Origin of the sequence: Dyadobacter endophyticus, from assembly GCF_014641595.1 — a bacterium.
Classification (GTDB): Bacteria; Bacteroidota; Bacteroidia; order Cytophagales; family Spirosomataceae; genus Dyadobacter; species Dyadobacter endophyticus.
On sequence record NZ_BMIA01000001.1, the window covers coordinates 2,768,234 to 2,825,904 of the forward strand.

46 protein-coding genes (2 of these 46 running past the window's edge) are annotated in these 57,671 nt (G+C 48.3%); 10 read left to right on the forward strand and 36 right to left on the reverse strand.

Translation table 11 applies throughout. The features are described 5' to 3' along the window. Positions 1–386, forward strand: the end of a protein-coding gene (locus tag IEY24_RS11100; RefSeq protein WP_188931640.1) for a S41 family peptidase. It extends 1,006 nt beyond the left edge of the window; 386 of the gene's 1,392 nt are visible here — the last part of the coding sequence; its start codon lies off the left edge, out of view; the stop codon is at positions 384–386. Positions 387–437: 51 nt separating this feature from the next. Here IEY24_RS11100 and IEY24_RS11105 read toward each other — a convergent pair whose 3' ends face one another. The 22 genes from IEY24_RS11105 to IEY24_RS11210 form a co-directional block, all read right to left on the reverse strand. Then, on the reverse strand, positions 438–1,922 hold the full coding sequence (locus IEY24_RS11105) for a DUF1501 domain-containing protein (protein WP_188931642.1): 1,485 nt from the start codon (positions 1,920–1,922) through the stop codon (positions 438–440). A gap of 5 nt (positions 1,923–1,927) precedes the next feature. Then, the gene (locus IEY24_RS11110) at positions 1,928–5,170 is read right to left on the reverse strand and encodes a DUF1553 domain-containing protein (protein WP_188931644.1); all 3,243 of its coding nucleotides are present in this window, start codon (positions 5,168–5,170) and stop codon (positions 1,928–1,930) included. Next, positions 5,170–6,210 carry a c-type cytochrome domain-containing protein gene (locus IEY24_RS11115; protein ID WP_229221909.1) on the reverse strand — a complete coding sequence of 347 codons (1,041 nt, stop codon included), beginning with the start codon at positions 6,208–6,210 and terminating at the stop codon, positions 5,170–5,172. Before IEY24_RS11115 ends, IEY24_RS11110 begins: the two co-directional genes overlap by 1 nt. Positions 6,211–6,697: 487 nt before the next feature. Further along, on the reverse strand, positions 6,698–8,209 hold the full coding sequence (locus IEY24_RS11120; RefSeq protein ID WP_188931645.1) for a RagB/SusD family nutrient uptake outer membrane protein: 1,512 nt from the start codon (positions 8,207–8,209) through the stop codon (positions 6,698–6,700). A 16-nt stretch (positions 8,210–8,225) separates the two neighbouring features. Further along, positions 8,226–11,594, reverse strand: coding sequence for a TonB-dependent receptor (locus IEY24_RS11125; RefSeq protein WP_188931647.1), 3,369 nt, complete (start codon positions 11,592–11,594; stop codon positions 8,226–8,228). Between the two features lie 271 nt (positions 11,595–11,865). Next, entirely contained in the window at positions 11,866–13,059 is a 1,194-nt protein-coding gene (locus IEY24_RS11130; protein WP_188931649.1) for a FecR family protein, read from the reverse strand. Between the two features lie 82 nt (positions 13,060–13,141). Beyond that, positions 13,142–13,723 (reverse strand): RNA polymerase sigma factor, encoded by a 582-nt coding sequence (locus tag IEY24_RS11135; RefSeq protein WP_188931652.1) that lies wholly within the window; start codon positions 13,721–13,723, stop codon positions 13,142–13,144. A 226-nt stretch (positions 13,724–13,949) separates the two neighbouring features. Further along, on the reverse strand, positions 13,950–14,153 hold the full coding sequence (locus IEY24_RS11140) for a helix-turn-helix transcriptional regulator (RefSeq protein ID WP_188931654.1): 204 nt from the start codon (positions 14,151–14,153) through the stop codon (positions 13,950–13,952). Next, a complete protein-coding gene (locus IEY24_RS11145) occupies positions 14,150–14,590 on the reverse strand; it encodes a hypothetical protein (RefSeq protein WP_188931656.1) in 441 nt (146 codons plus the stop codon). Before IEY24_RS11145 ends, IEY24_RS11140 begins: the two co-directional genes overlap by 4 nt. A gap of 172 nt (positions 14,591–14,762) precedes the next feature. Then, positions 14,763–15,293, reverse strand: a complete 531-nt coding sequence (locus tag IEY24_RS11150; protein ID WP_188931658.1) for a discoidin domain-containing protein — start codon at positions 15,291–15,293, stop codon at positions 14,763–14,765. Positions 15,294–15,306: 13 nt separating this feature from the next. Further along, on the reverse strand, positions 15,307–16,482 hold the full coding sequence (locus IEY24_RS11155) for a DUF3472 domain-containing protein (RefSeq protein WP_188931660.1): 1,176 nt from the start codon (positions 16,480–16,482) through the stop codon (positions 15,307–15,309). 162 nt (positions 16,483–16,644) lie between these two features. Continuing rightward, a complete protein-coding gene (locus IEY24_RS11160) occupies positions 16,645–18,147 on the reverse strand; it encodes a RagB/SusD family nutrient uptake outer membrane protein (protein ID WP_188931661.1) in 1,503 nt (500 codons plus the stop codon). Positions 18,148–18,159: 12 nt separating this feature from the next. Further along, positions 18,160–21,426, reverse strand: a complete 3,267-nt coding sequence (locus IEY24_RS11165) for a TonB-dependent receptor (protein WP_188931663.1) — start codon at positions 21,424–21,426, stop codon at positions 18,160–18,162. Between the two features lie 241 nt (positions 21,427–21,667). Then, positions 21,668–22,777, reverse strand: a complete 1,110-nt coding sequence (locus IEY24_RS11170) for a FecR family protein (RefSeq protein WP_188931665.1) — start codon at positions 22,775–22,777, stop codon at positions 21,668–21,670. 123 nt (positions 22,778–22,900) lie between these two features. Then, positions 22,901–23,515, reverse strand: coding sequence for an RNA polymerase sigma factor (locus IEY24_RS11175; RefSeq protein WP_188931667.1), 615 nt, complete (start codon positions 23,513–23,515; stop codon positions 22,901–22,903). A gap of 147 nt (positions 23,516–23,662) precedes the next feature. After that, the gene (locus IEY24_RS11180) at positions 23,663–23,824 is read right to left on the reverse strand and encodes a hypothetical protein (RefSeq protein ID WP_229221911.1); all 162 of its coding nucleotides are present in this window, start codon (positions 23,822–23,824) and stop codon (positions 23,663–23,665) included. Between the two features lie 87 nt (positions 23,825–23,911). Beyond that, on the reverse strand, positions 23,912–25,045 hold the full coding sequence (locus IEY24_RS11185) for an MFS transporter (protein ID WP_188931672.1): 1,134 nt from the start codon (positions 25,043–25,045) through the stop codon (positions 23,912–23,914). A 69-nt stretch (positions 25,046–25,114) separates the two neighbouring features. Further along, on the reverse strand, positions 25,115–25,891 hold the full coding sequence (locus tag IEY24_RS11190; protein WP_188931673.1) for a metallophosphoesterase family protein: 777 nt from the start codon (positions 25,889–25,891) through the stop codon (positions 25,115–25,117). A 127-nt stretch (positions 25,892–26,018) separates the two neighbouring features. After that, entirely contained in the window at positions 26,019–27,068 is a 1,050-nt protein-coding gene (arsB, locus tag IEY24_RS11195) for an ACR3 family arsenite efflux transporter (RefSeq protein ID WP_188931675.1), read from the reverse strand. Beyond that, positions 27,065–27,514, reverse strand: a complete 450-nt coding sequence (gene arsN2, locus IEY24_RS11200) for an arsenic resistance N-acetyltransferase ArsN2 (protein ID WP_188931677.1) — start codon at positions 27,512–27,514, stop codon at positions 27,065–27,067. The genes arsB and arsN2 overlap by 4 nt, the downstream gene beginning before the upstream one ends. 15 nt (positions 27,515–27,529) lie before the next feature. Then, positions 27,530–28,087, reverse strand: coding sequence for a DUF6428 family protein (locus IEY24_RS11205; protein WP_188931679.1), 558 nt, complete (start codon positions 28,085–28,087; stop codon positions 27,530–27,532). Positions 28,088–28,143: 56 nt separating this feature from the next. Continuing rightward, entirely contained in the window at positions 28,144–28,476 is a 333-nt protein-coding gene (locus tag IEY24_RS11210) for an ArsR/SmtB family transcription factor (protein ID WP_188931681.1), read from the reverse strand. 481 nt (positions 28,477–28,957) lie between these two features. Between IEY24_RS11210 and IEY24_RS11215 the strand changes: the two genes are divergently transcribed. Genes IEY24_RS11215 through IEY24_RS11225 form a run of 3 tightly spaced genes read left to right on the forward strand, consistent with a single transcriptional unit; the run spans position 28,958 to position 34,483 of the window. Next, positions 28,958–32,158 (forward strand): SusC/RagA family TonB-linked outer membrane protein, encoded by a 3,201-nt coding sequence (locus tag IEY24_RS11215; RefSeq protein ID WP_188931688.1) that lies wholly within the window; start codon positions 28,958–28,960, stop codon positions 32,156–32,158. 42 nt (positions 32,159–32,200) lie between these two features. Continuing rightward, entirely contained in the window at positions 32,201–33,859 is a 1,659-nt protein-coding gene (locus IEY24_RS11220) for a SusD/RagB family nutrient-binding outer membrane lipoprotein (RefSeq protein WP_229221913.1), read from the forward strand. 45 nt (positions 33,860–33,904) lie between these two features. After that, positions 33,905–34,483 carry a hypothetical protein gene (locus IEY24_RS11225; RefSeq protein ID WP_188931690.1) on the forward strand — a complete coding sequence of 193 codons (579 nt, stop codon included), beginning with the start codon at positions 33,905–33,907 and terminating at the stop codon, positions 34,481–34,483. Between the two features lie 78 nt (positions 34,484–34,561). Here IEY24_RS11225 and IEY24_RS11230 read toward each other — a convergent pair whose 3' ends face one another. Together IEY24_RS11230 and IEY24_RS11235 are read right to left on the reverse strand one after the other, a co-directional pair. Then, entirely contained in the window at positions 34,562–37,159 is a 2,598-nt protein-coding gene (locus IEY24_RS11230) for an ABC transporter permease (protein ID WP_188931696.1), read from the reverse strand. A gap of 7 nt (positions 37,160–37,166) precedes the next feature. Next, positions 37,167–37,505 carry a PadR family transcriptional regulator gene (locus IEY24_RS11235; RefSeq protein WP_188931697.1) on the reverse strand — a complete coding sequence of 113 codons (339 nt, stop codon included), beginning with the start codon at positions 37,503–37,505 and terminating at the stop codon, positions 37,167–37,169. Positions 37,506–37,939: 434 nt separating this feature from the next. Between IEY24_RS11235 and IEY24_RS11240 the strand changes: the two genes are divergently transcribed. Next, the gene (locus IEY24_RS11240; protein WP_188931698.1) at positions 37,940–39,397 is read left to right on the forward strand and encodes an alpha/beta hydrolase-fold protein; all 1,458 of its coding nucleotides are present in this window, start codon (positions 37,940–37,942) and stop codon (positions 39,395–39,397) included. 163 nt (positions 39,398–39,560) lie between these two features. Next, positions 39,561–40,790, forward strand: coding sequence for an exo-beta-N-acetylmuramidase NamZ family protein (locus IEY24_RS11245; protein ID WP_188931700.1), 1,230 nt, complete (start codon positions 39,561–39,563; stop codon positions 40,788–40,790). Between the two features lie 326 nt (positions 40,791–41,116). On the opposite strand, the gene IEY24_RS11250 is transcribed toward IEY24_RS11245, so the two are convergent. From IEY24_RS11250 to IEY24_RS11305, 12 genes are all read right to left on the reverse strand, one after another. Then, complete coding sequence (locus IEY24_RS11250) at positions 41,117–41,539, reverse strand: VOC family protein (protein ID WP_188931706.1); 423 nt, start codon at positions 41,537–41,539, stop codon at positions 41,117–41,119. Positions 41,540–41,621: 82 nt separating this feature from the next. Then, positions 41,622–42,023 carry a VOC family protein gene (locus IEY24_RS11255; RefSeq protein WP_188931708.1) on the reverse strand — a complete coding sequence of 134 codons (402 nt, stop codon included), beginning with the start codon at positions 42,021–42,023 and terminating at the stop codon, positions 41,622–41,624. Positions 42,024–42,220: 197 nt separating this feature from the next. Further along, the gene (locus IEY24_RS11260; protein ID WP_188931710.1) at positions 42,221–42,997 is read right to left on the reverse strand and encodes an ABC transporter permease; all 777 of its coding nucleotides are present in this window, start codon (positions 42,995–42,997) and stop codon (positions 42,221–42,223) included. Positions 42,998–43,000: 3 nt separating this feature from the next. Then, on the reverse strand, positions 43,001–43,912 hold the full coding sequence (locus IEY24_RS11265; RefSeq protein WP_188931711.1) for an ABC transporter ATP-binding protein: 912 nt from the start codon (positions 43,910–43,912) through the stop codon (positions 43,001–43,003). Between the two features lie 123 nt (positions 43,913–44,035). Further along, positions 44,036–44,713, reverse strand: a complete 678-nt coding sequence (locus IEY24_RS11270; RefSeq protein WP_188931713.1) for a LytR/AlgR family response regulator transcription factor — start codon at positions 44,711–44,713, stop codon at positions 44,036–44,038. Beyond that, positions 44,706–45,749 (reverse strand): sensor histidine kinase, encoded by a 1,044-nt coding sequence (locus tag IEY24_RS11275; RefSeq protein ID WP_188931715.1) that lies wholly within the window; start codon positions 45,747–45,749, stop codon positions 44,706–44,708. The genes IEY24_RS11270 and IEY24_RS11275 overlap by 8 nt, the downstream gene beginning before the upstream one ends. A 226-nt stretch (positions 45,750–45,975) precedes the next feature. Then, the gene (locus IEY24_RS11280; RefSeq protein WP_188931716.1) at positions 45,976–46,386 is read right to left on the reverse strand and encodes a globin domain-containing protein; all 411 of its coding nucleotides are present in this window, start codon (positions 46,384–46,386) and stop codon (positions 45,976–45,978) included. 99 nt (positions 46,387–46,485) lie between these two features. Beyond that, positions 46,486–48,291: a tetratricopeptide repeat protein gene (locus IEY24_RS11285; RefSeq protein WP_188931717.1), complete on the reverse strand. Its 1,806-nt coding sequence runs from the start codon at positions 48,289–48,291 to the stop codon at positions 46,486–46,488. 93 nt (positions 48,292–48,384) lie between these two features. Beyond that, on the reverse strand, positions 48,385–50,553 hold the full coding sequence (locus IEY24_RS11290) for a T9SS type A sorting domain-containing protein (RefSeq protein WP_188931721.1): 2,169 nt from the start codon (positions 50,551–50,553) through the stop codon (positions 48,385–48,387). Positions 50,554–50,613: 60 nt separating this feature from the next. Next, positions 50,614–50,904, reverse strand: a complete 291-nt coding sequence (locus IEY24_RS11295; protein ID WP_188931722.1) for a hypothetical protein — start codon at positions 50,902–50,904, stop codon at positions 50,614–50,616. A 65-nt stretch (positions 50,905–50,969) separates the two neighbouring features. Further along, the gene (locus IEY24_RS11300; RefSeq protein ID WP_188931724.1) at positions 50,970–51,563 is read right to left on the reverse strand and encodes a hypothetical protein; all 594 of its coding nucleotides are present in this window, start codon (positions 51,561–51,563) and stop codon (positions 50,970–50,972) included. Positions 51,564–52,089: 526 nt separating this feature from the next. Continuing rightward, positions 52,090–52,965, reverse strand: a complete 876-nt coding sequence (locus IEY24_RS11305) for a helix-turn-helix domain-containing protein (RefSeq protein WP_188931726.1) — start codon at positions 52,963–52,965, stop codon at positions 52,090–52,092. Between the two features lie 356 nt (positions 52,966–53,321). Here IEY24_RS11305 and fucP point away from each other — a divergent pair, with 356 nt between their 5' ends. The 4 genes from fucP to galA form a co-directional block, all read left to right on the forward strand. Continuing rightward, positions 53,322–54,572: an L-fucose:H+ symporter permease gene (gene fucP, locus IEY24_RS11310; RefSeq protein WP_188931728.1), complete on the forward strand. Its 1,251-nt coding sequence runs from the start codon at positions 53,322–53,324 to the stop codon at positions 54,570–54,572. An 85-nt stretch (positions 54,573–54,657) separates the two neighbouring features. Next, entirely contained in the window at positions 54,658–55,446 is a 789-nt protein-coding gene (locus IEY24_RS11315) for an L-fucose dehydrogenase (protein WP_188931730.1), read from the forward strand. 45 nt (positions 55,447–55,491) lie between these two features. Then, entirely contained in the window at positions 55,492–56,505 is a 1,014-nt protein-coding gene (locus IEY24_RS11320; RefSeq protein ID WP_188931732.1) for a zinc-binding alcohol dehydrogenase family protein, read from the forward strand. Between the two features lie 191 nt (positions 56,506–56,696). Next, positions 56,697–57,671, forward strand: partial view of a beta-galactosidase GalA gene (galA, locus tag IEY24_RS11325; protein ID WP_188931734.1) — the beginning only. It continues 1,476 nt past the right edge of the window; only the first 975 of its 2,451 coding nucleotides appear in the window; the start codon lies at positions 56,697–56,699; its stop codon lies beyond the right edge, outside the window.

A 57,671-nucleotide genomic window follows, 5' to 3' on the forward strand; every position in this document is an offset into this window, starting at 1 on the left:
CTGCCAACGACCACCCGGGACTTGCTGTCCAGCAACCTGCCAAAATCCATTTTCAGCAGAAAGTATTTGTACTCATCGACGGGCGGACATTTTCTACCGCAGCTGACTTTTGCGCCATCGCCCGCAGCAACGGCAGGGCAATCTTCATCGGTGAAGAGACCGGCGGAGGTTATGAGGGCAATAACTCGGGAGGAACCGTGAGGGTAACCCTGCCCTATTCGAGCATTCAAATAGCCGTACCCACAGTCAGGTACGCTAATGCAGTGAAACCAGCCAAACTGCACGGACGGGGCATTATTCCAGAATACGCTGTCACCGCTACCATTTCCGATATGCTCGAAGGCCGGGACCCTCAGCTCCAAAAGGCATTTGAAAACCACCAATAACAACCAAACAAATATTTGATTTTCAAATATTTAACTAAACAAAGCAACAGGTCACGTCAGGATCTCGTTCACCACCCTGCCGTGAACATCCGTAAGGCGAAATCTCCTGCCCTGGTACTTGTACACGAGTTGTTCGTGATCAACGCCCAGCAAGTGCAGCAGGGTAGCCTGAAAATCATGAACATGTACAGGATCCTTGATAATGTTGTAGCTAAAATCATCCGTCTGACCATAACTGAACCCGGCTTTCACCCCGGCTCCTGCCATCCACATCGTAAAGCATCTCGGGTGATGGTCGCGGCCATAGTCGCTGGCTGTGAGTTTGCCTTGTGAATATACGGTCCTGCCGAATTCGCCGCCCCAGACAACGAGCGTGTCTTCAAGCATTCCACGGCGCTTCAGATCCACGATCAGCCCCGCGGTTGCGCGGTCGACCTGCTTGCATTGATTAGCCATTCCTTTGGGTAATGACCCATGGTGGTCCCATCCCTGGTGATACAACTGAACAAACCGCACGTCCTTTTCCAGCAGCTTCCTCGCCAGCAGGCAATTGGCGGCATAGGTTCCTTTATCGCGGCTGTCGGGCCCGTACAACTCAAATACCTCGTCCGGCTCACCGGCCGTATCCATCACTTCCGGCACCGAAGTCTGCATCCGGAAAGCCATTTCATACTGCGAAATGCGCGCATTTACTTCCGGGTCGCCCCAGCTTTCATTCTGCATCCGGTTGAGCTCGGTAAGGTAGCCGAGCATCTTTTCCCGGTCAGAGCCATCATAGCCTTCGGGGTTATTCAAAAATAGCACGGGGTCTTTACCGGAGCGAAATTGTACGCCCTGATGTTCTGATGGCAGAAAGCCGTTTCCCCACAATCGCGCGTAGAGCGGCTGATCTTTCGATGCGTTTTTAGAGACCAGCACAATGAATGCCGGCAAATTCTGGTTTTCGGACCCCAGGCCGTAGCTCACCCATGAGCCGATCGACGGCCTGCCGGGCAACTGGTGCCCGGTTTGAAAAAATGTGATCGCAGGATCGTGGTTGATCTGCTCGGTAAAAAGGGATTTTACAATGCAAAGCTCGTCCACAACCTGCGCTGTGTAAGGTAACAACTCACTTACCCAGGCCCCGGATTTCCCGTATTGCCCGAATTTGTAAAGCGAGGGTGCAATGGGCAGATTTGCCTGATTGGCGCTCATCCCGGTAAGGCGTTGGCCGCCACGGACCGAATCGGGGAGCCCCTTGCCCAGCATGTTGGCCAGCTTCGGTTTGTAATCGAAGGTTTCGAACTGCGACGGCCCTCCCGCCATAAACAGGTATACCACCCGTTTCGCTTTGGGAGCCACCTGCTGTCTGATCGACTCCAACGTCTTTTCGCTCATGGGTGCGCTCTGGGCCGTATTTGATAGAAGGTTGCCCAGCGCGAGCGCGCCCAGGCCTGAGGCCGTTCGCAGAAAAAAAGCCCGTCTGTCCAATTTTTGGTTCAAATCCGCCAGGTCCGGTGTGTGCATTCGGAATGGTTCGTCGTGATGTGCTGTCATACCCTTTATCTTTTGGTTAATGTGGCATCTGAGTTTAAAATAGTGATCGCTACCACCGCATTTGCGGCCACAGCGGCTGCGTCCAGCGACGAGTCGGGCACGTACATGCCCGATTTCAGCCATCCTTTCGATTTTTCAGGATGCGACCTGAATTTATCCAACTCCATTTTTCGCAGCTTTTCAAGTACGGTTACTTCTCTTTGCTGCGGGGTTCTCCCGGTGAGTTTACGGTAGGTTTGCACGATCGCCGCACCGGTATCCTGCACTTTCGCCATTTGCTCGCCGATTACCTTGGCCGCTTCCAGGAAAGTAGGGTCGTTTAACGTCACCAGGGCCTGCAAAGGCGTATTCGTCCGCTGGCGCCTTACAATGCAGCTACTGCGCGAAGATGCGTCGAATGTCGCGAGTGTGGGGTTGGGTACTGAGCGTTTTACAATTACATACACGCTTCTGCGGTAGACTTCATCGGTGGTATCGGCCTTGTAAGTCATGCTGTTGATCTCCCACAAGCCCTCCGGCTGGTAAGGTTTGATGCTCCTTCCCCCGATTTTCGGGTTCAAAAGCCCGCTTGCTGCCAGCGCATTGTCACGGATCATTTCAGCCGAAAGCCTTGCCGACGGGCCTCTTGCCAAAAGCTGGTTATCAGGGTCTTTTTCCAAAAGTTCACGACTTGTATGGGAGTCCTGCCGGTAAGCCCTGGACATGACCATCAGCTTCACCAACCGTTTCACATCCCAGGCGTAGTCCTGTTGAAACGTCACAGCCAGCCAGTCGAGCAGTTCGGGATTGCTCGGCAGCGCGCCCTGGTTACCAAAATCCTCTGCCGTTTTTACCAGTCCCACACCAAAGAAATTCTGCCAGTAGCGGTTCACGGCTACCCGGGCGGTCAACGGGTTGTCGTTGCTGGTGAGCCATTTTGCCAGTCCCAATCTGTTTTTAGGTAAACTGTCGGGGAATGCGAGGATCGCAGTCGGGGTATTTGGGAAAACCTCTTCGGCGGGCATATCATACTGGCCTCGTTGAAGCAGAAAGCTCTTTTTAGGTTTTGGCATTTCCTGCATGACCATCACTTCATTCACATTCCGGATCGAATCGTCGAATGCCCTGCGAAGGCGAAGGAGCTCCTCCCTTTCGATCTGCATTCCCGCATCTATAACCTGACGATAGTATGCCTGCAATGCTTCTTTTTCATTATCATTAAGGTTTGCCTCACTTTTGCCGGCCAGGCTCGCCCAACTCGATTTGCCGGCCAATATGCGCACTTCATAGGGCGTCAGTTCCCGGTTGTATACGGCTATATCGTCCGCCCTCCCACCTTTGAAGCCCTGCCCGCGCCACCAGCCTCCGATCTGCAGCGCCGGTTCATTTTTCTGATAAAAGATAATGTCTTTGTAGAGCTGGTCGACTACTGTTTCCATGGGCGCCTCCACGCCGTCCTGGTACAGCCGGAAACCCCGGGCGGTTGACGAGCCATCGTAAGTCATGGTCAGGTGTACCCATTTCTCACGCGGTACGGGCTGGCGGCTGTGGCGGGTAATCGCATTGGAGGGTGCGGTGTGCGCCATGCTAATTTCCAGCAAATTGTTCTTCATCAAGAGATGATAGCCCTTGAAATTGAATAAACGCTCCGCATTACCTTTATGAAAGATAACCCCTTCCTTGAAATCTTTGGGGAACCAGGCCCATATACCCACCGAAAAAGGTTCCGACTTGCGGAAGACCCCTACATCTTTGAGATCCGCGTAGCTGTCCCCATTCAATACAAGCACCTGCCCGCGCGCAGTCTTTTCAAATACGGGCCTATCCTTGTCTCCTGCGTCCCGCTTCATCAAACCCTTTTGCGCTTTATTGATGCTGTTGGAAAGAGAGTCTTCAAAATCATAAAGCCCCTGTAAGCCCGCTTTGGGAGTAGTCTCTCCCGCAAGTTTTTGATAATCCCCCGAAGCAAGCCATTGCTGAAAACCGGTAGACGTATTTGCTCCCGACAACTTCGCCTCTTTTTCCGAAATAGCCGAACGCATAAATTGCATCAGCTTTTCCTGCTTTTCATTGGGAAGCATCAGGGTCGGCGTCGGCAAGTCGTCATTCAGGGAGATTTGTCCCGCTTCCCGTACATTGTTAAAAAAACTGAACAGCTCATAGTAGTTTTTATGGGAAACCGGGTCGTACTTGTGGTCATGGCAGCGTGCGCAACCCAGTGAGATCGCCATAAATGCGTCCCCTACCGTATTGGTCCGGTCCATCACATATTCTGTCTGAAATTCCTCCTCCACAATACCCCCTTCCATATTCTGCTGATGCAGCCGGTTAAAAGCGGTGGCAATGAGCATATCCCTGGTGGGGGCACTATTTCCCGGCCCTTTCATGAGATCCCCCGCAAGTTGCAGGTGAATAAAGTCGCTGTAACGCATATTCTGGTTGAAGGAGCGGATCACCCAGTCGCGGTAGGGTGACATGTCTCGCAGGCGGTCGGTCGAGTACCCGTGCGAATCCGCAAACCGGGCCGCATCGAGCCAGTCGGCAGCCATTCTTTCCCCGTAATGGGCGGAAGCCAGGAGCCTGTCCACCTGCTTTTCATATGCATTCGGGGCTTTATCCGCCACAAAAGCATCCAATTGCTCAATCGTCGGTGGAAGGCCGGTAATATCCAGCGAGAGCCTTCGGAGCAGCAGTTCTTTGTCGGCCTCGGCCGCGGGCCGGAGCCCTTCCCTTTCAAGCCCCGCCAGTATGAAATTATCAATGGGGTTAGCTACCGCTTCATCGCCAGATTTTACAGCTGGGACCGGCGATTTCTGCGGTTTGACGAATGCCCAATGCGGTTTATATTCGGCCCCATCCTTAATCCACTTCATCAATACGGCTTTTTCGCGCGCGTCCAGCGTCAGGTGCGATTGGGGTGTAGGCATTCTGAAATCGGGATCATCGGAAAGAATACGGTGGACGACCTCACTCTTGGCCCAGTCACCTGGCTTAATAGCGACCTTCCCTGGGCTTTCTGGAAGCTGTCCGAAGGCATTTTTCGGCATGTCCAACCGAAGGCCGGCTTTCTGCTTGGCTTTGTCGGGGCCATGGCATGCAAAGCATTTATCGGACAGGACCGGCTTTACATGCCGGTTATAGTCGAGCTGCGCAGGTAGTTTCGTCATCTCGGCGGTCACCTCGGCAGGTACCTTAATATCCTTGCCCCCGGGGCCTTGCGAAAACCACAGTGGTATACCTGCCAGTAAAAACATCAAATATTTGATCATCACTTACTATCGTTTAACTGTACTTTATTGGTATCCGGTTTGGCGAGCTGTTGGGTACCGGTTTCTACTTTAATGTCCGGCCGCGCTTTTCGAAGCCGGCTTATGCCCTCCGGTGTAGTCTTTGTTTGCCATAAATACACCACTTTCAGGTTCGGCGAACCGGCTAGCCTGGCCAATCCTTCATCCGTGACGGACGTGCCGTAAAGGTTCAGATGTTCGAGATTGGGTAATGTGGCGAGGAGTTCAAGAGAACTGTCGGTGATCTGCGTATTTTCCAGATTCAGCCTCGTTAAGTTTTTAAATTGCGCGAGATGTTTCACATCGCTGTCCTTAACTGGCTGGCCTGTCAACCGCAGCCGCACTACCTGGTTTTGAATGCCTTGCAGCGTCTGGACTGTTTCCGCATTGAAATCTCTCGTATTCACAAAATTGGCGGATAAGTATTCCGAGCCGGACGACATTTTTGTAAGCGAAACGTGTTGTGCTTTCAGCCTTTGTAAAATCTGCTGATCCGGCACATTCACGGGCTTGCTCAGCAATGCGGCTTCCAATTCGGGTTCTTGCGGGATCGCTGCCGTCGCGTGGGAAGAGTCTGCCGGCAACAGCGGGAGCGTCGCGACGGGCTGATCGTCCCCGCTTTGGAGAATCTCCTCTATTTCTTCTTTGAATGAAGCTCCACGCTGGATCCAGTTCTGAATAATAGCGAGCTCCTGGCGCGAAAGTTGCAATTTGCCTTTGGGCGGCATATGCCGATCGTCTCCCTCGGGCAGCAGCAGATAGGAAAACAATTTGCTCCTTGCAGGATTACCCGCCACGAGTACGCTGCCATTTTTTCCGCCCTTCCGGATAAACGCTTCGGAATCGAGCCGGAGCCCCCCCTTCTTTTTAGAAGCCGAATGGCAGTTGTAACATTTGGCTTTAAGAACAGGCGCTACCTGGTCTCTGTATATAAATGTCCGGCGGATAAGCTTCTTTCCGGTTGAATCTGTAACAGCCACCACCTTGTCTTCTGATGGCCCGGCGGGCTCTCCGGCCTGCAAGGCCTCTTCCCCGTTTGAAAAAAGGTATCCCTCTCCTGGGTGAGGTTCCCGCCGTAGTGCCCGGCAATGGAGAGCACAATTACCGTTATCGTGGCCGGGACCCAGCGGTATTTGACCATGAAAAAGGTTATTGTTCCCAGTCCGGCGGTCAGTAGTCCGGTCCATTGATGTATTTGAACCATATCCGGGTCATATTCACCCGATTGTGCCAGCAGCCAACCTGCCCCGCACGACAGAAAGGCAAAAAACGTACCGGCTCCCCATGCAAAGGAGACCGCTTGCCCAACCTCTGCTTTGGCGATCTTGCCAAAAAGCATAAGCGCCGCGGCGAATAGCAAAATACCTATGGGCAGATGGACCAGGAGAGGATGAAGATGTCCGATGGACCCGACGTTAAACATATGCTGAACCTGCGATAAATAAGTTACACTCGAAATGGGTGAATGCCTCGCGGGATTCACCCATTCTCACTTTGCTATTGTTGTTTTTAATATCCGGGATTGTTCGGAGCCAGCTTAGGGTTTGCATTCATTTCATCCTGGGGTATCGGGAATAAATAATGCTTCTCCTGGAATTTGATGGTATTGTCCCGCGGGAATGCATATCCGAGCATCGGGACGAATGTGTCGTTTTTAGTATCATATACCATCCTCGTTCTGACCATGTCAAACCATGTTTGGTTTTCAAAACAAAGCTCATGATTTCTTTCGCGCCACACGGCCTGGCGAAACTGCTCTTTGCTCAGGCCGGCCAATGGCGCCAGCTGTGCCCTTTTACGGATCGCATTGATATATTCATAGCTATTTACATCCGGTGCGCCCTCACTTTCATTCTGAGCTTCCGCATAGAGAAGCATGATATCCGACAGGCGGATCACAGGAAAGCATTTGCCGGAACCCAGCCCGCTGGCCTGGGCTACGTCATCCCAGTATTTGAAAATATGCTGCCCATTTTTAAACTGCACATTGGCCCCTGTCGAAAAGTTGGGAGCGTGGGAATAGAAAAATTGCCTTTCCTGCTTCCGAAGGTCATTCGCGCTGTACGATGCGAAAAACGTATCGTCCGGCAGAAGCGTCCCTATTTCCTGCTGTCCATTGGAGATCAGGCTGAAACTTGGGAGGGTAAAGGCGAACATAGGACTCACTGCAATTGTAGATGCGAATTGCGCCATGAAAATGTTCTCCATCCTATTATCATTTGCCGGGTCACGGAACTGATCATAGTTTTGGTAAAGGGTATATTTCCCGGAGCTGATCACTTCCATCGCTTTTTGCTTGGCCAAAGGCAGCTTATCCTTTTGCTGCAACGGGAAACCCGCCATGGTTTGATACACTTTTGCCAACAGTGATTTTACCGCCCCAATGGCTACCCTGCCCGTGTTATCCGAAAACGGCAACCCGCTTTGTTCCGCTGCAAGTAAATCGGGCACAATTAGTTGCTCATAGATGTCCTTTACGGGTGTCCGCGGTATCTGAAGCCCGACCGCGCTGCTGACAGGATCGCTAACCAACGGCACGTCGCCAAATATTCTTACCAGGTTGAAATAGAACCACGCCCGCAAAAATCTGGCTTGTCCCAGCAACTGACTTTTTTGAACATCTGTAACAACAGCAGATGAAATCAACGGTATGTTCTTAATGGCCAGATTTGCCGCACCGATACCTTTATAGGAACTACGCCACCATACCCTGAAATACAGGTCTGTGGTTTGCATATTGAGGTTCCTTAAATTGGCATTGTTGTTCGATTGATTGATATCACTTTTTGCCTGGCCAGTAGGGTTTTCCAGCATGAGCATAGCATTTTCTTCGTAAAGGCCCACCGGACTATAGAAATCGCGTGTAGAAGCATAAATACCGTTCACGGCATTTTGCGCTTGCTGATAGCTTGTATAGTAGTTGTCCGGTGTATAAAAACTTGCTGGCTTTTCTTCCAGGAAGTCGTTGCATGACATTACAGACATGCTTACAAGCGCAATTAGTATCCTGATATTTTTCATAGTCTTATTTGTAGAATTATAAACTAGCATTGATACCAAAATTGAATGTCCTGGCTTTTGGCTGCGCGTAGAATTCAATCCCGTAAGCGAAAGCCTGAGGGTAGGTCGATACTTCCGGGTCGTATCCTGTTTTGTATTTGGTGATCAGGAATGCATTCTGAACCCCGGCAAACATGCGCAAGTTGCTTAGGTGCAGCGCGGTAACGATACTTTTAGGAAAAGTGTAAGACAATAAAATATTCTTACCTCTGATGAAAGATCCGTCCTGAACATAGTGGCTATCCTGGCGCAATGAGGGGCCATCACCATTTAATCTTACGCGCGCAATGCTGGTGTTCTGATTGGACGGCGTCCAGGCATCCAGTACCGTCGTGTAACTGTTGGCAAGCGTTTGTCTGTCTTCGGAGGTGGCATAACCAAGATTTAATACACTATTGCCTTCACTTACCTGGATGTCAACAAGCAGTTCAAAATTTTTATACGAGAACTTATTGATGATTTCCGACACAAACTTCGGATACGCATGCCCCAGAATACTTTTGGTTGTCGACTCTTTTATGTCGCCAGGCTTAGCGCCCACTTTCGCGGCCTCATCAGCTTCATGTTCTCCCCATGTCCCCAGACGGGTAAGCCCGTAAAACGTTCCCACAGATTCTCCGACCCGCAATATATTGGTTTGGTCGAGGAATCCGGGTCCGGGAAAAATATCCTCGTTGTTCAATCCCAATGCCAATATTTTTGTCTTGTTGGCCGAAAAGTTGACAGTAGTGTTCCACTTGAATGCACCTATGAGATTGCGCGTGTTTAAACCCAGTTCGAAACCTCTATTGCGCACCGACCCAATGTTAGTCAGCACATTGTCAAATCCTGACGAAAAAGGTACCGGGGCATTCAGCAGCAGACCGGTCGTGATTTTGTTGTAAAAGTCGGCCACTGCATTAATGCGGTTGTTGAACAGGCCCAGATCTACACCTGCATCGAACTGATTGGTCTTTTCCCACTGAAGATTGGGATTGGGAATCCTGCCTTGCACCTGTCCTCCCGCGCGTGAGCCCCCGAATATCGCCGTGTTGGACGCCAGGGCGCCGATTGATTGGTACTGGCCAATTTCTGAATTCCCGGTGCTACCGTAGCTTAATCTTAATTTTAAATCACTTACTATCCTCGAATTCTTTAAAAAGTTCTCTTCTGACACACGCCATGCTACTGCGGCGGAGGGGAAAAATGCATATTTATGATTTGCCCCAAACTTCGAAGACCCGTCGTACCGCCCTGTTGCGGTAAACAAATATCTGTCTAAAAGAGAATAAGTTACCCGGGAAAAATACGAGTGTATCTGCCAGTCATAAGCATTAGACGTAGGAGGACTGGGAACGATTCCGGCTCCCAGGTTATTGGCCAGATAGAAATCACTGTCAAAATTTGAGGCAGAAACGCCAAAAGTCTCGTCGTGCTTTTTAGCCCACTCGGTTCCCAGAATGACATTTAAGTTATTGGCTTCATTCAATTGCTTTTTATAGGTAAAATAGCTGGAACTCTGCCAGTAAAAATATCTCTCGGCGTTTATTCCTGCGCGGATTCTCTGGTAAAGTCCTCGCTGTACTGCGGAACCGCTGGACGATATATCGTTTTTGTTTGTAAAACTTTCCGCTGATAAACTTGTTTTGAATTCGAAACTATCTGAAAAACGGACATTGATATACGAGCCGCCGAGAACATTAATTTTATTATTAATATTATAGTAATTGGTCAACAGGTTTACCGGGTTATCGGAGCCTTCTGAATTTAAATGCATAAAATTGCCTCCCCACGAGCCGTCAGGCATTTTTACGGGGATCATAGGCAACTGCTCCATGACATTCCGGGGCCCGTTAAAGCCTCCTACCTGGTCGTCCTGAATGCGCTCTTTAGTGCCGATTCCCGACAAATTTATACCCGTCGTGAGCCAGCTGTTAACCTTTGCATCAACATTAATTCTCGCCGAATATTTCTTCAGATATGTGAATAGCATTAAGGCATGATCATCCTGATACCCATAGTTCATGCTGTATTTCACATTGGGGTTACCACCGGAGATCGACAAGTTATAATTTTGAGAAAAAGTGGGTTTATAAACCTCTTTTTGCCAATTGGTATTGTATTTTGGGGTACCATCTGCATTATAAAGCAATGGTTCAAGTTTCGCGAAATCGGGGTAGGCCCTGCCGGGAACGAAGCCGTATGCCGCCTTCTCCATCGCCTGATATTGCGTAGAGTTAAGAAGCGGAATTTCCCTCGGTAATACGTTGTAGCCTCCTGTAAGATTTAAACTTACAGCCGTCTTTCCATCCTTACCGCGCTTGGTGGTGATGATAATTACCCCGCCCGACCCCCTGGCTCCATAAATGGCAGTGGAAGAAGCATCTTTCAAAACGTCGATAGTTTCAATATCATTCGGGTTGATCGTAGAATAATCCACTCCGATCACCCCATCCACAACAAATAATGGGTTATTGGAAGCATTGATTGAATTAAATCCTCTGATATTCACGCGCATATCGCCGGGGCGCCCGGAGTTGGAAGTGATATTCAATCCCGGAACGAGACCCTGCAGAGCACCTAGCGCATTGGGGGATGGTCTTTCCGTAATTGTTGTGCTGCTGACGGACGCTACCGAACCCGTTACATCTACTTTTCGCTGGGTTCCATACCCTATCACCACCACTTCTTCCAGGGCTTTATCGTCTTCGGCCATCACCACATCAATAATTTTCGATGTTCCTACCGCGATTTCCTGCGTTACATAGCCCACATAACTGAAAACCAGCTTAGCATTCTGGTCAGGCACATCCAGTTGAAACTTACCATCCACATCGGAAGCGGTTCCAATCAACGCCCCTTTGACGAGAATGCTCACGCCTGGGAGGGCCTCTCCCGCTTTGTTGGTGACAGCCCCCTGAATGGCAATTTCCTTTCGCTCCGCCTTGTCGAGGTTTTCCTGCAATAACTCTTTCATTCTCTTATCGAGATTCATCCTGGAGTCCCCGAGCGTATTTTCCCTCGGAGAGGATATATCCTGCGGCGCGAGCGATTGAGGTTCAAAGCCTTGAGTCTTCTTCTCTTTAATTACAATGGTTTTATCCACGATATAATAGGTGAGCTGCTGCCCCGCCAGTACCTCGTCCATGATCTCATTGACAGATGCGCTCTGAAGAGAGACCGTCACTTTTTTCGCCTTTTTTACAATTTTATTATCATAGAAAAATTTGTATCCCGTTTGCTGTTCAATGCGGGTAAACACGCTGGAAAGCGGCGCTTGCCTGACAGAAAAGGTTATTTTCTGCGAAACACCTTCGGCTGACACATGCACACATGCGATGGCTAAGAGCAGGGCCATTAACTTCATGATCAAAATCAATTTGAGAAAGTAACGATATCGTATATACGCTATTTTCCCGTGTAAAATAATTTGCATATTTTTGGCGGGGTTTGGGTGTAAAATTGTTGTTTCGCAAAAAGGGCAATTCTCCCCGGGGTCCGCTCTGCGGATTGGGGTAATACCAAGCCACGAGCCGTTTCAGGGTCAGAACTGAAGCGGCTTTTTAATGGCCCTGGTTTCGTGGATTTTTTCTTTTTTATTTTACCATAGCAAAAAGGATTAGGTCAGGGGTTTAGGGTTAGTTGGTCACGATTATTTTCTTATTGTCGATTTTGAAATGCACGTCTCCGAGTTCCAGTATCCGGAGCACTTTTGAGAGCTTCGCATCCCGTTCGATCTGTCCTACAAATTCATAATCTTTGATGGTGCCTTCGTATACCACCTCCATATCATACCATCGCGCCAATTGCCTCATCAGTTCCGGCAATCCCACATTGTCAAACCTGAAATAACCCTCCTTCCAGGCAATTACATTGCTGGTGTTGATCTGTTTGACTTCGAAAGGGCGGGCCGGCTGGCTGGCGTTTTTCCTGATATTGGTTACAAGCCGGGCCTGATCGCCGGGTTTGAGCAACACGCCCCGATCCTCTGCACCGTTTACTTTCAATTTGATGCTCCCTTCGAGCAGGGTGGTTTTGATGGCCCCTTCATCGGCATAGCTATTCACGTTGAAGCGGGTCCCGAGGACTTCAATTATCTGGTTGCCTGATCTTACTTTAAAGGGGACCCTTTTTTTATTTTTAGAAACTTTGGCCACTTCAAAATAGGCTTCACCTACTATCTCCACGACTCTTTCCTCCGTCGGAAACACGGTCGGGAAGCGAATGGACGACGCGGCGTTCAACCAAACGCCCGTTCCGTCCGGAAGTTTGATTCTATATTGCCCCGCCCGTGGCGTGCTGATCGTATTATATGCAAGGCCGCGCGAAGGGCCACTGCCTTCCTGCGTCTCAAATTCATACACGATTTCTCCCTGCTTCGTCTTGATCACAGCGGTTTGACCCTGCTGGGCCAGCTTCCCATTGACCGCTTCGTGCAGCATAATGCTTTGCCCATTGGCCAGCGTAAGCTTGGCCCTATTGTCGCCCGGTATGGCGTCCCCGACAACTACACCCTGGCTGACAGGCGGTTGAGGTTTCGCTTTACGGAAAAAATTCAACCCTATTGTTGCAGCAATAACCACCGACGCCGCTACTCCAACCCATTTTAGCAACGGGAGGGTCCGCGTCTTTTGGCGCAAAGCCCTCTCCTGGTTCAGCGGAAGCGACTCCCAAACCATATCGAGCTGTTTTTCCAGTTCATCGGTATTCAACGCGAGGTTTGCGGACTTTGCCCTGGCGAGGTACCAGCTTTCGAGCAAAGCCATTTCCTCGTCGGTCAAGGTATTGTCCCGATATTTCCGTAATAAGTCTTTGGCAGAAGATTCGTCCATTACACAAGTTTTTATCCTTAGTGTATATAGGACGGGGAAGTCAGGCCAGAGTAGTATCCTGTTGAAAAAAAATTACTTTTTTTTACATTTTCAGGGATATGAGCACAACAATGAAGACAAGGTCAATTTTGTGTTTCAAAATATGAAGGGCGCTGCTGACTTGTTTTTTGACCGTTTTGTCGGATATATGCAGCTCTTCGGCGATCTGCTTGTAGGAAAGGTCCGTATTTCTGCTCATCTCGAACACCTCCCTCATTCTGGGAGGCAGCAGGGAAATTTCACTTTCAATGATCTGGGTAAGCTCTTGCTCCCTGATCTGCTGATCCGTTACGCATTCCCCTTCTTCCATGAACCACGCCAGGGATTCTATGTATTTCTGTTCAACCTTTTTGTGAGCGATGGCGTCGAAAATCCGGTTTCGCAGGGCCTTGTAAAGATAGGATGAAAAAGAGGTGTGCAGTTTGATCTGTTTTCGATTAACCCAGAGTACCGTGAAAAGCTCCTGCAAAATATCCTTGGCTTCGTCGTCATCTCCCAACATCCGGTACGCATGTAAAAAGAGCACACCTTTGTAGCGCTGATAGATTTCACCGAACGCCTGGGGGTCATCCTCAGCTATCAGCCGGGCTAACTCAAGGTCACTATTTTGACGATAAAAATTCATGTTAACAATGATTCGAACAGCGCCGCACAGGCCTCATTTCCAATAAATCGGAATTTTGTCTGCCATTTCCGGTACTCTTGTGCTTTGCATTATTAGGTAGGAGCCGCTGCGAATATACACAAAACTAGCCAAACAGAAGAATTGTACAAATAAATATCGTAATCACCATAGTTCCTTAGGCAAAGTTCAGCAACAGACCGGTGTTGGAAGAAAGCCGGTCAGCCAGTCACTGTTCTGTGTCATCCAGCTGAAACAATACTTCAACAGTAGTGTTAAAAGCTTTCGCCATTCGCAACGCGAGTACAGTAGAGGGAATGAATTTCCCGGTTTCAATCGAATTTAGACCTTGTCGCGATATCCCGATATGCTTTGCAAGATCGGCCTGAGTCCAGTTTTTCTTAGCCCGTTCAACCTTTATCGTGTTCTTCATACATCGTACTTTTTCTTCGAAACGAACCAGCCAACAAAATAAAACAGCCAACAATATCCCACAAGGTGGCCATAGCCAAACCAACCAGGATTAGAAACACCACAAAGTTCGAGCAAAAACAAGAGCATTATTAACATGGCCGTCAATGAAAACCCGATAACCACCGCTTCCAATTGCACACGCTGCCTTACTTCGTCCATTACCGAAAATGCCTTGATCAACTTCAACACAAAAAGAGCGAATGTGATAATCGGTATTATTGCTACGATTATCGAAAGTGGTTTGCCGATCATCTGATGCTTTAACAACCATGCCGCGGGCAGGTAGGTAGCCCCGTAGATGAGCGCGAAAATTACGGAGTTTTGGCTTTCGTTTTTCCCAGATCGTTCCATAAATATAGATGTTGAATGTTTAGCCTCATAAAGATAGGTAAACATTTCTTTTTGTCAAGTATAATTGACAAAATATCGCCAATAATAGACAATAGTATAATGTCATTGCCGGGAAACCACGTGTTAGAATCAAAAAAAGGGTAACAAGCAGCAAAATATGCTGTTCGTTACCCTTCGATTTACTTTAACGGTCGGTTAACCCGGCTGCAACCGCTGTTTACTCATGCACAAATACTTCCATTTCAGCCAGGAACGTATGCACAGCGAGCCCTTCTAATGCCGTAAATTTGAGATACTGGTATCCAACGGCTGATGAAACCGGAAAACTCTGCGGCGTGATGGTTGCCGGAACAAATTTAAATTCTCCGAGATTTGTCCATGATTCGCCATTGGCGCTTCCTTCCAATTTGAACTTGGTGAAACCATTCTTGTTGTTTTGGCGGGCCGTCAGATCTACTGAAATCATCTTGTTGGGCTTCTTCATATCCACTACAAACCAATGTGGAAACCCCGGATGGTCGGGATCATATTGTGTGTGCCAAATGGTGTTCAAATCCCCATCCAGCACTGCCGAAGCTAAACCTGTATTCTCGGAGCCATCTCCCTGTTCGCTGGACACCGCTGTAACGGTCCAGCCCGAACGGTCAGCTTTGGCAGCCAGGGGATAGTCCATCTTATCATCAGAGCAACCCATAAACGAAGCGGTTACTACCAAGGTCATCATTAGTTGAAATATATTCTTTTTCATTTTCTCTCCATTTTTAAGGTAAACTTTCGATATCAACTTGCGGCAGCTGCCCTCCTGCCGGACGTGTGAAAGGAGTTCCCGCCTCCACATAGGTATTAAAGAAACCACCGTTCCTGAGGAAAAAACGGCCGTTTTCAACACCTCCTCCGAAATCCATCCTTTGTTTGTTTTTACCTGTGGCATCAACACCCATCTTGAAGGAAGTTACCTCAGTCCACTTTCCATTCACATCTCTCACCCACTGATTGCCCCAGGTGCCCTTGCGTTCCAGATAGCCTTGTTCAGGAATGAAATTTTCCAGGAACGAATGAATTCTGGCCAGATAAGTCGCCGTTAGCGGCCGCTTCCAGGTGGCCATAAATTGCCACTTATCGTGCTCTGGTCCGCGAAACCATGCCGAATAAAGTGTGTTTCCATTACCATCCGGCTTGCCCTTCGTCAGAAATTTATAGGTACTACCCGCTTTCCAGTTATAGACAAAATAACTCTGTCCTCCTTCCCCTTCGCCACCGAAACGTTTGGTTACCACGCCTTCTCCCGATTTAACGGGCACCGTTGTTCCGCCGTCAGGATCCCAGATAGAAAACAAAACCCAGCGCTCCAATTCCGACTTCACCTGTATACCGAAATATCCGTGACTGAATCCATTGCACATGAAAAAGGAACCAATCTGATCCTGCTTTTCGGGTACCACCAATTCATTGTAAAAGTATTCCATATCACCGGCAGGAACGGTATAATTGACATGCGTCGACGGCCCTCGTCTTGACCAGTAGAAGTTCTCAGGATCATTGGCGTAAATCGCGCCGTTGGCTGCGACCCCACCAATCTGAATATCGGACACGTCGGCAAACGAGGGGCCGGATTTACTGACGCCCTCCAGATCCACTTTCACATAACCTTCTGCCGCTATATTCACTTTTCCGGCATAATAGGTTTTTGCATCCGCTCCTGTTAAACTAACGTCGAAAGCAGTCCCGTTCACACGCATTTTCACCTTGCTTGTTCCGCCGCCGGCAACGCCGGCCTTTAGAAATACCGTGAGCTCTCCCGGCTGCGCCGCACGAAACCAGATGCTTGTCACAACGCCGGGTGTGGTCCAGTTGACGAGCCCCTTACTGGTGATCTTTTCAGATTGCCCGGCAGCACCTTTGGTGATATAGGCATTCCCAGCTAAGGGAATACTCACTTTGGGTGTTGGATCAGGTAGTACCTCTTCTTTGGGGTCATTCTTAGCCCTATTGGTGCAACCATAACTGCACGTCAGAGCGCATACAAATAGGACAGTAATCAAACACAATTTATTCATAGCATACAGATGTTGGCGTCCGTTTAAAATTAGGCGTAACAGTTACGGATTTTGGGTCAGTTTGCTGTTCTTATCTATTTCTGACTGCGGTATAAAAAATATCACGCGGGCATCGGTTGCCGGCACCGTCTGGTTGACATTCGTCGTCGGGGTGTTGTTAAGCGAATGTGTTCCCGGGTAATTCCGGATCATTGAACGGTTGTTCCGGAAAAGATCATAGGAACGGTGCCCTTCGAATGCCAATTCCATCCAACGCTCTTCCAATACAATATCGAGCGCCGTTTTACCCGCAGGGAGCGAGGTATAAAGTGCATCATCCAGCCCTGCCCTTGTTCTGATGATGTTCACATCCGCAAGCGCCGCGGCTGTTTTACCCAGTTTGGCATTGGCCTCGGCACGGTTCAGATACATTTCCGCAAGACGCAAATACACCGGCGAGCTGAGATTGATAATACTCTCCTGAAGATTGTATTTGTTGACATAATACATGGGTGTCTGCGGGGTCAGTTTCAGGTTCTTTTGCTGCACGCCATTTAATACATAAGGCGTGATAAAGCTTTTCCGCAGATCCTTGGGATGCAGTGCATATTGGTTAACCAGCTTTTCGGAAGCATATATTTCGCCCCACCCGCTAACGCCCTGTCCGGCCGGATTGCCGGCAACATCACCGCTGAAATACATCGATCCAATCGCCGAGAAGTCCTGGTTTTGAACTTTGGTGTGACGGATGCACATGATCGTTTCAGGATTCGTTTCAGGGTCCATCTTGAAATATCCCTGAAAATTGGCGCCATCGAGCAGAGCATACCGCCCCGAGTTGATTACTAAATCTGCATATTTAACCGCATTCTCATTATCCTCCTTGTATAGATATACCCGCGACAAGAGCGCATATGCTACCTCTTTTGAAGCAAAGGAATTACCCTTGTCGACCGACATGAGGTCAGCCGCTTTCAAAAGATCCGCGATCACGAAGTCATAAACCTCTTTCACAGAACTTCTCGAAAGGCCCGTTGTTTCTTCATCTGAAAGACCGTCTTTCAATATAGGCACACCCGCGCCCGCGCCATTGCCCTGCGGATACGGCCGCCCGAAAACGCGCACCAAATTGTAATGCATCATCGCGCGCAGGTACAAATTCTCTCCTTTGAGCTGTTTCAGGTCCGCGGATGCGTCATCTGCCACATAGGCAATGATCTTGTTCGCCGCGGCTATTACCTTGTAGGCCTGCCCCCAGAAATTGGTACAATGTGAGGAGGTATTAATATGGGTATACCGGTAAGCACGCGTAAGGTCGTCGGAAGAGGACTGTCCCTGAGCCACCTCGTCGCTTGGGAACTCGGTCAGGAAATGGACGCTTCGCACATAGGACGGATTTCGCAGCACCGCATATGTACCAATAGTTGCCGTTTCAACATCACCCGCATTGGTCAGTGCGGAGGTTTCTTCGATTGCCGTGGAAGGAGCAAAAGTTTCCTCGCAGGCCGACGCTCCTACTATCAGTACGCCTGACAGGATATATTTATAAAGATCGTTCGCTTTCATCGCCTATCTGATTTAGAATGAAATATTTACTCCGCACAGAAATTTCTTGCTGATCGGATATTTGAAACTTGAAACCCCGGAGCTGAGATCGGTTTGGGTGAATGACACTTCCGGGTCAGGCCCTGAGAATTTGGTGGCAGTCCACAGGTTATCTCCGCTCAGGAATATATTCAGATTAGAGATCCCGCTTTTGGCAAGCCAGGCTGCCGGCAGGGCATAACTCAATTTGATGTTTCTCAAACGGATATAGCTTCCATCTTCCAGGTATCTCGACGACGATTGATTGGAGTCATGATTTCCGCCAACGATCGGTTTCGGATGCGTGGCGATATCGCCGGGCTTTTCCCATCTGCTCCATCCTTTGGCCAAGACCATCGCATTGTAGCTTTCGTATAAACCGTCATTATCGAAATACGCCCGGCTGTTGTTGTAAATCTCATTACCGTATACGAAATTGAAAAACGTGCTCAGGGATATGCCTTTGTAAGAAAAGGTGTTACTCAACCCGCCCGTAAATTTCGGAGCTGCCGAGGTTCCCGTAAACTGCCGCGACTGCGCCGTGGCCACCGAGCTGTAAGAGTTGGTCAACACCTTGTATTTCGCCCCGTCTGCATCGGTCACGATCTTCTCCCACAACGGATCTCCGTTGGCGGGGTCCACACCAGCCCAGATGGGCAGATTCCATTCATCCATATTGTGTCCAACCGCGATAGGCTGACGTGCACCGGAGTTAAACACCGTCGCTCCGTCGCTGAGCTCTAAAACCTTGTTGCGGTTAAATGACACGTTCAGGTTCGTTTCCCAGTTGAAGACGCCGACGATATTTTTCGAAGTGGCGCTGAACTCCATACCACGGTTTCTGACGGCCCCCGCATTTACCCAGCGGTAGCTGTAACCGGTTGTAGCCTGCAAAGGTTGTTTGTACAAAAGTGCGCTTGATTTCTTCTCGTATGCGTCAACGGTCAGATCGAGTCTGTTGTTGAACAAACCAATTTCCGCGCCGATATTGGCTGTTTTCATTTTCTCCCAAGATAAATCGGGGTTGCCCTTCTGCGAGGGGGCCGCTCCCGGAAGGCCGGCATAACTGGCGTCCTGTGAGATACTATATAGCCCAAGTGCCGCGTAATTGGATATACCATCGGCATTACCCACCGTTCCGTAGCTGGCGCGGAGCTTCAAAAAGCTGATGGTTTTCCATTGCTTCATGAAGTTTTCGTTGCTGACAATCCACGAGCCACCCAACTGATAAAAGTTACCCGCCGGATTATTGCTTCCGAATTTGGAAGAATATTCATGAACAAAAGACGCGATCGCGAAATAACGGTTGTCAAAATTGTAGTCGGCTTGCGCAAGGTATTTGCTAAAACTATACTGATCATTGCCCCCCGTCGGGTTATTGATAATATCCGTGGCCACCGACATCACATCTCTTCCCGGAGGAAGCCCTTTCCCTGAAATGGACGCATCGTCATAATAATTGCGCTCCGCTTCGCCGACCGCGAGAACAGCCAGGTTATGCAATCCGAAACTCTCCTCGTATCGTAACCTGTTCGAGGTCAGTATACGGCTAGTATAAGACCGGGAATTGTACAATTCGCCCCCATTCGCACCACCCTGCTTTGTTCTTTTATCGTAATAACTTGCGTCTTTATAGTCGAAAAAGCGAACGCGGTTATAGGTCGAGAATGTCAGCTTGGGCGTGATGGCGTAATCCAGGTTGACGTCTGTATTGACATTCAGACTTCTTGCTTTAGAGTAGTTGTATGGAAGGGAGTGCAAAAAGTTCTCGCGGTCCCTCCCCTGCCAGTTTGCCGCAATCCGGCCGTCGATGGGGCTTCCGTCCGCATTATATGCCGCGTCGAAAGGCATGTTTACATAGGCATCGTAAAGCGTACCGCTGTTCTCGTAATTGTCCTGCGTGAAAATACCATTGAATAATACGCTCAATTTCAACTTCTTGGTCAATTGAGAAGTAATATTAGACCGGAAATTATACCCCGTTTTATCATTTTCCAGGACAGTTCCCTGCTCCTTGTAATAGTTTCCGGAAACGTAAAACTGGGTCTTTTCTGAACCTCCCGACGCCGACAAAGTGTAGCTATTCACAAAACCCTTTCTGAACGCCAGGTCCCACCAATTGGTATTGGTATTCACGATGGACGGATCGCGGTCGTAAAATGTTTTCTGATAATCGTACAACTGCTGGGAATTCATCAGCTTGAAATTCCCGGTTGTCGCCTCAGCAAAGCCCAAAGTGGTGCTGAAATCAATTTTTGTCTTACCGGCTTTCCCCATCTTGGTCGTAATGATGATCACGCCATTCGCGGCGCGGGACCCATAAAGGCCGGTAGCGGCAGCATCTTTCAAAACAGTAACAGATTCGATATCAGTAGGATTATAAGAACCTCCGATATTCCCATCCACAATAATCAGGGGGGCTGTGCTTGCCGAAATGGTACCTGCCCCACGGATCAGGATATTTGATCCGCTGGTTGGATCTCCCGAGCTGGTTGATACCACTACGCCAGGGGCTTTACCCTGCAAAAGGCTCGATAGCTCATTCGAAGTTACGTCCCGCAATTTCTCATTGGGTATCACCGCGACGGAACTGGAAAGGTATTTCGCCTTTTTCGACCCATACCCAGTTACGACCACCTGTTCCAACAGGTTTACGGACGGCTGCAGGGTAATGTCAAAAGTCGTTTGCCCGTTGGCCGGAACTTCGGTGGACTGGTATCCCACAAAACTGAAAACCAGTAAGGCGGTACTCACATCCGTATCCGACAAATTGAGCGAAAAACTCCCCCCCGCATCGGTAACAGTTCCCTGATTCGACCCTTTTACCATGATCGTGACCCCGGCCAACAGATCGCCTTTCTCGTCTTTCACGGTGCCTTTGATCTGCTTGTCCAGCAAGGTGGAGTTGTTTACTTCGTCGGTCGACAGTTCGGGCTCACTTTCCTCCTTCTTCAAAATCACTTGCTGGCCATCTACCTGATAGTTTATCTCCAGCGGTGTGAGCAGTTCATCCAAAACCTCTCCCAGCGATTTGTTGCTTACCTGAATATTTACCCGATGTCGCGCCGGAAAGATCGACGGCGCATAGGTAAAATGTACGTCGCAAATTTTGTCAAGTTCTTTTAGAATACTTTTAATCTCCTGATTTTTAACATGAATGGACACCTTTTGCTTTAAAAGCTCCTGCGCATCCGCATTGTTCGCGAAGGAAATCCCCGCGAACAAACCGGCCAGTAAGAGTTGGTAAAATGAAATTCTCATTGCTATCAGTAACAACTGAGTTCTTTGTCGACGTTTTTTCATACTTTTGAAATGATTTGTTCTTTTCAGAATCGGACAAATTGCTCCCGTGTCCTTTTTGCGAAGGACGCTTGCACAGCTCCGGGAAAATTGAAGTCAGTAGTGGGGCAAACACTGCTGGCTTTTTTTGTGATGGCTACTAATTCATAGGCAGGAAAGCGGTTTAGAGATTACGATATAGTTAGGTAGTTGATTCACGTTTTTATTTGCAACCTTTGGCTAAATGCACGACAACTTTCTCACCCTTTATGCTATACGTTGCTCCGATGGCCGTGCAGGTTGCATGTAACCTTTGTTTCAATCCTTCTGCCCTGAAAACTGTCGATACGACACAGGAAGCCAGCCGAGCCTCATCATAAAGAATTTCAATCCCGTACTTCTTTTCAATACTGTCAAAAACCTCAGAAACCGGCCGTTCTTCAAAGACGACGTCCGAATCATCCGGTAAGCTTTCGAGTATCGCCAGGTCACGTATTACTTCCTTTTCATTCTTTTTGGCTTTTGCGCTAAAAACAACTCCTTCGTTGGGCGTCAACACAACGCTTGTGGCCGAGTCGGCCCCATCATTCCTGAACTCATTTTGATTGTATACCGAAACTTTTCCGGTTTTCACCGCCACCAGCACACCTCCATCCTCTTTGTTGGTCCTCACCCGAAAACTGGTGCCCAGCACTTTGGTTACTGTTTGACCTGCGAAGACTAGAAAAGGCTTTTGTGCATCCTTAGTCACATCAAAAAATGCATCCCCTTTTAAATACACCGCCCGGTTGCTGCCGGAAAAACTTGCAGGGTAGATCAATTCCCCTCCCTTTTCCAGCATAACGACAGAGCCATCGCTCAATAAAACCGTCAATGTCTGATCGTCGCTATTTACTTTTGTAAGCCATTCCGTATTCTTCGAACCCGTATAAGTCTGCACAATAACCGGTACATCGGTCTTTTTCATTTGAAAATACCATAGCCCCAGGCTTCCCAATAGGATAAATGAGGCAGCGATCCGCCAGAAGTAGCCTTTTCTCAAAATGTGACGTGCCCGCGAGATGGCCGAAGCCGGGATGTTCCTGTTTTTCACACCATCGACCAACTTCCGGATATCTTCCTGCGCTATTTTCTCATCGGTGATTTCCCCAAACCGTTCTTCCAGAGCCAGAACAAACAGCCTGGCCTTTTCCACTATTACTTTTCTGCTTTCGTCCTCTTTCACCCAGCCTTCCCAAAAGGACGCAGAAGGATCCGCCGGGTTTAAAACCCACTTGCGAAATGCGTGGTTGCCCGCTAACTCTTCAAATCCGATATTACTTTCGTTGCTCATAAATGGTGGCTGGACAGATTTTCGATGTGCACGAACACACTCGTTTGATATGATTATCCGCAAATCACCGATTTATCATCATTATTTTTCAAAAAAATTTCAGAAAGGCCATTAAAACGCTCCCTAATGCCCTTTTAGCCAAAGAAAATAGCAGCAAAAAGCTAAAAGATAAGCGCCCCATTGTTCACGCATTTCACGCAGGGTTTTGGACAGGAGATTAGCCACACCGGGTTTGCCGATATCCATAATTTCAGCAATCTCATCGTTACCGAGCCCCTGATAATAACGAAGATAAACAATCTCGCGCTGCCGTTTGGAAAGCCCGGAAATGATTTGATTAAGTCGATGCAATTCCCGATTCTGAAGTTCGTCTTCGATGAGACTGCTCTCGATAGTCCCCGAAGAATCCTCAGGCTCGAAGAGCAATTCTGATGACTCACCAAGGCGTTTCAGGCGAACACTTTCCTTGAAGATCTTATTCCGTAACGATTTGAACAGGTAAGGTTTAACTACGGTGTCTTCGGCAAGGAAAAGCTTTCTTTCCCATAGCTGGAGATAAACGTCCTGGATACAATCACGGATAAATTCCAGATCACGGGAGAATTTGGTCCCGTAATTGAGCAGGCTGCGGTGATGGATATCTGCAAGCCGGCCCAAAGCATCAGGATTGCCGGCTTTGAATTGACTCCAAAGCTCATCACTTATCTCCCGTTCCTGTGTGGCGTAGATAAAATCCATTTGTAAGTACCCCGTATCCTGGACAGTCGTTTGGTGTCGTATTTCCTTTTTTGAGCCACTCCCGGGTCCACAGACGGGTGAACGTAGCGTATCCGGTGTTTTTCGATGTAAATTAACAAATTCTTTTGAGGTCGTCCGCGGCTGCGGTTAAATCATTCGCTGCGCTGTCGGACCGGTGTAGTAAACTTCCGAAACAGTGAACGCACCATGCCTTAGCAATGCGGAAGCAAACTCGCATTTCAGGGCATCGCTTAATTCCCGGAACGAAGTATTTTCTTTTTGGAGTTTCCGCTGCAACGTGCGGGTCATGATATTCAAAGCGCCGGCAATCTTACAGTTAAAGTGAAAGATGATAGATGCAGAGGATTTGCCATAGACAAGATCTATAATATTGCTTTACGCAGGGAATGCGTCAGACTGTCGATGATATTTCCAGGTGAAGAATACTAACAGTACAACAATTGGCGCGTACATTAAGTATAGATGATCATTAGCCAGTAAAAACCCACCTGCTAACGCGCCAAAGGCCGAGCCCGCATCCCTGAACGTGGCATTTTCGGATACTGCCTGAGTGACGTTGGCTTTGCCTGCTGATGCCGCCCCGGCCGCAAGAGAGACATTAACGTTATAAAATGTAAACACAACAACCAACCCGGTAATTGCCCAGCCATTTGTTGCGAACAATAGGCCTGAGCAAATCAACAGGATAGAGCCTGAATAAATATTGGGGAGTCCGTACCGATCAGCCGCCCAACCGGCAAACGGCGAAATCAGAAGAGAGCAAATCCGGCGAAAGCTCAGAAACCCCGCAGCTGCGGCAGTAATTTCAACCGCTGACCAATTGGGCCGAGCGCCCAGCAACAAGGCACCAATCAAAACCACAAGCATACCTTCCACTGCAAAAGCTCCTAAGAACGCCAACCGGTTAAAAATTGAAGGAAAAGACACTTTGAAGCTGAACTGCCGGCCTGGCGCGCGATCTCTTTCTTTAAGTTTGATGGCAAAATAAATTCCGGGCGTTGAAAGGAGCGCTATTACGAAAAATATCAATTTCGGGCTGATCAGATCAAAAAGCAATGGACCGATTAAAAGCGCCAGCAGCGGCCCGGATTCAATAATACTTTGGCTCACTCCCAAGGCAAGGCCTTTTTGAGGATAATCCATCGCATAGGTGATTGCTCCGACGCGAAGAATAGAATACGATATGCCCCAGATGATCCTGAGCAGCAATAATGTTGCAATACCAAAACCAGCACCATAGCCTGCAGTGGCAAATACGGCGGCAATGGCCGCAAAAATCATTGGCAAACGAAAGCCCAGACGGCTGAAAACGCGCAAAATTAACGGGTTAAGCAGGATCCTGGTGAAACGGTTAATAGACAAAATAGTCCCGATCCAAATGATTGGCACATGGATACTGGGCGCGTTCACAGGCAAAAATGAATACAAAAACGCATCACCCATCAGGGCAAACGTCAAGCTGAACGATGCATACATCGGCAATTTTAACTCGTCAATATGCTTTTGCATCCGTGGGTGATGGATTTATTTAGCCTTCATAAACCTTTCATTAACTATAAAGCCTTTATCCCCTTTGGGCTAATATGCATTCCTAAGGCTATCGGCATATGAATTGGGAAGTGGGCTCAACTCAACGGCCTGCGCCGCTTTTTCAACATCGTACTCAAAACGTATAAATTCAACGGTGATACTTTCCTTGCTGGATGTGGACGCATCGGCATTTATGTGCAGGATTACATAACCACCTCTTGGGTCACCATCCTTTGGTTTACCAACTGAACCTATATTGATCGCATGACGGAAATGCTCCGTGCCGTCTGACGCTGCGGAGTCCAGGATCCTATGGTAAGGTTTGTGGGTATGGCCAAAAAGCATCACATCTGCACTGGCCTGCTCCATGATCCGTAGCATACTTTTTTCGTCCCGGTCTTCAAACAAATACTCATTAATCCGTCGTGGACTGCCATGTACCAAAAGCACTGAAAGCGGCTTATCGTTGAGTTGAAAGTCAAGACGGATGTGTGACGGTAGCGTTCTTAAATAAGCCCGCTGCTCGTCTTTGACAATTTCGTTTGTGTAGGCAATCGACACTTTGCCATTTTCTTTTTCATTGTCGGTTTTATAGGCGCAGCCACAATCGTCGCTGCTCCTTCCGATCCCAAAGTCGTAATTACCGGCAATGGTAGGGATGCCACGCCTTTTGATGTGGTCTATTACTTCATTGGGCCAGATGTTATAACCAACCAGGTCTCCTAAACAATAAATAGCGTCGGTGTCTCTTGACTCGACATCATTAAAAAACGCCTCCAATGCCGGAAGGTTGGCGTGAATGTCTGAAAAAAGGGCAATTCTCATAAATCATTATTTAAGTATTCAATAATTTCCTCCGCCGGCTATTAACACTGATCATCCAGCCTGGCAAGTAGCTTTGCTCGCCACCGATAATGATCAGCTCATATAGTTCATCGTTCATAGAGCAACCTTATACAGAAAACCTCTTTTGCTGTTTAAGCGCAAAATTGACCATTAGGATCAATACCGGCACTTCGATCAGCGGGCCAATCACAGCTGCAAAGGCTGCCCCTGAATCAATGCCGAATACCGCTATTGCGACCGCAATCCCAAGCTCAAAATTGTTCCCTGCCGCAGTGAAGGCCAGCGACGTAGATTTGGCATAGTCCGCGCCCGCACGTTTTGAAAGGTAAAAGGCAGAGAAAAACATGATAGCAAAATAGATCGTTAGCGGCAGCGCGATGCGCAACACGTCAAACGGTATACCGACGATCAGCTGCCCTTTCAAACTAAACATGACCACAATCGTAAAGAGCAGTGCGATTAAGGTGATCGGGCTGATGGCTGGAAGGAATTTCTTCTCATACCATTCTTTGCTAAACAGCTTGGTCAATACGACCCTGGAGATGATCCCCGCCAAAAATGGGATACCCAAATAGATAAAAACGCTCTGGGCGACTTGGCCAATCGTAATGTTCACCACCAGGTGGCCCTGCCCGAATCCTTTCAATCCAAAAAGTGGCGGCAAAACTGTTACGAACACATAGGCATACACAGAATAGAACAAGACCTGAAAAATGCTGTTGAAAGCCACCAGGCCGGCAGCGTACAAGCGGTCACCATTAGCCAGATCATTCCACACAATAACCATCGCGATACAGCGGGCAATGCCGATCATAATTAGCCCGGTCATGTACTCCGGCTTATCTGGCAGAAAGATTACTGCCAGGCCAAACATCAGCAATGGGCCTATTATCCAGTTTTGGAACAGTGAGAGCCCCAAAATCTTGGTGTTGTTAAACACTTTCGGCAGCTCTGCATAGCGCACCTTCGCCAAGGGCGGGTACATCATCAGCACCAGACCAATGGCTAGCGGCACATTTGTCTGCCCTGAATTAAACTGATTGATGAAATCGGGTGTACCTGGCAAGAAATAGCCGATTAATACACCGATAAGCATGGCTAAAAAGATCCATAGGGTCAGATATCGGTCTAGAAAAGAAAGACGCGGGGTATTCATGCCGTTTGCTGAGTTAAATTCCGTTTCATGACGACAGCTGATGAAGGACAAAGACCGCTAAATTGCCTGGTTTGTTGAATTGCTTCTGGCACTTGCTCACGGTTCACTGCCGCGAAACCATACCGGTCAAAGTAACGGTCAGCTGTGGTTGTGATTAAATAAACCTCTCGCAATCCTCGCTCGTCTGCACCTGCCAATAGCTGCTCGACCATCTGGCCGGCAATACCTTTGCCCTGGTGGGTAGGATAGACAGCGACTGAGCGCAATAGCCCGACGGACCCAAACAGTTCAAGACCGGCGACGCCCACAAGCACTCCGTCCTGTTTTGCCAAAAGAAAATTGCGCAGGCCATCCGGTAAATCTTCGGTAAGTAGGTCAGCTTCTTTTAGTAGGCTGACCACCAATTCTTTTTCTTCCGGCCTGGCATTATCGATTTGAATCCGCATATTTTTAAATTTTGATTAACAACATCCTGAGCCAGGCTCGCAGCACGCCGCCTCAGAAGCGACTAATTCCAGCTCCTGTTTGACAGGGGCAGGCGCGCAGCACGATGCTTCTGTTGCTGTTGTACCGCAACTCTGGTTGCGGGTGAGCGCCTTGCATTGGGTAAAGTCCGGAACGAGGTTGACTGTGAATGTTTCGCCATCGGCTACAAATTCACCAGGATACATTTGCCGCGTATCGAACTTTGAATTCCCAAACTCTACCTTCACGGTTGCATCCGGATTCAAAGGAAGCGTTTTTTCAACCAGGTTAACAATTTTAAGTGCTTTGCCGACCTTCATGGAACGGTCCACTTCCTTCACCGAAGGCTCCCAAAGTTGCACGATGATCTCTGTCCAGCTATTCATAACGCCGCCGCAGTCTACCGAAACGATCGGCGCTTGCTTGATCTCGGTAATGTGGTAAGAACTATCTACAAACTTGCCTTCTTCATATTGGAATTGCAGGTGCAAATCTGGATTTTGCTCCAAAGTGCTTTTAAAATCACCCCACGTCATTGGATTTGATTGGCTCATGGTTTTAATTGGTTAAATGTAATATTACGATTGATATATTCAAAAAAATACCCTGCTTAATTACAGCAGGATGTAGCAAGGGCAAACGTGTCAAGTAATGAGCCAAACGTCTTTTGTGCTTCCTCCCATACGACTGGGTTGATGCAATAGCATACCCGTGGCGGATTAATTTCACCGTGGATAATCCCGATTCGTTTCAGCTCTTTCAAATGCTGGGATACTGTCGCTTGGGCAAGTTCGAGCTCATCGACCAAATCGCCGCAAACACAGGCTTTCCTTGCAATCAAGAGTTGTAAGATCGCAACCCTGGCTGGATGCGAGAACGCCTTGGCCAGATCCGCAATCCGGTTCTGCTGCTCGGTGAATATTTCGGTTTTCGTGACTCCCATGATGCAAATATAAAGATTGATTTATCAATTGCAATATTACGATTGATTTTTCAAGGATTTTTCCATTGTGACGTCCATGAAACGCAGTATGCTGCTTACTATAATACTCCCAATCTGAATACTTATTCCGGCGGCAATGAGACCAGTGCATTCCTTTGCCCGTAGCATGTTATGGGCAAAAATAGGATGCGCCCGCCCGGAGCAGCTTGACGACCTATTGGTATTATTACAATTCAAAATAATAAATTTTAAACACACACAATACTATAAGTGTCAAAAAATTACAAATTTTATTTTACATTATTTGTATTTTTCAACATTTAATCAATGCAAAATTATATAAATATAGAATAACATTCTGTTATGTTAATTTTTGGTAAAAATCGGTTAATATCCGGTAAATGGTCACTAATCAAGTTTTCTATCATTGTGGACAGGTTACTTGTAGCCGACTGCCAAAACCTAACTAACGGAATAATTTATGAGGAAATTTTTACTGCTGGGCATCCTGCTGGGATGCTCCTGCTGGCAGATTGTCTCTGCCCAGCAACGAAAAGTCACCGGCAAGGTGACGTCTTCTGACGACGGGAGTGAGCTCCCGGGCGTTGCGATTGTGGTGAAGGGCACGCCCATAGGCACCAACACCGGTACCGACGGAACATACGCTATTTCCCTGCCCGACGGTGCCACGACGCTTGTGTACAGTTTCGTCGGTACTACAACCCAGGAAATCCTGGTCGGCAACCGATCCACGGTCGATGTACAGCTGGTAGTCGACACCAAAAACCTTCAGGAGATCGTGGTGACGGCCCAGGGCATTGCACGCGAGAAACGTGCATTGGGGTACGCGGTGACGACCATCGAGAAAAAATCGATCGAGGACCGCCCGCAGGCAGACGTGGGCCGGGTATTGCAGGGCAAGATCGCCGGCGTCAATATCACGTCCACATCCGGGGTTTCGGGTACGGGCACCAACATTACAATCCGGGGATATTCTTCCATTACCGGCTCCAATCAGCCTCTATTCGTCGTCGATGGCATCCCGTTCAATTCCAATACCAACTCACGTGGTGGTTTCACAGGCGGCGGGCAATCGGCTTCGAGCCGCTTCCTGGACATCGACCCGAACAATATCGAAAATATCACCGTGCTGAAAGGTCTTGCCGCGACGGTAACCTATGGCGACCAGGGCCGGAACGGGGTTATCCTGGTAACGACCAAGAACGGAAGTAAAAAGGCCCGCGCAACCGAATACTCCATAAGCCAGTCGTTATTTGCCAACCAGGCACATCTGCCCCGGTATCAAAATGATTACGTGGGTGGCTTCCAGCAAAACCTGGGCTATTTTTTCAGTAACTGGGGCCCCACTTTGGAGGAAGCCCAGACCTACCCGTCCCAAAACACCAATGCGGCCCTGACCACCCACCCTTATGCCAACCTGACGACATCCGGAGGCCTTCGGGCGGCCATGGCGGATTATGTGGCTTCCGTAAGCCCGTATAAAATGCAGGTTTACCCCAACAACGTCAAGGACTTTTTTCGTACCGGGAAAATCTCTACAACATCTCTGAACGTGTCCGGAGGCGGAGAAAAAGTGAGCTACAATATATCGGCGGGATACAACGCAGAACAGGGCTACATCCCCGAGAATGGCTTGAAAAGGCTCAATCTGGGTCTGGGACTGAACGCTCAACTCAGTAAAAAGCTCAATATCATCACCTCGTTTAATTTCGTCAATACCGACCAGTACTCCCCGCCGCTCAGTGGGGGAACCGGAAACAATGCGCTCGATTTTCCGTCGGTACTCGCCAATGTGATGTACACGCCCAGGCAGGTCGACCTGATGGGGTGGCCCTACGAAAACCCTGTGACCGGCGGCACGGTGTATTTCCGTAGCGGCAACGACATTCCAAACCCCAGGTGGATTTTGAAAAACTACAAGACCACCGGCATTGTCAACAGGCTTTTTACCTCGACGCTGCTCAACTATCAGTTGGCCCCGGATTTTTCCCTGATTTATAAGGTAGGGCTGGATTACTACACGGAAAACCAGCGATACATGCTCAACAAGGGAGGTGTGAGCTTTGTCAATGGATTTTACAACACTTTTGATATCAACAACAGGATCTGGGACAACAGCCTGATCCTTTCATATAGCAAAACACTTTCGGAGAAGTTTTCATTTTCTGCCAAAATCGGGGGAAACATGCGCAATGACTTATTTGAAGGGAAAGTAATCACCAGCCAGAACCAATTGGCCCGCGGGCTTTTCCGTCATGATAATTTCATCGACAATTCGGCCGCCGATTTCGAAACCGAGCAAACGCGGATCGGGATATTCGGGGAAATTACGGCCGATATCGACAATGCATTGTTTCTGAACGTGGCGGGCCGAAACGATTGGACCTCGACCGTGGAAATCGCCAACCGTAGGATCTTTTACCCCTCCGCCAGTCTATCATTTGTACCGACCAGCGCATTCAGAGGGATGCAGTCCGACTTCCTGAATTTCCTGAAACTGCGCGTTGGCGTAGGAACTTCCGCCGGTTTCCCTTCACCTTACAGCACGCGAAACATACTGGATCAGAACGCAAGAGCATTTCTGAACAGCGCCGGCGCGACCATACAGACGCATTCGGTCAACAACAACCTGGGTAACCCCAACCTGAAACCTGAACTGCATACAGAATACGAATTGGGTGTAGAAGGCAAAGCTTTTGACAATAAAGTGGGTTTCGACCTGACGCTGTTCCGGAGAAATACCCGCGACCTGATCACCAATTCGCCCCTGGATGCCTCGGCAGGTTATACCTCTACGACGATTAACATCGGCAAGATCCGAAATGAAGGAATCGAGCTCAGTATGAATGCCACCGCGATCAAAACGGCCAACTTTTCCTGGGACCTGAATCTTGTATATTCCAGAATCCTGCCAAAAGTGCTTGACCTGGGCGGCACCTTGCAGGAGGTCCAGATCAGCGGTTTCGGAGCATCACTGGGCAACTATGCCATTGTAGGGCAGCCTTTCAATATCATCAAAGGTTCAGGTTTCCGCAGGGATGATCAGGGCCGGCTACTGATCGGCAGCAACGGCTACCTGCAAGCCACCACTTCTCCGGTGATACTGGGCAACCCCAATCCTGCATTTACGAGCAGCCTGTCCAACACATTCAGCTACAAGGGCATTACTTTGGATGTAATGGTCTCCTACCGTCACGGCGGCGCGATGTATTCCTCTACCGCGGGCGCTCTGATGGGTCGGGGCATGACCGAAGACACTGGTCTGAAAAACGGCTACGACCGCGCCCAGACCTATATTTTTGACGGTGTAAAAGCGGATGGCACGCCCAACAACTATCAGGTGACAGCTTCCGATGTCGGGTTCAACAATATTTACTTCTTTGGAGATGAAGGCAGGATGTACGATGGCAGCACCGTTCGTCTTCAGGAGGTTTCGCTTTCCTACCGGCTTCCGACCGGCCTTTTGAGCAAGTTAAAGATCAAAAGGGCATCCATTGCATTCACCGGCAACAACCTCTGGTATAAGGCGCTTCACTTTCCCAAGGGGTTGAATTTCGACACGGACAACCTCGGACTAGGGGTTGGCAACGGCCTGGGTTTCGAGTTTTTGACCGGGCCCAGCTCGAAACGGTACGGCGCGACGTTGAAGCTTACATTCTAGCCGCCCTTCAAAACATTTATTTGCCATTAATCCATCCAGATTATGAAGAAGGATATGTTACCAAAATTAAAAATATGCCTGCTGGCATTTACCTGTCTGCTGGTCAGCGCCTGTTCGCTGGACCTGCTCGACAACCCTAATGCGGTTACGACCAATAATACCGATATCAATTACCTGCTTAGCCGCATCGAACTCGACTACGCCAGCCATTTCGATCAAATGGGCAACTCCGGAATGCGTCTGACGCGTATGCTCAACCAGGGCGCGGCCATCTATGACAACGCCGTTTCGCCCGGTGGTTTTGACGGTGCCTGGACCAATGCCTACGCCAATATCATGACCGACGTCAAAACCCTGATCCCGATCGCGGAGTCGAGCGAGTTCTTTGTCCATGCGGGTATCGCCCGTACGATTCAGGCATCGGTGCTGCTTAACCTGGTCGACGGCTTCGGGGATGTACCTTACAGCGAGGCGCTGGATATCAATAATTTCAATCCGAAGACAGACGGTGGGGCCGCGATCTATACCGCCGCCCTGACGATCCTGGACCAGGCCATCGCCAATTTCTCGGCCACTTCACGTTCAGCGGCAGCAGGCGACTTGTACTATGCCGGCAATGTCGACAACTGGAACAAGGCGGCCAATACGCTCAAATTGAAAGCGCTACTGAACCTGAGATTAACTGACAAAGCGAAAGCTACTTCCGGCATCTCGGCCCTGATTACCGGCGGCCGGCTCATTAGTTCGGCCACGGAGAACTTTCAGTTTAAATTCGGCTCGAACCTGACCAATCCCGACACGCGCCATCCCCGATATGCGGGGCAGTACTCCCCCACCGGCGGCGGCGACTACCAGGCCAACCATTACATGGCCGCATTGTACGCGTCCAAAGGGTTTCCCGATCCCCGCATCCGTTACTATTTTTACCGCCAAACCATAGTCAACCCCACTGACGTCAATACCCTCAGATGCATTAACAATCAAAAACCATCCCATTACTCGGCCACAGACGTTTACTGCTTACCGACATCAGTGGGTTACTGGGGCCGCGACCATCTAAGCAACGAAGGCATTCCGCCAGATGGCTTGCTCAGAACTGCCTGGGGAGTTTATCCGGCAGGGGGATTGTATGACAATGACGCGGGAAAGGCTGTTTCCCTCGGCGCGGGCGCAGGCGGCGCGGGCATACACCCGGTCATGATGCGGTCGTTCGTGGATTTTATGCTGGCCGAAGCGGCCCTGACACTCGGTACAGCGGGCAGCCCACGCGAGTTACTGAAAAGCGGCATCGAAAAATCGATGGCTGATGTAAGGAGTTTCGGACTGGCGACCATAGAGAGTAGCAAAATCTCCGCTTTCGAAGAGGCCAAAGCGATCGTATGGGCCAAGGATGTTGAGACATACCTGAGCACCGTACTCAAAGCCTACGATGCAGCAGCCACAGACGCAGCCAGACTCAACATCATTGCAACCGAGTACTGGCTGGCGCTTTATGGCAACGGCGTCGAAGCGTATAACCTATACCGTCGGACAGGCATGCCGCTTAATATGCAGCCGGCACTGGAGGCCAATCCGGGCGGCTTCGCCAGGTCGTATTACTATCCGGCCTCCTTTATTACCCGGAATGCGAACGCGAAGCAGAAAGCAGATGTGACACAACCCGTATTCTGGGATAATAATCCGGCAACGCTTTTCAGATAGCGAGCTCATTGGATCAAAGTTTAATTCAACTTTAAAATATCGGTTATGAAACATATACAAAGCGTGTTACTGAACTGCCTGCTCGCCCTGGCTGGCGCCGGATGTGACTCCCCGCTCGAAAACGAGCGGATCGATGAATTCTCCCTGCAATCGGGCGGGTACATGCGCGTGGTAACGCCTTACCCGGTTTTGGCCAACACATTTACCGTTAGCCTGGCTAATATGGCGGGGACCAAACTGGAATGCCTGCATGAGGCGATCACCAAAGACAAAGGGGGACTATTTGCCTCTTATGACCTCACGATCCGTTTTGTCGACAACACGCCCGCCAACGGCACCAATAATATTTCGGACGTGGCCTTGCGGAAGATAGCCGCGTCCTCGTATACCAAAGATCCCACTACCGGCTACCCCCGCGCAACAATGACCATTACAGGCGAAGAGGCATTGAAAGCCACTGGTATTGACCCCAAACTGGTGAGTGCGGGAGACCGGTTCGAGGTAACCGGCACGATGGTGCTTACCGACGGTAAATCATTCACCGCATCGAACACCACCATCGACATCACCGGCGGCGCTTTTTATAGTTCCCCATTCTTTTACCGGATCAACGTGAGCTTATAATGGAGTCAACTCATACACTGTACTTGTTAAATGCTCCCGCCTGTGGCGGGAGCATTTTTTGATTAAGAGCCTGAAATTCTACGAACGAAGCGTCTTTGCAGGATTCAGGGAAGCCGTATTGATGGCCTGAAAACTTACGGTGAACAAGGCGACCAATATGGCGGCCATAGCCGCGGCAGGAATGATCCACCACTGGATCTCAATATGATATTCATAGGTTTGAAGCCATTTGGTCATCACCCAAAAGGTGATAGGAGATGCCAGAATACATGCTATGGCAACCAGCCAGACAAATTCTGCGGACAAAAGCAGCCACAAATTGGTGACCGTTGCGCCTAATATTTTACGGATCGTCACTTCTTTCGACCTGCGTTCGGCCATGAATATCGCCAGCCCGAACAGGCCCAGGCACGAGATAAAAATGCCAAGGCACGCAAAAATCCCGGCGAGTTTGGCCACCTGATTCGCTATTCTAAACTTCTTCCCAAATTCTTCGTCCGCAAAACGATACTCAAACGGCAGTGAAGGATTGTATTTGTTCAGAACCGGCTGCATTGCTGCGATGGCTTTCGATAAATCGGCCTGGTCTTTCAGCCGGATTAAAATGGCATTTACATTACCCCCATTAAAGAGAATTACACCGGGCTTGACATGACTAAATGGGTTTTGCATTAAAACATTTTTAGTAACACCTATAATGGTTAAATCCTGATCGCCCAGTTTCATGGTTTTACCAATGGGTTCTTTATATCCGATTAGTTTCAATGCAGATTCGTTGAGGATCACCGCGGTTGAATCAGTCGCATATCGTTTCTCGAATGAGCGACCGGCGATGAATTTCAACCCCGCTGCCTTTTCGTAATCCCAGTCTGTCATCACAACGTTGATCGTCACGGCACTCCCGGGGTCTTTTCCTTCCCAGCTGAAATGCGTAAAATCATTATTAACCCACGTCATCCCACTGGATGCTTTGGCTACCGAGGCGATGTAGCCGGTATTTAGGAGATCATATTTGAGTGCATCATAGTTTTTAACAAGATCCTCACTCGCGTCGAGCGTGATCAGATTATCCAGATCGTATCCAATGGAGCGGCTTCTGACATGGCTAATTTGTTGAAAAATAACGACGGTGCCGATAATGAGCATGATGGAAATAAAAAACTGGGTCACAACCAACGTTTTGCGGAAGTTTACTGTACCGGTTCCCTGTTGCAGTATTCCTTTCAATACCTTAACGGGTAAAAAAGAGGAAAGATAAAGGGCAGGGTAACTACCTGCCAGCAAACCTGTCATCAGACATACACCCAAAACGGCGGCCCAGAGCGATCCATTGGTAAAATCAAACTGAATATTTTCAAATCCAATGTCTTTAAGAAAAGGCAGTAACAGCTGGATAAGGACAAGCGACAGGAAAAAAGCCAGAAATACAGTCAGTAACGATTCAGCAAGAAACTGGATGACCAGTTGGCGGCGCTGTGAGCCGATTGCTTTACGAATCCCCACCTCCTTTGCCCGTTTCTCAAACCGGGCAGTGCTCAGGTTCATGAAGTTGATGCAGGCGATCAATAGCACAAATGCGCCAATGATACCGAAAAGCCGCACAAACAGAATTTGCCCCCCGGTATTGACCCAGTCCTTGAAATCGTCATACAAATGCCATCTGCCCATGGGATACAGTGAAAGGGTCTGGGTTTTGATATATGGGTCTCTTCCAGCGAGCATCGGACTGATTTTCTTGGAAAGCGCATCCATCGAAACACCTTCATTCACTTCGACGACCGTTCCGATAAAACTGTTATTCCAGCGCGTCTGAGACCCTTTCACATCGGGATCATTCTGTACCTTAAATTCAAATGGAGCCAGATATTCAAAATCCAGGGAAGAATTCGTGGGAACATCTTGCATAACGGCGGTAACCTGTATGTTATACTTATTGTCGATCCGGATTACTTTCCCAATAGGATTGACTTTCCCGAAGATGGCGTCTGCGAGTGATTCGGTCAATACAATGGAATTGGGCTCACGTAGCGCGGTTTCCGCATTGCCTTTGATAATAGGATAAGTGAAAATTCGCAAAAAGTCGGGGTCCACATAATAACCCTGCTTTTTGAACTTGCGGTTTTTACTAACCAGGCTGTGGGTGCTGCCCCAATCCAGCCTGGAAATATGCTTAATCTCGGGATAATTGTTTTTCAACTCATCATAAACCGGCATCATGAGCGAACTGGATGTATTTTTCTGGTCGTTCATGAGCGTATGTTTCATTACCAGTGCAACCCGCTCGCCGTTTTTATTGAAACTGTCAAAACTAGTTTCGAAATAAACCCACATCCCGATAAGGAGCGCGAAAGTCATCCCAAGTGACAGGCCCAGGATATTAATGAATGACAGCGTCTTGTTGCGCAGCAGGTGCCGCGTAGCGACTTTAAAGTAATTTCTGATCATGGGATGGCTAAATAAAGGGCTGGGAGAATTCAAGCCGGACTGTCTTTGGATGTATCGTGGCTTGAAAAAGCCCAATACGCCGCACCAGTAAAGCATTGACGCGCGCCGGTAACCTACGGTTTTGAGCTGATAGTAAAACTCCTCAGTCAAATCGCCTTGTATCGGTTCCAGCAAATGTGGAGCTACAAACCATTTCAAAAAATTTTCGGCTAAACGGGGCGGTTGTTTCATGGCTGAATCATTCTGAAATAGATAATTTAAACGGATTTACGAGTCGGTCCCAAAAACTGGTGCGTACCTCCTGTATTTCTCTCAGTGTTCGTTGCCCGTAGGCAGTTACTGTGAAAAGTTTCTTGCGTTTCCCGCCACGCTCGGCTGTCGGTTCTCCGAGGGCCGAGCGTACCATCCCTTTTTCTTCAAGCCGTTGCAAGGCCGAATGTACCTGGTTCAGCCTGGCTACCCTCCCGCTTTGTTCCATAATTTCATGCATTACCGCAACGCCGTAAGCCCTCCCATCCATTACAGCGACGGCCAACAAGATGATTTCTTCAAACTCGCCGAGATAGCTTCTGTTCATCGTATTTAGTTATTTCCATATTTGCTGATAAAATAACTTGCCAGGAAATTATTTCATTATAAATAGCTGAAAATAAACATATTACCAGAACAACTAAAACATATGCTGTTCGCTATCGAACAGCATACGTCCATTATTGAGAGGGCGGCATCAAAGCCTTCCGGGGTCGTCCGGCGATTGAACAGGTAGGAACCGGGGCACTGGAACGACACCATTACCTCTATTTAAACGCTTCAAAGGTGGTATTGTCTTAGGTGGAAAATATTGCCGGAATCTGTAACATTTCTTTGCGTCAATCGTCTCTGCCATAGACACCCACCAGTTTAGAAGGGCCATCCAGCAAACACTTCACTTATTGTGTTTCAAAAACAGATCAAAACCCAAAGCGAGGGTTGGCCCTAAACGTCTTTAAACAAAAAAATGCCGTTGTAATTATGAAATATCTCACCTTCGTCCTTTGTCTCTTCGTCGCCTTACAAAGTTCCACCTTAGCGCAGCAGTTCTCCGTTATCTATAAACCTTCGGCTTTTCAAGGACCTTTCACGGGGAATGTTATCCTTTATCTCTCCCAGAAAAATGAAACTCCCAAAGACCATAACCGATGGCCCTGTTATAGCGTGTATGTTCGTAATGTGATGCCTGATCAGCCGGTCGTTTTTACCGACGCGGCGCTGTCCTATCCCAATTTATTGTCACGCATCCCGCGGGGTGACTATTTTGTTCAGGCAGTTTGGGACAGAGATCTCGGCGGCCGGGTCATTGGACAAAGCGCGGGAAACATGTATAATCCATCCCAAAAGATAACGATGGGCGATACCACCGAGCGCTTCTCATTGGTTTGCGACAGTAAGGTCCCGACACCGGTGTTTGCTGATAGTAAATTTGTGAAAGAGATCAAAGTCCGGTCGAAGTTGTTAAGCCGGTTTCACCACCGCCCCGAGTACCTGGCAGGAGCCGTTATTTTACCGGTTCAGTACTACACCGAACCCCAAAGACGCTTTCCAGTCTATTTTATGGTCGGCGGTTTTGGTGGCGCTTATTATCATTATTCTAAAACTGAAAGTACAGACACCGCAGCGTCAATTCCTCTCGACACGATTGCCTGCATTAAGGTATACCTGGATGGCGATTGTCGGCTCGGCCATAGTACCTACGCCAACAGCGATAATAATGGCCCCGTCGGCGACGCATTCGCAAAGGAATTTATACCAGAACTCGACCGTCGTTTCCGGACAAATGGCGGCCGGGTAATACGCGGCCACAGCAGCGGTGGATGGACCGTGGCCTATCTGATGACACATTATCCCTCGCTATTTGCGGGCGGCAACGCAAGCGCGCCTGATCCGGTGGACTTTCGTCGGTTCAATGAGACCAACCTGTACACAGATCACAAACGTGTAGAGTTTGTTGATTGGGCCAAATTTGATAAAAGGAAGGATCTGCCGTCGGTTTATGACCGACCAAACATCGCGCACAGTATCGAGCAGGTGATCTATCGCGGCGAGCAAAATGTCTCTTTCGATGCCGTGTTTGGACCTAAAGGAAAGGATGGATTGCCCATTCCGCTTTATGACCCCCAAACGGGCAAAATTGACCGTCAGGTATTAGCGCATTGGAAACAATATGACTTGACGCAATACATCATCAAGCATTGGGGAAACCTTAAAACGGATCTGAATGGAAAACTACGCATATCCGTCGGCACTGAGGACAACGCCCAATGTCCTGCCATCAGAATAATGGAAACGGAAATGAAAAAACTGGGTGCCAACATTGAATTTGCGTATTATCCCGGTACACATTTCACCGTAGCTACTCCCGCGTACGGCAAAGCGCAGAATGACTTTTTATTAAAGAAATATCAGGAGTGGCTTGTCCGTATTAAGCGTTAAGAAGGCCGTCCGGCGAGCAGTTTGAAAACTTGCCTAAAAATGGTAAATAAGACGTGCTTCATACAAATACATTCATTCACCTAAATTGGCTAATTTGCCATTTATCACTTAAGGAACTTCCTGGCTGGCCACGAATGGCAACCCAATCATAACCCTAACAAAAATGACGAAACTTTTTTCAATACTTTTTTTGACGATTCTGACGATCGGCACTATTGAATGCGTCGCACAAATTGCATCAGCAAACCAACGTATACCAGACCATCAGGAAATTATCACGGGTGCAGACCAGACTGAAAAATATTTGCCGCTTCTAAAGGGGAAACGAATTGGCCTGGTGGCAAATCAGAGTTCCATCATCGGCACAAAGAGCAGCGTAGACAGCTTGCTGAGCCTGGGTATCAAGATTGTTAAAGTGTTCGGACCTGAACACGGTTTCAGTGGCAACGCCAGTAACGGAGCCGCGGTAAACAATGAGACGGACGCCAAAACCGGCATTCCAATCATTTCTTTATACGGAAAAAACCAGAAACCGACGAAAGAACAACTGGCGGATATCGACCTTCTTGTATTTGATATTCAGGATGTGGGCTGTCGCTACTATACCAATATCAATACCCTTGAATATGTAATGGAAGCCTGTGGAGAGAATGATAAAGAACTGCTCATTCTTGACAGGCCCAATCCAAACGGATATGTGGTGGACGGACCGGTAATGACGGATGATCGATTTAAATCTGCCATAGGGATCCATTATACGCCTATGACGCACGGCATGACAATCGGCGAGTTTGCCCAATACCTTAACGGTGAAGGATATCTGCCAAAACAATGCAAAATAAAGGTCATCAAGGTCGCTAACTATGATCATGATATGGCGTATGCATTACCGATCAATCCCTCGCCAAATTTGAATAGCCGGCAAGCTGTCATGCTTTTCCCCAGCTTATGTATGTTCGAAGGAACAGCCATCAATGAAGGAAGAGGAACCTATATGCCATTTACTATTCTGGGGGCGCCTGCATTGAAAGGCAAGTATCCATTTTCTTACAAACCGGTCGGTATTCCCGGAATGAGCGAGCGGCCCAATCACAAAGACTCTGTTTGCTACGGGCTCGACCTTCGGGAATACGATATGGCCAGTCTTCGTAAGCGCCGCCAGATCAATTTAGCGTGGCTCATCGAGTTGTACAATGCCTATCCGGATAAAGCGCATTTCTTTACCCCCGGAAGGGCTAACCAGGACATATCCGCCTTTGACCTGCGAATCGGAACTGATCAACTGCGAAAACAGATCATAGCGGGCGTATCGGAAGCAGACATCAGAAAAAGTTGGGAGCCCGGATTGCAGCAGTTTAAGGCGATCAGAAAGAAGTATCTCCTATACCCCTAAGGGGGCTTTTCGCTACACAGCCCCAAAGCGGTACTGCTGACTTTAGGGGTTCTTTACAGCTTTGTTTTGTGATTGAGACTGACGGCAGACAACAAGATTAGCTTTGAAACTGCCAGACTTTCTGATGCCGTCGGCCGGCAAAAAAGTAAATCCTTCTCAATAAATGCACCGTCTACGCAACGCCCCTGTCCATGAGCACTATATCCGGGTAGTTTTGACCAAAAATTAAACGAAAGGATATGAAAACTTTAAAAATCCGCGCGTTGACGGCGTTGATGTTTTGTTTCTCTTTGGGGCTGTCAGAAAAACGACGAAGCTTTTGACTGTCAATCCGTATATTCAGTTCCTTCTTTAACATCTGTTTTACTTTCAAACGTTAAACTATATCCGTCCGGATCGCTCATACCTACTACCCACATGCCATTTCCGACGAATGGCGTTTCCAACGCAATACCTCGTGCGAGCGCATCCCGATAAACCGTTAAGGCGTCATCGCAAATAAAGTAAATGGTAACGCCGTGCCCGGGTTTACCGTTTGCGAACCACTGGTCCAAGTGGTTTTTCCGCACTTCCTGCAACATCAATGCAGCACCGCCTAATTGCAGCCAGCACCATTCGATACGCCCGTCGGGGACCCATTGATTGCTCACTTCAAAGCCTAGATCGTTGACATAGTATCGCAGCGACCTATCCATATCTGAAACCCAAAGAAAGGGCACCGCCTGCCGGATGTTGTCGGGAGTTTTCATAGGAAGCCAGATTTAGGAGTTGGTCGAATCTTTTGCTCGAAGATTTGAGGAAGTTAGCGGCTCTTCCGAATGATAGATAGCCCTAGCGCGCCCGCGCCGCCGCTTCTGGCGTAACTGGTGTAAAAAAGTTGACCAAGTTACCGTCCGGATCGCGGAAAAGCAGCGAGCGGTTTCCCCATGGCATTGTCGTTGGCTCCTGAACGAGTGCTTCGCCGAGGTAGGCTGCAAGTCGCTCGTAATGTGTATCCACATTGTCAACCCGGAATTCAAGAATTACCGAACGGTTTGCCGCCGGTGAGGCAACACCCTCGCCACCAAACAGTTGCAAAGTACGGATACTGCCTATCGCGAGTACAGCGACTGGCGTGCGAAACTCGGCAAAATCCTCGGTGTATCGGTTGGCAGGAAAGCCCGTAATTTCCTGATAAAAATCAATAAGCCGATCGATATCGGCGGTAATGATCCGTGTTGAAATGAATGTCATAGACTGGCTCGGTTAATGCTTGATTTTCCAAAGAAACAACCATCATCTGACAACAGTATGTCAGCAGCAAATTCAGCAAAACCGACATTTTTTTACTCCAATACCTAAACCCAACCCCGCATTCTTTCAATAGGTAAGTTCCCGCCGGAAGTGACAGCCGGTATTCTCCATGCTGATCGGCATTTACACCTAGGCCGCTACCCTTTTTCCGGCAGGTGTTTGATGTCGTAAAAGGCAAAGCCGATTGACAACACCAATGCGGTCAGTGAGCTGACTGTAAGCACGACAAGCTGCCCGGGCTCCTTTTCGAAATCGGTAAAAAACATGAATGCGGAATATACATAGGGATAGTAGATCGATTTGTCCCAATCCATCAATATGATGCCGGTAATCCATAGTCCCAGCCCAAGACCGAGCGGAATGACAAAGTTCCGGAAACGCAGGCTCAGCCAGTACTGGATGATCGAGACGGACAGGCAGCCCAGGTAAACACGGCCCGAAATCAGCAGCAGATTTTGCCAGTCGATGCTGGTAACCGTTAAGCGATAGGCCGGATTAAGGCTATGAACGAGCAGCCCCGACAATAGGACAAACCCATCGAAACAAATGATATAAAACGGCACAAGTGCCTGGATTACCAGCAACTTCGAAAAAAAGATGTCCGCAAAAGGCCGCGGCGAGGCATACACCTGTTTCCAGGTATTGCTTCGGAATTCGATCTGCACGACAAGGTTTGTGATCAATATGATATACATCGGCAGGATCACCGCCGCCACGTTCTTCCAATTAAACCGCAGGAAGGTCAGCCAGGGAGTCTGTTCAAATTTTGTCAGCAGCACCTCGGGCCGTTCGAGCAGAATGACCGCGTTGATCGCCGGAATGAATGCTGCGGCAAGGATCGTCAGCCACAGGGCAAAGCTTCTTTTGGTTTTAATGAACTCTGCGGACGTGTTAGCAAAAAATCTTGTTTTCATCGGTCAGGCTGAAATGATTTGTAAAAAAAGCTCTTCCAGGTCGTTGCCAACCGCGCCAAGCCGGCTCACCCGGACGCCACCTCCGACCAGCATGTGATTAATCAATGCGGCTTCATCCGGGCCCGAATGGCCAACATGGACAGTAAAGCCGTCTTTGACAAAGACAGAAAACCGGCCTGCGAGAATCTGCTCGGTCCTGGTAAGATTGTCAACTTCGATTTCCAGCAGCGCGTGCCGGTGTTGCAGGCTTTGCAGCTCGGGTAATGTCCCCTGAAAAAGCAGTTTGCCCTGATGAATAATCCCCACATGCGTCGCTACCTTCTCCACTTCTGCCAGCAAGTGGCTCGAAACGAGCACTGTCTTTCCCTGGTTTTGGTTCAAATCACGGATCAGCTCGCGGATCTCGATGATACCACTGGGGTCCAGGCCATTAGTGGGCTCGTCCATGATCAGCAGCTCAGGGTCATGCAGCAGGGCAATCGCAATTGAAAGCCGCTGTTTCATACCCAGCGAATAAGTCTTTGCTTTTTTGTGGGCCGCATCGGAAAGGCCCGTGATACGCAAAACCTGTTCAACCCTGCTTTTGGGGCAATCATAGGATCGCCTGAACACTTCCAGGTTTTCCTGTCCGGTCAAATGCAGGTAAAGCGAGGGCTGCTCGATCAGCGAGCCGATACGCCGTAAAATCTCGATCCGGCTGCGATGTATCTGATAACCGAAAAGGCGTATCCCGGTATTTTCGCTACGAAGAAGCCCCAGCAAGAGTCGTAAAGTCGTTGTTTTCCCCGCGCCGTTCGGCCCCAGAAAACCGTAGATACTGCCTTGCGGTACCTGTAGATTAATGTCGTCGAGAACCTTTTGACCTTTTTGAAAGCTGTAAACCAAATGGTCAGTTTCGATAACCGCTTGTTTCATTTCCGTTGTTGTTTTGATTGTGTATCAAAGAAATACGCAGCTTTTCACAAGCGGAAATAAAATCACCAACAGGCTTTATTTGCCTTCGAACGCATTGAAATGACCGACCAAAATACCGGCACGTTAGCCAATGCGCCTCAGCAGCTCTTCGCGAAACAGGTCACCGATCGGCACCTTCATTTCTCCTATATAAATGATGTTGCGCTCGATGGCGGTGATTTTGCTAAGGGCGACGATAAAAGAGCGGTGCACGCGCACAAAGTCTTTTCCAGGCAGCTTGTCCTGGAATGCGGTAAGGGTTGTTAGCGTGTCGATCACCTGAGCTGGCGTATGTACGGCGACATAGTCCTTTTTCCCTTCGAGCAAAAGGATATCGTCCAGATCTACACGGATCATCCTGTGAGCCGATCTGATGAAAAGGTATTCTGGTCCGCTGACCTGGACGGGTGCCAGGCGCGACTGCACTTTCTGAACCGCCTTCAAAAAGCGCTCGAAAGAAAACGGTTTGACCAGGTAATCGACCACATCGGCTTCAAAACCTGCCAGCGCAAACTGGGGATAGGCCGTGGTAAGCACTGCCAGCGGCGGATTGGCGATCGCCGACAGAAAGTCCAGGCCGTTGACCTGGGGCATATTGATATCCAGCAGCAGCAGATCGCAGCCTGTACCGTTAAGAACGGAAAGCGCCTCCAAAGGAGATGCAAAGGTGGCGACAAGTTCCAGGAAGGGGCATTTGGAGACGTAATTTTCAATTATTTCCAGTGCAAGGAATTCATCGTCGATGGCGATACATTTAATCATGGGCAGTGCTTGACAATTGAATGGTAAGATCGGCGGTGAACGAGTCGCCCGTCTGCTGTAATGCCAGTTCGTGCACCCGGGGGTAAAGCAACGCCAGCCTGCGGCGCAGATTGGCAATGCCAACGCCGCCTGAAAGCTCCGGCCCCACCGCCCGCAGCCTATTTTCGGTATAAATCCTGAGCACGTTGCCGGCAAAACTGACCGTGATAGCCATCGGCAGCGATCCATGTTTGAATACATTCTCAACCAAAGGCAAAAGCAACAGCGGCTGGATCATCACCGCTTGCAGGTTACCCGACGTTTCAAATTGGATCCCCTCCCCCGACTTGCTGCGCAGCTCGTGCATGGCCACATACGTGCGTATCATCTCGATCTCTTTTTCGAGCGGGACCATTTCGGCATTGGTCTCATACAACAGGTAGCGCATCATTTCAGAAATACGCAGGATAACATCTGGTGTTTCGGCTGCCTGGCGCAGCGAGAGTGCATACAGATTGTTCAGCGAGTTGAAAAGAAAATGGGGATTAATCTGCGCCTTTAAAACCGCGAGTTCGGATTTCAGGTGCTCGTTTTCCTTTTCCTTGTCCCTCTGAACCTTCCTGTACCAATCAACGCTCAACCTTATAAGAAGCCCAAACAGGGCAAAAATAACGTAATTGCTAATCCGGGTCAGCAAAGGCAATAAATCGCCATTGGTTATCCGCTTGACACAATTACTTTCAGCCAGCAACAAGTCTTCTAACACGAGGACAGCTGCCGCCATCAGCAGCGCTGACAGCAGATTTATCCCCAAAAACCGCGTTACACTGTGCCGCGGCAGCGATTTGGGGACCAGATAGAGGTAATTAAGATAAAAACTGCCTGCATGCATCCCGAAAGCCAGACCGTAATGTACAAAGAAGGCTTCCGGAGACATCCGGGCGAAGTTCCCGTAGAATACCAGGGTTGCGTAAATACCCCACGCAAGCACATGCAACAGCGCCGGAAGTTTCTTTTCCAGCAACGGCTGCCATGCTTCTTTTGTCGGCTCAATCATACGCGATAATACCCATTTCCATTCTCAACAGAAAAAAACTGGCTCAACAGGTATTTTTTGCCCGTCAATAAACCGATTCTATCGACCATTGCTTGTTCTGGTATCTAAATACCGGATTGTAAGTAAAATACCATCAAGCGGCGGCGTGAATATCTATGACGCTACACTGACCTGCGGTATGTTGTCTTACGTCGGCGATTTACCTGATTACTATACAACGCGGCTATCACGCCTTATGCGCGGCTTTGATCATGGACGTCGCCCAGATATCGTAAAGCTCGTTCCATGCCTGACTGGCGTCTTCATCCCATCGGTCTTCAAGACGCTGTTCCAGCACTTGCAACAATGCCTTTCCCACCGTCGCATAATGGCGGTCCCTTACGCCGTACCCAGCATGCCGAACGGCCATTGCATCGATGTCTTTCTGTATTTCAGACATCGTTTGCAGGCGGCTCACCATGTACGTGATCATGTCGGTAAGCTTTCTTACCTGCTGCTCCATATCGCGCGGGAACATGGCCTGTAAGCTGGGATCGATTTCAAAAAGCGCCTCATAGAACATTTCTCCCATCATCTCCGGCTGGGAAATGGCGTAGCTCCAGGTTGTTTTGATGATCAATATTTTCCGGTCTGTCACGGTTTGCCTGTTTATATCGACGAAGAATTTGCCTGACCAAAGAGATTGATTTTCGGCGGCAACACCAAAAAAGCGAGGTATACAATAGGTAATCAGCCTTTAAATACCCATCAGGTAATCCAACAAACTACCCTCCTCCCCCAGTTTCAGCTTTTTCCGAAGCCTGTGGCGGGCAGTTTTGACGCTGTCCGGCGAAATGCTGAGCAGCCCCGCGGATTCCTTTAAATTGAGGTTCAGTCTGATGAGCGCGCAAAGCCGGAGCTCGCCCGCGCTGAGTTCGGGATTGGCTTTTTTAAGTTTGGAGAAAAAATCCGGGTGAACCCCTTCAAAATAGGCCTTGAACTCGTCCCAATCCTTGTCTTGGTTGAAACTGTAATCGATCAGGTTGATGAGCTTGCTGAATAGCGGCGTATTTTCATCCCTGGGGCCCGTTTTCAATGCTTGCGAAACCGTTTGGCGGATATCTTCCAGGATACTGTTTTTCTGGATCAGGTTTAAAGTATGGGTGGTCAACGCCTTGTTCCGGAATTCCAGTTCGGCTTGGAGGCGCTGCTCTTTTTCAAAACCATTTTGTATCTCAATGTCTGCAAGCGCTCTTTGGGCGGCATGCAGTTCCTTGTCTTTGCCAACTTTCAATCGTTGCCTGTTAAAAGCCAGGGCTACAAGTATGAGTATCGCGGCCAATGCCACCATAACGGTGTTCCGGGTGGCATCTCCCAGGTCCTTCTCTTTTTGCAGCAGCTTGATCTCCGATTCCTTCCGCTCGTTTTCGTAATGCACGCGGAGATTGGTCATTTTTACGGTATTCTCTTCATTGAACAGCGAGTCTTTTAAAACCATCGCCAATTCCTGATAGCGAAATGCATTGGCAAATTTGCCGCTCTGCCCGTAAACGTGCGCCAATCCTTCATAAGCCAGCTGCAATGCGGGCCGTACCCCACTAGTCCTGGCCAGCTCTTCCGCCTGGTGATAACTGGTAAGCGCCTTTTGAAAATCGTTGGTTTTGGAATAAACATGGCCCAGTCCATCATAAGAGCTAACCATCGCGGGTTTCCGCTGGAATTCATGATTGATGGCCAGTGCCTTTTCATACTCCGTCGCGGCTAAGTCATATTTTCCGGTTTGGAAGTAGATCTCGCCGAGATTGTTGTGGCAAATGATCTGGCCATTTATATCCTTGAACTGGTCGAACAGCTCCAATCCTTTTTGTGCGCTGGCGAGTGCCGCATTAAAATCTTTTTTCCGGATTTGGATCGAGGCGATATTAATGTAGGAGCCGGCAAGCGACTTCCGGTCACCCGCTTTCATCCAGATCGCCTGCGCCTGCTTGTAGAAGTTCAGCGCCTCATCGTAGTTCTTTTGGTTTTTATGGACATTACCAATGCTGTTGAGGATATTGGAACTGCGCTTCTGATCCCTGAGACCCTGAAAAATAGCCAGCGCTTGTAAATAATTGTCCAGCGCATGACCGTAATTTCCCTGTTCGCCATAGATAATTCCCGCACTAGCGATGGCTTTGCCGACGCCAATCTCGTTTTCGATGTCTTGTGAGATCTTCTCACTTTTTGAATAATGGGCAAGCGCTTCGGGGTATTTGTTTTTTTGCCAATAATATACCCCGAGCGCATATTCACCGTCTGCCTCGCCTTTCGGGTAGTTTATTTTACGTGAAATCGACAACACTTTTTCCGCATTGGCCAATGTCTTTTCCGGGGCAGTACTCCACGATTCCATTGCGATCTCAAAGATCAGGTTCACCCGTGTGGTGTCCGATTGTGCTTTGGTTAAAAGATTTTGGAGGCTATCAATTTTGGGAGACTGTGAAAAAACGGGTAAAGTAGCAATGAGCAGGAGGTAGAGCATTAATTTCATCGAGACGTTTCCGCCAGTCTGTTTAGGTTTCACGAATATAATTGTAACTGAGAATACTATTCAGTGATTCAGCCCCAAATGACCAATAAGCTTATTTAACGTAAAGTGGCAGAAAAGTACTGAGACTTATTTCTTCAAGACCTTCACAGTTTGCGTTTGGGTCGGCGTAGTCACCCGAATCAGGTACAATCCTGTTTGCTTTTGCGTCATGGAGATCGTTTCTTGATAATTTCCGTTTCGAGCAGTCACCACTTTGTCAAAGATCGTAAGCCCCGAAAGGTCCGACAATTGAAGGCGTATCGTCTCGCCACTCGCACCTTCCACATTCAGCGAAAATTGATCCAAAACCGGATTGGGATATGTAATGGCGTTAAATGCATCTTCGGGCGCTACGTTTTCAAGTCCGGTACTGTCGCCTGCGAAAGCTTGCCGCATATTATTGTCAGCTGAAAATGCATTTTGTTGTGCCGGGGCAGCAGAGCTCGTCCCAGGCGAGGTTTGAATTCCCACAAATCCGCCGGTAATGAAAATACCATTACCATAAGTAATTGTCAGCAAGTCGACGCTTACCTTGCTCTTCAAAGCCGTCCACGCTACGCCAGGAATATATCTGAACAATTTTCCATCTCTTCCACAAATCACGAACTGGCCATTTGCAAACGCCACGTCGAGATAGTGAATATCACTGTAAGGATCGCTGGTTGCTGACCAGACCTTTCCGTCTGACGATGTCGCAAACGATTTTGCAAGGCCCACAGCTACCCATTTGCCGTTTCCATAAGTCACACTTTCCAATGGATACGGCGTGCCGCTGGCCCTGAATGTCCATTGATTACCATCCGTGGAGGTTGCCAAAATTCCTTGCAATCCTACCAGCACGAACATTCCGTTGGCATAAGCCACAGCTTTGTAGTGGTAATTACTCTTAGTAACCGCCTTATACCAGGTTTTACCATCAGAGGAATATAGAATGAGGCCATGATCGCCGACTGCGACGAATTTACCACCACCATATGCGACACCTTCAAGCCTTTGTCCGTACTCTACCTGGCTATAACTCCACACGTACCCGTCGATAGAGGTTTGAATGATGGCGTCTGTGCCCACTGCGACAAAAAGCCCTTTACCAAACGTAACGGAGGTAAACACTTCTGCCCCGAGATTCAATTGGATTGTTTCCGCCGCCTTATAATTTATACCATCCAGGGTAGTCAAAATCAGGTTGCGCTTCGTTCCATAGATTTCGCCGTTATTCGTACCGCCAGCGAGTACAAGACGCCCGTTTCCATAAGCCGAACCGCCGATCTGCGTCTTCCAGTAATTGACTGTCTCCGAAACCCAGGTGAGGCCGTCGTTATATGACGAGCGGAACATACAACCTTCCCCCGTGGCCAGAAACTGATTCTGAAGATAGCGTACGCTATAAAGGTTTTGATCGATGGCCGTCGTAACGAGTGGATTATTCCAGGAAATACCATCGGCAGAAGTAAGTACCTTATTTTTGTTTTGGATCATGACAACAAACTTCCCGGTCTGCGGATTCGATGCGACTGCTTTCAGGATCAATGTCTGATCAGCCAGACTATATGAGCTCCACGCCATTCCTTCTGCCGAAGCGACGATCGTACCTTTAATGCCGACTGCTACGAAACGTCCTGATTTGTTGATACTGATGCCATACAAAGTGTTTGTTGTTGCAGAAACCCTTGCAGTCCATGTTACACCATTGTCATTAGATGTTTTCAAAAGGCCACTTTCCCCTACCGACACAAAAAGTCCGTTGCCGTAAACGACGTCATAAATGCTGTTTTGCTGCTTATCTGACCTGATAGTCCAGTCAATACCACTCGATGATGTTAACCGGCAACCCTGCATCCCCACCGCGACGAAAGTTCCGCCACCATAGGCAAGGCTGTACAGGTTCCGGTCTGTTCCCGAATCATGCTGGTACCAGCTCAGGCCATCGGTTGATGTCAAGACTGTCCCAAGGTCTCCCACCACGACAAAAATTCCATTGGCGTATACAATGCGCCTCAAATTTCTGGTCTTGCCGACGGGTGATGATCGTTCGTCCCAGGTAATACCGTCGGTTGAAACCCGGATCATCCCGGACTGCCCTACTGCTACATACTTTCCTGCACCAAATGCAACGTCAAAAAGAACAATGTTGGGTAATAGCTGACGGCTCGTCCAATCAATCTGTGCCTGGGCTGCGAAAATCTGGACAAACAGCAGCAGTACCAGCAATGTATGTGTAAAGTAGTTGTTTGGCCTTTTAGTAATCGAAAGTTTCATGACTAATGCTAATTTGTATTTGAAAAAATGAAAATGGTGTTGGCGACAAACAATCGCAGGTTAATTTTTACGGCCATTTGAGAACCGGAATATCAGCAACCAAAGCAGAAAGGCCAGTCCTGGCAAATCGGGTATGGCGAGCAACAGCTTGGCGGTTGCGTAAAAGCCATTGCTGAATAGCCAAAAACTTCCCGACAATGCAACAACAGGCACGCCAATGGCGACGATCGCCGCTCGATAAAAGGGTGCCGACGGGCCTCCCGGAGTAGTGTATACGCTGTCTCTGAAAAGGTAAAGCAAAACCAGCAATATACCGGCGCAAAAAAACCAAAGAACCCAGAAGACGATCATTTGCAAGCATTATTAGGGGTGCATGGTAAAAGGCCGGGGTTTTACTGCCCGGGCCTTAAATCTCCTTAATACGATATCAGGGCATTTTCGTAATAGATATCCAGCACCAGGGTATCTGTGCTTTTGACCTGTACCAGAATGTATTTTCCGCCTGGCGTTTTGTAGGCTAGCACCGTTCCGACTGGAATATAGTTTGTCCAGAACGCGGAACCCGCAGGGGCCCAGTTCGCGCCGCCCCCCGTGTAAAATTTGAGCGTAGCCAAATATTCTTTCGTCAGTTTACTGACATCCTGGATGCCTGCAATTGCGAAATGCATTGATTCTGTGTTGATCGCATAGTAGCAATTGGAACCTACACCCCAGCTGATATCTCCTGCATGCTCATCCACGATCGAGAACGGACTGGTCAGTTTCAATCCTTTGAGTAGCGGAACTGTCGCTGTGTGGACGTATTTCCAGGGAACCGTTAAGAAAGGTGGTATTTGTTTCGGTGTCCTGCCGTCCACCTGCATAGCCGCTGTGCTTTCGTTTGGCGTAGCCGCATAACCAGCCATTGCAGGCATTGCGCCGCCATCCGGCGTCAGGTCATTCGGTTTTTCGCAGCTCAAAATAAACAGTGAAAGTAAAAGCATTGCGGTACTCGTAAGAACATTTTTCATGGCATTTTGCATGTGGTTTAAATAAATTGAATTGATTTGACTAGTAAATATCCTTGGATAAAGCATCGCGGGTAAAACTCGGCCGACATCGGCGATTGTGTGTAAAATCCTGATGATCATGTGATGCAAATATTCTCAGATTCGACTGATGCAAACTTAGGAATGGCGGCGGCAGGCATCCTATTCCGACGGGTATACAAGAGGTACACTGGCCTGGAAAGTAGGTATACAAAAGGTAACGATAAGGCTTCTCCTGAAAAATACCGACTAAATCAATACTTCATGGTCATACCAACAGCCGTCCTTAATTTTTATTCACGGAATGAAGGCTTCCCGTTTTCAGGGCATTGGTGGCTTAAACTCGGTAATAATTTTATCATGATTCCTAAATTAATGGACTAATCGGACTGCCGACGCGGCTGTTTTTACAATTTTGTCCAACCATTTAGGGGGCTAACACAGGTATCGGTTCTCGCGGCCGGTAGTGCCGTGTAAATCTACGCACTGCTAATCTCGGTGCTACTTATTACACGACACTGTTGATTTTCTTATATTCGGTAGGCGTTTGTCCAGTAATGTTCTTGAACGTGCGAGAGAAATAAGAAAGACTATCAAAGCCGGTTTCTGTCGCAATTTCCGAAAGGGTAAGATTTGTGGCAATAATGAGGTACTGCGCCCTTTCAATTCTTTTCTTCTGGATGTATACCAACGGGCGTTCCCCTGTATAGCTGGTGAAAATCTTGGAAAAATAATTAGCATTATAGCTTACCCGGTCAGCTAAATGTTCAACAGTCAGGTTGTGCTGCAGATGCGTGAGGATATAATTGATCGAGTCGAGAATCTTGGAAGGAATCTTTTTTGGCTCCGCAGGCTGGAAGTACTCAAGCCTTAAGAATCGTGCAATCAATTCGAGAATCAAGCCTTTCGTCTCGATGTAGTCAGACAGCGGTATCAGATTGTTTTTTTTCTGAAAACCGGCAAGTGTGGGCTGTTTCTCGTACTCACGGGGATTGTCTGACCTTCTCAGATCCCTACCAGGGTTCAGTTGCAGAATCCTTTTGAAGCGAATGGTGTCTTCCGGTTCCGACCGAATCTTATAGATTTTTCTGCCGGAAGAAAATAGCGAGGTCCCGTCTGTACTTTCTTCCAATACATGAACGTAAAACTGGCTGAGATGTTTGGGGCAGTGGTGACTGCATAAAGTGAAACTGGGCACCAAATACAAGTAGCCTTTCTCCAAGACATGCCCACTGTCTTCCTCACCGAGCAACCCATACCCGTCTTCAATCAAGTAAATCCGATAAAAAGGACTGATTACATTTCGATAATTCCAATTTTTGTTCAATTGTACATAGTCCGCATTCAATAACGAAAATATGGATTTAAAGCCTTCATTGTCCATTCAAGTCGATAATTGTCATTGATACATTTTTCAAAGATAGTCTGATTTGTTAAAATAAAAAGCATTTTTGTACAATTACTACAATTTATTAAACTATACATTTGTCCCATATTCCGATCTCTTAGAAGTCGGTGTGTTTTTAACGATTTACCAACTGCAAGAGGGAAGCACGCAGTACGAACCTCACATTGAAAATATGATCACCCGTCCAAATTTGGCTTCAAGGATGTGACCAACGAATGAAAACAGAAAACTGGGATCCGGGGGAGCAGCTCCCGGCCAAAAGTGGGTTTAGTGAATCAGATTTGCAAAACTGCCCCATAGTTTAGTTGTCCAACCAAAATTCTCTTAATGCTATGGCTGATCGTAAAACGAGGCTGGCTGTTATTTTAATCACGTCCTTATTTTTTATGTGGGGGTTTGCCTTAAACCTAAATCCTATATTGATTCCACACTTAAAAAAGGCATGTCAGCTTAGCGACTTTCAGTCTGCTCTGATTGATTCGGCATCATATATTGCCTATTTCCTTGTCGCGTTGCCCGCCGGACTTTTCATGAAAAAATTCGGATACAAATCGGGTATTATACTGGGTTTGTTGCTGTTTGCTCTCGGGACTTTCCTTTTTTATCCTGCGGCAGAAATACGCAATTTTGGCTTCTTTCTGGTAGCCCTTTTCATAATAGCAAGTGGACTGACTTTACTTGAGACTGCGGCGAATCCCTATATTATGATTTTAGGAGATACTGATTCAGCAACACAGCGGCTCAATTTCGCACAATCCTTTAACGGGCTGGCCGCATTTCTGGCTCCCTTAATGGGGGGGTCATTTATTCTTTCAGGGAAAAATCTATCCGAGCAGCAACAATTCTCCATGTCTTCAAGGGAGCTTGATGCGTATCTGAATTTGGAAGCATCTTCGGTACAAATGCCGTTCATAGCTATTGGTATAGTAGTGCTGCTGGTCTCGATGCTTGTCTGGCGCACTCAATTGCCAGAAATAAAAGAAGAAGAAATTGAGGTTAGAAAAACCGGTTCAATATGGAACGAGAGAAATCTGATGCTTGGCGTGACAGCGCAGTTTTTTTATGTCGGTGGTCAGGTATGTATCAGCAGCTTTTTTATCCGCTTTGCAGATAAGGTAGCTGGCATTGAAGAGAGAAGCGCGGCATATCTTTTATCTGGCGCATTTTTGAGCTTTATGGTGGGTCGTTTCATAGGCACTTATCTGATGAAATTTGTCGCGCCGCCACGGCTTTTAGCGGTCTACAGTCTGATAAACATCGTTCTGTTGATTACAGCAGTTTCCACCACCGCAATGATTTCGGTATATGCCTTACTGGGCGTTCAATTTTTTATGTCCATCATGTTTCCGACCATATTCGCACTGAGCATTCATGGACTCGGTGCGAAGACCAAAGTCGGCTCCTCACTGGTGATCATGTCCATCGTTGGTGGCGCGGTATTTCCGGTCATCATGGGACAAGTTTCCGACATTTCATCCATTCAGACAGCTTACGTCGTGCCAGCTTTTTGTTTTCTGGTTGTACTTTATTTTGCTTTAAAAAACAATTCTATCAAAAATATTTCATTGGCCACATCTCACTGATTGCCAGAACATTGATATGCGATATTAACAATGGAAATTATGCAACTACATAGTCTGACAACTACGCAACAAATACAATCTATAGATGGATTTACAGCTTGGAGATAAAGTAATTATCGTTACCGGGGGTGCCAAGGGAATTGGCGAAGGAATCGTTCGAGTGCTAGCAGCACAGGGCGCTATTCCTGTCATTGTTGGACGTAATGAGCAAGACAATCAAAAGATTGTAACCGACCTGAAATCAAAAGGCTACAAAGCTTTTCATGTGACAGCCGAACTAACCCGCCCCGAAGAATCACAAAATTGCGTAAACGCAGTTTTGAAAGAGTTTGGACGCATCGACGGACTAGTAAATAATGCCGGCGTAAATGATGGAATCGGGCTGGAAGACGGCAATTACGAGGATTTTCTCGGATCGCTACACAAAAACCTGGTTCATTACTATCTGATGGCGCATCATGTTTTGCCGGCTTTAAAAGAATCAAAAGGAGCGATAGTAAATATTAGCTCTAAAACAGCTGAGACCGGTCAAGGTGGCACATCAGCCTATGCCGCCGCAAACGGCGGACGCCTCGCACTTACGCGGGAATGGGCCGTAGAGTTACTCAAATACGGTATTCGTGTCAATGCTGTAATTGTGGCCGAGTGCTGGACACCGCTCTACGAGCGCTGGATTGAAACACTTCCAAACCCCAAAGCTAAATTGGCCTCCATCACCGCCAGTATTCCTTTTGAAAACCGGATGACTACTTCGGAAGAGATTGCCAACATGACCGTATTTCTTATTTCAGAAAAGTCAAGTCACACTACTGGTCAGCTTATTTATGTCGATGGAGGTTATGTACATCTGGACAGGGCACTTGCTAATTCCTGAGATGTCTTCCCAATCGAGCCACCGATATTGAAAACATCACGAAATATGAATACACTTGTTTGTGTGACTCCCGGCGAATTTGATTACAGAGAAGCCGAAAGGCCGGAACTTACCCCGCGGCGTACAATTATCAAGATCAAGCGTGTGGGAATATGCGGCACAGACTTGCATGCTTTCGAAGGAACCCAGCCTTTTTTCAGTTATCCCCGCATCCTGGGTCACGAACTGGCCGGAGAGATCGTAGAAACTGATGGTTCGCATGGATTCTCTGTTGGTGAATCCGTAACATTTATCCCTTATTTTAATTGTGGCAAATGTATAGCGTGCCGAAACGAAAAACCCAATTGCTGTACCAGCATCCAGGTTTTTGGGGTGCATATAGACGGTGGCATGTCAGAATATGTCTCGATTCCTTCTGATCATTTAGTACACGGCAGTGGGCTTAGTCTTGATGAACTTGCGCTGGTTGAACCGCTGGCTATCGGGGCACATGGCGTACGAAGAGCAGGAGTAACGCCGAAAGATACTGTGCTCGTAGTTGGAGCCGGACCAATCGGGCTAGCCACGATGGAATTTGCGCGAATAGCAGGGGCCACCGTCATTGCAATGGACATTAACGATAGCAGGCTTGTTTTCTGTCGGGAAAAAATTGGCGTCACACACACGATCAACGCGCTCACTGAAAATGCACAAGAAAAACTCGCCGAGCTCACCGATGGAGATATGCCAACGGTTATTATCGATGCCACGGGAAATTTGAGGGCCATCAATACTGCGTTCCAATACCTTGCCCATGGGGGGAGGTATGTACTGATTGGCTTGCAAAAAGCTGAGATCAGCTTTTCTCATCCTGATTTTCACAAACGGGAAGCAACTTTAATGAGTAGTCGCAACGCAACCAGAGAAGATTTTGAACATGTAATCAAAAGTATGAAAGCTGGGATGATCAATCCTAGGACATACATTACCCATCGTGTCGCTTTCGGTGACGTAAAAAGACAGTTCAAAAACTGGCTTGAAGCTAATAGTGGCGTGATCAAGGCAATGGTCACAATGTAACATTTACTTATCTCTCCGCCATGAGATGCATATTTCCTGGTAATCCCTTAGACTCCGCCCCCTTTTCACATGGATATTGAAGCTGGCGAAGTTAAGTGACACACATCAAATTAAAATATCAACCGCCCATTTCCCGGCTAGTTTCAATGTCAGGACATGGCTATACCTAAAACGTTGCAAAACCCCCAAATATGAACTCCGAATTTTCAATCCGAAGACGATGGATCTTCTTCATAGTAGCCATGTTACTGCCGGTAGGCTTTCTTCATGCATCGATAGAAACGGGTCGGCTCCGGGAGAATTTTGATTTGGGCTGGCAGTTCCACAAGGGAGACATCGCCATTAAGCGTGCTGTGAAAGCCGGTAAACAGGGTGGGCTGACAGACGCCAACGTTAAGGTAGTTGAAGGAGAGGAAGCGGTCATAGCCTATACAGACAAAAATAAGGTAGCGGACTATAAGGCCAGCGACTGGCGCAATGTTGACCTGCCACACGACTGGCTGATTGAGGAGTCATTCGTGCACGATGACAATATAAGTAGCCAACCTGCCGGCAATGGATATCTGCCCACCGGTATAGGCTTTTACCGGAAAGAGTTCGCAATAGCCGCCGGTGATGCAGGGAAGAAAATCAGTATCGAATTTGACGGCATTTTCCGTAATAGCACGGTTTGGGTAAACGGGCACCTGATGGGTAACCATAAAAGCGGTTATACTCCCTCGTTCTATGATCTGACCGATATACTGCGGTACGGCGACGAGGGCAAGAACGTGATCCTGGTGAAAGTCGATGCGACCGATACCGAGGGATGGTGGTACGAAGGATGCGGTATCTACCGGCATGTCTGGCTAACCAAGACTACCCCTCTTCACGTGGCCAGGTTCGGAACCTTCGTCACCACACCAACTGTGGCACCCGAAAAGGCCGTTGTCAGCATGAAAACCACTATTGAAAACGAGTATAAGACAACCAGGCATTTTCAGCTGGTTTCCAGGATCCTGGATGCGGTGGGCGCGGTAGTTGACACACAGGTTGTCACTGATTCGATTGGGCCGTCGCAAAGCACTGAACTATCTCAAACAGGAATGATCCGGCAGCCAAAGCTATGGAGCCCAGAGACCCCGGCTTTGTACAGGCTTCAAACCCGGATTATCGAAAATGGAATA

Excerpts from the sequence above, each read along its gene's own strand:
- IEY24_RS11105 (WP_188931642.1), bottom strand. The coding sequence starts at position 1,922 with ATGACAGCACATCACGACGAACCATTCCGAATGCACACACCGGACCTG.
- IEY24_RS11110 (WP_188931644.1), bottom strand. The coding sequence starts at position 5,170 with ATGATCAAATATTTGATGTTTTTACTGGCAGGTATACCACTGTGGTTT.
- IEY24_RS11120 (WP_188931645.1), bottom strand. The coding sequence starts at position 8,209 with ATGAAAAATATCAGGATACTAATTGCGCTTGTAAGCATGTCTGTAATG.
- IEY24_RS11125 (WP_188931647.1), bottom strand. The coding sequence starts at position 11,594 with ATGAAGTTAATGGCCCTGCTCTTAGCCATCGCATGTGTGCATGTGTCA.
- IEY24_RS11130 (WP_188931649.1), bottom strand. The coding sequence starts at position 13,059 with ATGGACGAATCTTCTGCCAAAGACTTATTACGGAAATATCGGGACAAT.
- IEY24_RS11135 (WP_188931652.1), bottom strand. The coding sequence starts at position 13,723 with ATGAATTTTTATCGTCAAAATAGTGACCTTGAGTTAGCCCGGCTGATA.
- IEY24_RS11140 (WP_188931654.1), bottom strand. The coding sequence starts at position 14,153 with ATGAAGAACACGATAAAGGTTGAACGGGCTAAGAAAAACTGGACTCAG.
- IEY24_RS11145 (WP_188931656.1), bottom strand. The coding sequence starts at position 14,590 with ATGTTTACCTATCTTTATGAGGCTAAACATTCAACATCTATATTTATG.
- IEY24_RS11150 (WP_188931658.1), bottom strand. The coding sequence starts at position 15,293 with ATGAAAAAGAATATATTTCAACTAATGATGACCTTGGTAGTAACCGCT.
- IEY24_RS11160 (WP_188931661.1), bottom strand. The coding sequence starts at position 18,147 with ATGAAAGCGAACGATCTTTATAAATATATCCTGTCAGGCGTACTGATA.
- IEY24_RS11165 (WP_188931663.1), bottom strand. The coding sequence starts at position 21,426 with ATGAGAATTTCATTTTACCAACTCTTACTGGCCGGTTTGTTCGCGGGG.
- IEY24_RS11170 (WP_188931665.1), bottom strand. The coding sequence starts at position 22,777 with ATGAGCAACGAAAGTAATATCGGATTTGAAGAGTTAGCGGGCAACCAC.
- IEY24_RS11175 (WP_188931667.1), bottom strand. The coding sequence starts at position 23,515 with ATGGATTTTATCTACGCCACACAGGAACGGGAGATAAGTGATGAGCTT.
- IEY24_RS11180 (WP_229221911.1), bottom strand. The coding sequence starts at position 23,824 with ATGACCCGCACGTTGCAGCGGAAACTCCAAAAAGAAAATACTTCGTTC.
- IEY24_RS11185 (WP_188931672.1), bottom strand. The coding sequence starts at position 25,045 with ATGCAAAAGCATATTGACGAGTTAAAATTGCCGATGTATGCATCGTTC.
- IEY24_RS11190 (WP_188931673.1), bottom strand. The coding sequence starts at position 25,891 with ATGAGAATTGCCCTTTTTTCAGACATTCACGCCAACCTTCCGGCATTG.
- arsB (WP_188931675.1), bottom strand. The coding sequence starts at position 27,068 with ATGAATACCCCGCGTCTTTCTTTTCTAGACCGATATCTGACCCTATGG.
- arsN2 (WP_188931677.1), bottom strand. The coding sequence starts at position 27,514 with ATGCGGATTCAAATCGATAATGCCAGGCCGGAAGAAAAAGAATTGGTG.
- IEY24_RS11205 (WP_188931679.1), bottom strand. The coding sequence starts at position 28,087 with ATGAGCCAATCAAATCCAATGACGTGGGGTGATTTTAAAAGCACTTTG.
- IEY24_RS11210 (WP_188931681.1), bottom strand. The coding sequence starts at position 28,476 with ATGGGAGTCACGAAAACCGAAATATTCACCGAGCAGCAGAACCGGATT.
- IEY24_RS11215 (WP_188931688.1), top strand. The coding sequence starts at position 28,958 with ATGAGGAAATTTTTACTGCTGGGCATCCTGCTGGGATGCTCCTGCTGG.
- IEY24_RS11220 (WP_229221913.1), top strand. The coding sequence starts at position 32,201 with ATGAAGAAGGATATGTTACCAAAATTAAAAATATGCCTGCTGGCATTT.
- IEY24_RS11225 (WP_188931690.1), top strand. The coding sequence starts at position 33,905 with ATGAAACATATACAAAGCGTGTTACTGAACTGCCTGCTCGCCCTGGCT.
- IEY24_RS11230 (WP_188931696.1), bottom strand. The coding sequence starts at position 37,159 with ATGAAACAACCGCCCCGTTTAGCCGAAAATTTTTTGAAATGGTTTGTA.
- IEY24_RS11235 (WP_188931697.1), bottom strand. The coding sequence starts at position 37,505 with ATGAACAGAAGCTATCTCGGCGAGTTTGAAGAAATCATCTTGTTGGCC.
- IEY24_RS11240 (WP_188931698.1), top strand. The coding sequence starts at position 37,940 with ATGAAATATCTCACCTTCGTCCTTTGTCTCTTCGTCGCCTTACAAAGT.
- IEY24_RS11245 (WP_188931700.1), top strand. The coding sequence starts at position 39,561 with ATGACGAAACTTTTTTCAATACTTTTTTTGACGATTCTGACGATCGGC.
- IEY24_RS11250 (WP_188931706.1), bottom strand. The coding sequence starts at position 41,539 with ATGAAAACTCCCGACAACATCCGGCAGGCGGTGCCCTTTCTTTGGGTT.
- IEY24_RS11255 (WP_188931708.1), bottom strand. The coding sequence starts at position 42,023 with ATGACATTCATTTCAACACGGATCATTACCGCCGATATCGATCGGCTT.
- IEY24_RS11260 (WP_188931710.1), bottom strand. The coding sequence starts at position 42,997 with ATGAAAACAAGATTTTTTGCTAACACGTCCGCAGAGTTCATTAAAACC.
- IEY24_RS11265 (WP_188931711.1), bottom strand. The coding sequence starts at position 43,912 with ATGAAACAAGCGGTTATCGAAACTGACCATTTGGTTTACAGCTTTCAA.
- IEY24_RS11270 (WP_188931713.1), bottom strand. The coding sequence starts at position 44,713 with ATGATTAAATGTATCGCCATCGACGATGAATTCCTTGCACTGGAAATA.
- IEY24_RS11275 (WP_188931715.1), bottom strand. The coding sequence starts at position 45,749 with ATGATTGAGCCGACAAAAGAAGCATGGCAGCCGTTGCTGGAAAAGAAA.
- IEY24_RS11290 (WP_188931721.1), bottom strand. The coding sequence starts at position 50,553 with ATGAAACTTTCGATTACTAAAAGGCCAAACAACTACTTTACACATACA.
- IEY24_RS11295 (WP_188931722.1), bottom strand. The coding sequence starts at position 50,904 with ATGATCGTCTTCTGGGTTCTTTGGTTTTTTTGCGCCGGTATATTGCTG.
- IEY24_RS11300 (WP_188931724.1), bottom strand. The coding sequence starts at position 51,563 with ATGAAAAATGTTCTTACGAGTACCGCAATGCTTTTACTTTCACTGTTT.
- IEY24_RS11305 (WP_188931726.1), bottom strand. The coding sequence starts at position 52,965 with ATGGACAATGAAGGCTTTAAATCCATATTTTCGTTATTGAATGCGGAC.
- fucP (WP_188931728.1), top strand. The coding sequence starts at position 53,322 with ATGGCTGATCGTAAAACGAGGCTGGCTGTTATTTTAATCACGTCCTTA.
- IEY24_RS11315 (WP_188931730.1), top strand. The coding sequence starts at position 54,658 with ATGGATTTACAGCTTGGAGATAAAGTAATTATCGTTACCGGGGGTGCC.
- IEY24_RS11320 (WP_188931732.1), top strand. The coding sequence starts at position 55,492 with ATGAATACACTTGTTTGTGTGACTCCCGGCGAATTTGATTACAGAGAA.